Origin of the sequence: Microbacterium aquilitoris (genome assembly GCF_031932285.1) — a bacterium.
GTDB lineage: Bacteria > Actinomycetota > Actinomycetes > Actinomycetales > Microbacteriaceae > Microbacterium > Microbacterium aquilitoris.
The window spans coordinates 673,452-730,344 of the sequence record NZ_JAUZVT010000001.1 but is presented as its reverse complement, the minus strand read 5'-3'; the positions used below and the strand labels follow the sequence as shown (position 1 = coordinate 730,344).

General features: G+C 71.0%; 52 protein-coding genes, 1 tRNA gene and 1 pseudogene (2 of these 54 only partly in view). 27 read left to right on the top strand and 27 right to left on the bottom strand.

Going from position 1 to position 56,893, the window contains the following annotated elements:
* Positions 1-956, bottom strand: the 5' portion of a protein-coding gene (locus Q9S78_RS03565) for a glycosyltransferase family 2 protein (RefSeq protein ID WP_311868906.1). It extends 313 nt beyond the left edge of the window; the window shows 956 of its 1,269 coding nt (coding positions 1-956); the start codon lies at positions 954-956; the stop codon falls past the left edge of the window.
* On the bottom strand, positions 941-1,978 hold the full coding sequence (locus tag Q9S78_RS03560) for a hypothetical protein (protein ID WP_311858739.1): 1,038 nt from the start codon (positions 1,976-1,978) through the stop codon (positions 941-943). The genes Q9S78_RS03565 and Q9S78_RS03560 overlap by 16 nt, the downstream gene beginning before the upstream one ends.
* A gap of 127 nt (positions 1,979-2,105) precedes the next feature.
* Between Q9S78_RS03560 and Q9S78_RS03555 the strand changes: the two genes are divergently transcribed.
* Genes Q9S78_RS03555 through Q9S78_RS03540 form a run of 4 tightly spaced genes read left to right on the top strand, consistent with a single transcriptional unit; the run spans position 2,106 to position 6,164 of the window.
* Entirely contained in the window at positions 2,106-3,245 is a 1,140-nt protein-coding gene (locus Q9S78_RS03555) for a glycosyltransferase family protein (RefSeq protein WP_311868904.1), read from the top strand.
* Positions 3,242-4,348: a glycosyltransferase gene (locus Q9S78_RS03550; RefSeq protein WP_311868901.1), complete on the top strand. Its 1,107-nt coding sequence runs from the start codon at positions 3,242-3,244 to the stop codon at positions 4,346-4,348. The genes Q9S78_RS03555 and Q9S78_RS03550 overlap by 4 nt, the downstream gene beginning before the upstream one ends.
* Positions 4,345-5,334 carry a glycosyltransferase gene (locus Q9S78_RS03545; RefSeq protein WP_311868899.1) on the top strand — a complete coding sequence of 330 codons (990 nt, stop codon included), beginning with the start codon at positions 4,345-4,347 and terminating at the stop codon, positions 5,332-5,334. The genes Q9S78_RS03550 and Q9S78_RS03545 overlap by 4 nt, the downstream gene beginning before the upstream one ends.
* Positions 5,331-6,164, top strand: a complete 834-nt coding sequence (locus Q9S78_RS03540) for a glycosyltransferase family 2 protein (protein ID WP_020097834.1) — start codon at positions 5,331-5,333, stop codon at positions 6,162-6,164. Before Q9S78_RS03545 ends, Q9S78_RS03540 begins: the two co-directional genes overlap by 4 nt.
* A gap of 16 nt (positions 6,165-6,180) precedes the next feature.
* Here Q9S78_RS03540 and Q9S78_RS03535 read toward each other — a convergent pair whose 3' ends face one another.
* The 3 genes from Q9S78_RS03535 to Q9S78_RS03525 are packed head-to-tail and all read right to left on the bottom strand — an operon-like array spanning position 6,181 to position 7,939.
* The gene (locus Q9S78_RS03535) at positions 6,181-6,726 is read right to left on the bottom strand and encodes a dihydrofolate reductase family protein (RefSeq protein ID WP_311858734.1); all 546 of its coding nucleotides are present in this window, start codon (positions 6,724-6,726) and stop codon (positions 6,181-6,183) included.
* A 32-nt stretch (positions 6,727-6,758) separates the two neighbouring features.
* Entirely contained in the window at positions 6,759-7,205 is a 447-nt protein-coding gene (locus tag Q9S78_RS03530; protein ID WP_311868896.1) for a GNAT family N-acetyltransferase, read from the bottom strand.
* A 35-nt stretch (positions 7,206-7,240) separates the two neighbouring features.
* Complete coding sequence (locus Q9S78_RS03525; protein WP_311868893.1) at positions 7,241-7,939, bottom strand: hypothetical protein; 699 nt, start codon at positions 7,937-7,939, stop codon at positions 7,241-7,243.
* A gap of 95 nt (positions 7,940-8,034) precedes the next feature.
* Here Q9S78_RS03525 and Q9S78_RS03520 point away from each other — a divergent pair, with 95 nt between their 5' ends.
* The 8 genes from Q9S78_RS03520 (at position 8,035) to Q9S78_RS03485 (ending at position 16,843) form a co-directional block, all read left to right on the top strand.
* Positions 8,035-8,985 carry a phosphodiester glycosidase family protein gene (locus Q9S78_RS03520; RefSeq protein ID WP_311868890.1) on the top strand — a complete coding sequence of 317 codons (951 nt, stop codon included), beginning with the start codon at positions 8,035-8,037 and terminating at the stop codon, positions 8,983-8,985.
* A gap of 4 nt (positions 8,986-8,989) precedes the next feature.
* On the top strand, positions 8,990-10,129 hold the full coding sequence (locus Q9S78_RS03515) for a GtrA family protein (RefSeq protein WP_311868888.1): 1,140 nt from the start codon (positions 8,990-8,992) through the stop codon (positions 10,127-10,129).
* Positions 10,126-10,707 carry a DUF4956 domain-containing protein gene (locus tag Q9S78_RS03510; RefSeq protein ID WP_018185699.1) on the top strand — a complete coding sequence of 194 codons (582 nt, stop codon included), beginning with the start codon at positions 10,126-10,128 and terminating at the stop codon, positions 10,705-10,707. Before Q9S78_RS03515 ends, Q9S78_RS03510 begins: the two co-directional genes overlap by 4 nt.
* A complete protein-coding gene (locus Q9S78_RS03505; protein ID WP_018185700.1) occupies positions 10,704-11,519 on the top strand; it encodes a polyphosphate polymerase domain-containing protein in 816 nt (271 codons plus the stop codon). Before Q9S78_RS03510 ends, Q9S78_RS03505 begins: the two co-directional genes overlap by 4 nt.
* The gene (locus tag Q9S78_RS03500) at positions 11,504-13,282 is read left to right on the top strand and encodes a carbohydrate-binding domain-containing protein (protein ID WP_311858729.1); all 1,779 of its coding nucleotides are present in this window, start codon (positions 11,504-11,506) and stop codon (positions 13,280-13,282) included. Before Q9S78_RS03505 ends, Q9S78_RS03500 begins: the two co-directional genes overlap by 16 nt.
* A gap of 74 nt (positions 13,283-13,356) precedes the next feature.
* Positions 13,357-14,085, top strand: coding sequence for a response regulator transcription factor (locus Q9S78_RS03495; RefSeq protein WP_311868886.1), 729 nt, complete (start codon positions 13,357-13,359; stop codon positions 14,083-14,085).
* Complete coding sequence (locus tag Q9S78_RS03490; protein WP_311868884.1) at positions 14,082-15,521, top strand: sensor histidine kinase; 1,440 nt, start codon at positions 14,082-14,084, stop codon at positions 15,519-15,521. Before Q9S78_RS03495 ends, Q9S78_RS03490 begins: the two co-directional genes overlap by 4 nt.
* A gap of 77 nt (positions 15,522-15,598) precedes the next feature.
* The gene (locus tag Q9S78_RS03485; RefSeq protein ID WP_311868882.1) at positions 15,599-16,843 is read left to right on the top strand and encodes a phosphotransferase; all 1,245 of its coding nucleotides are present in this window, start codon (positions 15,599-15,601) and stop codon (positions 16,841-16,843) included.
* 25 nt (positions 16,844-16,868) lie between these two features.
* Here Q9S78_RS03485 and Q9S78_RS03480 read toward each other — a convergent pair whose 3' ends face one another.
* Positions 16,869-17,138 (bottom strand): DUF3072 domain-containing protein, encoded by a 270-nt coding sequence (locus Q9S78_RS03480; RefSeq protein WP_018185705.1) that lies wholly within the window; start codon positions 17,136-17,138, stop codon positions 16,869-16,871.
* Positions 17,139-17,193: 55 nt separating this feature from the next.
* Positions 17,194-19,482 carry a maltose alpha-D-glucosyltransferase gene (gene treS, locus Q9S78_RS03475; protein ID WP_311868879.1) on the bottom strand — a complete coding sequence of 763 codons (2,289 nt, stop codon included), beginning with the start codon at positions 19,480-19,482 and terminating at the stop codon, positions 17,194-17,196.
* Between the two features lie 196 nt (positions 19,483-19,678).
* Here treS and Q9S78_RS03470 point away from each other — a divergent pair, with 196 nt between their 5' ends.
* A complete protein-coding gene (locus Q9S78_RS03470; protein ID WP_311868876.1) occupies positions 19,679-20,785 on the top strand; it encodes an NAD(P)-dependent alcohol dehydrogenase in 1,107 nt (368 codons plus the stop codon).
* Between the two features lie 89 nt (positions 20,786-20,874).
* Here Q9S78_RS03470 and Q9S78_RS03465 read toward each other — a convergent pair.
* Both Q9S78_RS03465 and Q9S78_RS03460 read right to left on the bottom strand, forming a co-directional pair.
* A pseudogene (locus Q9S78_RS03465) lies at positions 20,875-23,393 on the bottom strand (polynucleotide kinase-phosphatase).
* Positions 23,390-24,742 (bottom strand): 3' terminal RNA ribose 2'-O-methyltransferase Hen1, encoded by a 1,353-nt coding sequence (locus tag Q9S78_RS03460; RefSeq protein ID WP_311868874.1) that lies wholly within the window; start codon positions 24,740-24,742, stop codon positions 23,390-23,392. Before Q9S78_RS03460 ends, Q9S78_RS03465 begins: the two are co-directional and overlap by 4 nt.
* A gap of 213 nt (positions 24,743-24,955) precedes the next feature.
* Here Q9S78_RS03460 and Q9S78_RS03455 point away from each other — a divergent pair, with 213 nt between their 5' ends.
* Positions 24,956-25,273 (top strand): hypothetical protein, encoded by a 318-nt coding sequence (locus tag Q9S78_RS03455; protein ID WP_311868872.1) that lies wholly within the window; start codon positions 24,956-24,958, stop codon positions 25,271-25,273.
* Positions 25,274-25,319: 46 nt separating this feature from the next.
* Here the strand turns inward: Q9S78_RS03455 and Q9S78_RS03450 are convergent.
* Positions 25,320-25,410: transfer RNA gene (locus Q9S78_RS03450), tRNA-Ser, on the bottom strand.
* A gap of 144 nt (positions 25,411-25,554) precedes the next feature.
* Between Q9S78_RS03450 and Q9S78_RS03445 the strand changes: the two genes are divergently transcribed.
* Genes Q9S78_RS03445 through Q9S78_RS03435 form a run of 3 tightly spaced genes read left to right on the top strand, consistent with a single transcriptional unit; the run spans position 25,555 to position 28,771 of the window.
* On the top strand, positions 25,555-26,325 hold the full coding sequence (locus Q9S78_RS03445) for a DUF429 domain-containing protein (protein ID WP_311868870.1): 771 nt from the start codon (positions 25,555-25,557) through the stop codon (positions 26,323-26,325).
* Between the two features lie 59 nt (positions 26,326-26,384).
* Positions 26,385-27,764 (top strand): MFS transporter, encoded by a 1,380-nt coding sequence (locus Q9S78_RS03440; RefSeq protein ID WP_311868869.1) that lies wholly within the window; start codon positions 26,385-26,387, stop codon positions 27,762-27,764.
* A 53-nt stretch (positions 27,765-27,817) separates the two neighbouring features.
* Positions 27,818-28,771, top strand: a complete 954-nt coding sequence (locus tag Q9S78_RS03435) for an L-lactate dehydrogenase (RefSeq protein WP_311868868.1) — start codon at positions 27,818-27,820, stop codon at positions 28,769-28,771.
* A 10-nt stretch (positions 28,772-28,781) separates the two neighbouring features.
* Here Q9S78_RS03435 and Q9S78_RS03430 read toward each other — a convergent pair whose 3' ends face one another.
* Positions 28,782-29,432: a trimeric intracellular cation channel family protein gene (locus tag Q9S78_RS03430; RefSeq protein WP_311868866.1), complete on the bottom strand. Its 651-nt coding sequence runs from the start codon at positions 29,430-29,432 to the stop codon at positions 28,782-28,784.
* 30 nt (positions 29,433-29,462) lie between these two features.
* Positions 29,463-30,155 (bottom strand): alpha/beta fold hydrolase, encoded by a 693-nt coding sequence (locus tag Q9S78_RS03425; protein ID WP_311868864.1) that lies wholly within the window; start codon positions 30,153-30,155, stop codon positions 29,463-29,465.
* A 142-nt stretch (positions 30,156-30,297) separates the two neighbouring features.
* Here Q9S78_RS03425 and radA point away from each other — a divergent pair, with 142 nt between their 5' ends.
* Entirely contained in the window at positions 30,298-31,656 is a 1,359-nt protein-coding gene (radA, locus tag Q9S78_RS03420; protein WP_018185714.1) for a DNA repair protein RadA, read from the top strand.
* Positions 31,657-31,716: 60 nt separating this feature from the next.
* Here the strand turns inward: radA and Q9S78_RS03415 are convergent, their stop codons facing one another.
* The 3 genes from Q9S78_RS03415 to Q9S78_RS03405 form a co-directional block, all read right to left on the bottom strand.
* Positions 31,717-32,118 carry a hypothetical protein gene (locus tag Q9S78_RS03415; RefSeq protein WP_018185715.1) on the bottom strand — a complete coding sequence of 134 codons (402 nt, stop codon included), beginning with the start codon at positions 32,116-32,118 and terminating at the stop codon, positions 31,717-31,719.
* Between the two features lie 305 nt (positions 32,119-32,423).
* Complete coding sequence (locus Q9S78_RS03410; protein WP_311868862.1) at positions 32,424-33,152, bottom strand: hypothetical protein; 729 nt, start codon at positions 33,150-33,152, stop codon at positions 32,424-32,426.
* A gap of 46 nt (positions 33,153-33,198) precedes the next feature.
* Positions 33,199-33,711, bottom strand: coding sequence for an amino-acid N-acetyltransferase (locus tag Q9S78_RS03405; protein WP_018185717.1), 513 nt, complete (start codon positions 33,709-33,711; stop codon positions 33,199-33,201).
* An 86-nt stretch (positions 33,712-33,797) separates the two neighbouring features.
* Between Q9S78_RS03405 and Q9S78_RS03400 the strand changes: the two genes are divergently transcribed.
* Entirely contained in the window at positions 33,798-36,308 is a 2,511-nt protein-coding gene (locus tag Q9S78_RS03400; RefSeq protein ID WP_311868861.1) for a circularly permuted type 2 ATP-grasp protein, read from the top strand.
* Positions 36,305-37,186, top strand: a complete 882-nt coding sequence (locus Q9S78_RS03395) for a transglutaminase family protein (protein WP_116227984.1) — start codon at positions 36,305-36,307, stop codon at positions 37,184-37,186. Before Q9S78_RS03400 ends, Q9S78_RS03395 begins: the two co-directional genes overlap by 4 nt.
* Positions 37,187-37,231: 45 nt before the next feature.
* Here Q9S78_RS03395 and Q9S78_RS03390 read toward each other — a convergent pair whose 3' ends face one another.
* The 6 genes from Q9S78_RS03390 to Q9S78_RS03365 all read right to left on the bottom strand — a co-directional run bounded on the left by Q9S78_RS03390 (position 37,232) and on the right by Q9S78_RS03365 (position 43,839).
* Complete coding sequence (locus tag Q9S78_RS03390) at positions 37,232-38,716, bottom strand: hypothetical protein (protein ID WP_311868859.1); 1,485 nt, start codon at positions 38,714-38,716, stop codon at positions 37,232-37,234.
* A 161-nt stretch (positions 38,717-38,877) separates the two neighbouring features.
* Complete coding sequence (locus tag Q9S78_RS03385; protein WP_116227982.1) at positions 38,878-39,591, bottom strand: FadR/GntR family transcriptional regulator; 714 nt, start codon at positions 39,589-39,591, stop codon at positions 38,878-38,880.
* Complete coding sequence (locus tag Q9S78_RS03380; protein ID WP_116227981.1) at positions 39,588-40,361, bottom strand: 3-oxoacyl-ACP reductase; 774 nt, start codon at positions 40,359-40,361, stop codon at positions 39,588-39,590. Before Q9S78_RS03380 ends, Q9S78_RS03385 begins: the two co-directional genes overlap by 4 nt.
* 19 nt (positions 40,362-40,380) lie before the next feature.
* Positions 40,381-41,736, bottom strand: a complete 1,356-nt coding sequence (locus Q9S78_RS03375) for an aldehyde dehydrogenase family protein (RefSeq protein ID WP_311868856.1) — start codon at positions 41,734-41,736, stop codon at positions 40,381-40,383.
* On the bottom strand, positions 41,733-42,503 hold the full coding sequence (locus Q9S78_RS03370; RefSeq protein ID WP_311868854.1) for a gamma-glutamyl-gamma-aminobutyrate hydrolase family protein: 771 nt from the start codon (positions 42,501-42,503) through the stop codon (positions 41,733-41,735). Before Q9S78_RS03370 ends, Q9S78_RS03375 begins: the two co-directional genes overlap by 4 nt.
* Entirely contained in the window at positions 42,484-43,839 is a 1,356-nt protein-coding gene (locus Q9S78_RS03365; protein WP_311858705.1) for a glutamine synthetase family protein, read from the bottom strand. The genes Q9S78_RS03370 and Q9S78_RS03365 overlap by 20 nt, the downstream gene beginning before the upstream one ends.
* Before the next feature lie 171 nt (positions 43,840-44,010).
* Between Q9S78_RS03365 and Q9S78_RS03360 the strand changes: the two genes are divergently transcribed.
* The gene (locus Q9S78_RS03360; protein WP_311858704.1) at positions 44,011-45,555 is read left to right on the top strand and encodes an amino acid permease; all 1,545 of its coding nucleotides are present in this window, start codon (positions 44,011-44,013) and stop codon (positions 45,553-45,555) included.
* 110 nt (positions 45,556-45,665) lie between these two features.
* Here the strand turns inward: Q9S78_RS03360 and Q9S78_RS03355 are convergent, their stop codons facing one another.
* Entirely contained in the window at positions 45,666-46,151 is a 486-nt protein-coding gene (locus Q9S78_RS03355; RefSeq protein ID WP_311868852.1) for a GNAT family N-acetyltransferase, read from the bottom strand.
* A gap of 81 nt (positions 46,152-46,232) precedes the next feature.
* On the opposite strand from Q9S78_RS03355, the gene Q9S78_RS03350 reads away from it, so the two are divergent.
* The gene (locus Q9S78_RS03350; protein WP_311858700.1) at positions 46,233-46,661 is read left to right on the top strand and encodes a GNAT family N-acetyltransferase; all 429 of its coding nucleotides are present in this window, start codon (positions 46,233-46,235) and stop codon (positions 46,659-46,661) included.
* 53 nt (positions 46,662-46,714) lie between these two features.
* Here the strand turns inward: Q9S78_RS03350 and Q9S78_RS03345 are convergent, their stop codons facing one another.
* Positions 46,715-49,240 carry an ATP-dependent Clp protease ATP-binding subunit gene (locus tag Q9S78_RS03345; protein ID WP_026302767.1) on the bottom strand — a complete coding sequence of 842 codons (2,526 nt, stop codon included), beginning with the start codon at positions 49,238-49,240 and terminating at the stop codon, positions 46,715-46,717.
* A gap of 171 nt (positions 49,241-49,411) precedes the next feature.
* On the opposite strand from Q9S78_RS03345, the gene Q9S78_RS03340 reads away from it, so the two are divergent.
* The 4 genes from Q9S78_RS03340 to Q9S78_RS03325 are packed head-to-tail and all read left to right on the top strand — an operon-like array spanning position 49,412 to position 51,735.
* Complete coding sequence (locus Q9S78_RS03340) at positions 49,412-50,155, top strand: hypothetical protein (protein ID WP_311868850.1); 744 nt, start codon at positions 49,412-49,414, stop codon at positions 50,153-50,155.
* A gap of 1 nt (position 50,156) precedes the next feature.
* Positions 50,157-50,924, top strand: coding sequence for a hypothetical protein (locus tag Q9S78_RS03335; protein ID WP_018185731.1), 768 nt, complete (start codon positions 50,157-50,159; stop codon positions 50,922-50,924).
* Positions 50,924-51,508 (top strand): hypothetical protein, encoded by a 585-nt coding sequence (locus Q9S78_RS03330; protein WP_311868848.1) that lies wholly within the window; start codon positions 50,924-50,926, stop codon positions 51,506-51,508. Before Q9S78_RS03335 ends, Q9S78_RS03330 begins: the two co-directional genes overlap by 1 nt.
* Positions 51,505-51,735, top strand: a complete 231-nt coding sequence (locus Q9S78_RS03325) for a helix-turn-helix domain-containing protein (RefSeq protein WP_018185733.1) — start codon at positions 51,505-51,507, stop codon at positions 51,733-51,735. Before Q9S78_RS03330 ends, Q9S78_RS03325 begins: the two co-directional genes overlap by 4 nt.
* A 396-nt stretch (positions 51,736-52,131) precedes the next feature.
* Here the strand turns inward: Q9S78_RS03325 and Q9S78_RS03320 are convergent, their stop codons facing one another.
* The 3 genes from Q9S78_RS03320 to Q9S78_RS03310 all read right to left on the bottom strand — a co-directional run bounded on the left by Q9S78_RS03320 (position 52,132) and on the right by Q9S78_RS03310 (position 54,826).
* Positions 52,132-53,037, bottom strand: coding sequence for an endonuclease domain-containing protein (locus tag Q9S78_RS03320; RefSeq protein ID WP_311868846.1), 906 nt, complete (start codon positions 53,035-53,037; stop codon positions 52,132-52,134).
* A gap of 91 nt (positions 53,038-53,128) precedes the next feature.
* Positions 53,129-54,598, bottom strand: a complete 1,470-nt coding sequence (gene cls, locus Q9S78_RS03315) for a cardiolipin synthase (protein WP_020097797.1) — start codon at positions 54,596-54,598, stop codon at positions 53,129-53,131.
* Between the two features lie 27 nt (positions 54,599-54,625).
* A complete protein-coding gene (locus tag Q9S78_RS03310; RefSeq protein ID WP_020097796.1) occupies positions 54,626-54,826 on the bottom strand; it encodes a hypothetical protein in 201 nt (66 codons plus the stop codon).
* 129 nt (positions 54,827-54,955) lie between these two features.
* On the opposite strand from Q9S78_RS03310, the gene Q9S78_RS03305 reads away from it, so the two are divergent.
* Positions 54,956-56,050 (top strand): DUF4192 family protein, encoded by a 1,095-nt coding sequence (locus Q9S78_RS03305; RefSeq protein ID WP_020097795.1) that lies wholly within the window; start codon positions 54,956-54,958, stop codon positions 56,048-56,050.
* A gap of 34 nt (positions 56,051-56,084) precedes the next feature.
* On the opposite strand, the gene Q9S78_RS03300 is transcribed toward Q9S78_RS03305, so the two are convergent.
* Positions 56,085-56,893, bottom strand: partial view of a hypothetical protein gene (locus tag Q9S78_RS03300; RefSeq protein ID WP_311868844.1) — the final stretch only. 1,198 nt of this gene lie beyond the right edge of the window; only the last 809 of its 2,007 coding nucleotides appear in the window; its start codon lies beyond the right edge, outside the window; its stop codon occupies positions 56,085-56,087.

The following is a 56,893-nucleotide window of genomic DNA, read 5'->3' as shown; positions in this document are numbered from 1 at the left end:
TCCACCCACTCCGACCCCGGGACGGCCGCGAGGACCGAGTCGACGCTCACGAACGCGGCGCCCTCGGACGCTCCGGGCGGTGCCGTCACTGCGACGTCGACGCGGTCGGTCGGCCGACCGTGCGGCCGCGACCCGGGCACGGGGATGAGATCGGCGAGGAGGACGGCCTCGGCGTTACGGCGGGCGCGGTCGTGCTCGTCTCGGGCCCCGGCATCCGGGCCGTCGTGCCAGGCGACCGCCTGCGGGACATGGGCCAGGAGCGCACCCTTCAGCCAGGCCCGGTAGGTCCACTCCCAGTCCTCACCGCCGTAGGAGCGGAAGGATTCGTCGAAGCCGCCGGTCGCGTCGAAGATGATGCGGCTGCACGCGAGGACGGCGCCGATCGTGTGCCGATAGCTGCGGTCGTCCGCCTCGAGCAGGTTGCGCGAACGCCGATAGGCGTCGGTCAGCCACGCCGGTTCGGGCAGCTCGCGCCCAGCGACGACGGGACGGATGTCGGCGACGACGGCGGCACCGGTGAGATCGGCGTGGCGCCGCCTGCCGACGACGACCACGTCTGGGGCGAGCCCCGGCATCCGTGTCAGCTCCCGGATGAAACCGGGTTCGGGGACCGTGTCGGCGTCGAGGAAGACCAGGACGTCACCGGTCGCGTGGGCCGCCCCCAGGTTCCGGGCGGCAGCAAGGCGGAAGCCCTCGTCGGCCTGACGCACCAGGCGGACGCCCTCCGGCACCCGGGGCGGTTCGGTGGAGCCGTCGTCGGCGACGATCACCTCCAGACGGTCGCGGGGGTGGTCCTGGCCGCCGAGAGCGGCGACGCAGCGTGCGAGCTGCTCGGGCTGCTCGTAGTGCGCCACGACGACCGAGACGGTGGGCGCGGCATCCGGTCGACGTCCGTCCAGAAGGTCCCAGCGGTTGCCGGGCAGGGCGATCCCCCGCGGCGTCACGCGCTCGCCCACCAGGCGAGGTAGGACGTCGCGACGTCGTCGAGCGTCGGGGCGAGCGACGCCTCGGCGGCCAGTCGGGTGGAGGCCGGATCGAGCCACGCGTCGGCGAGCCGCGGCGCGAGCTCATCGGCGGTGTAGCGCGCGATGGTCCCGGGCCGCAGCTCGTCCATCTCGGCGGCGTAGCGGGAGTCGACGACGAGCGGGCGGCGACCGGCCTCGACCCAGTCGAGCATCGACCGGGACGCCGACACGTGTTCATGCGCGGCGAGGGGAATGCCGGGGGCGACCAGTTCGCGACCGAACGCGGCGTCGTCCAGGAACCCGGTCACCTCGAATGCGACGCCGAGGCGGGCCGCTTCGTCGCGGAGCCGGAGGACGTCGTCCTCGTGGCCGCGCGAGGGGGCGCCGATCGCGCGGACGGCGACCTCGCCCACGTCCTCACCGCGGGACCTCAGGGTCTCGGCGGCGCGTGCGGCGGCGACCACCGCAGCCCGGTGCCCCTTGCCGGGGTAGACGAAACCGGCGATGAGGACGCGGAGGTCGCGGTCGGCGCCGACCGACGAGACGCGCGCAACGTCCGTTCGCGTACCCAGGGCGACGGCGTGGGCCGGAGCAGTGCCGGGAAGGAATTCCGCCATGAGCAGCTGCTCGTGGCGACTGTTGACGGCGACCCGCTCGGCGGCGGCGATCATGCGGGCGTATGCGGTGCGGCGACGCTCGAACATGGTGCCGTCGGAGGGCTGCGGCACGTCGTGCAGCGTCAGCGATAGGCGGCTGAGCCGCGCCCAGCGCTCGACGACCTCGGCGGCGTCCTCGGGCGTGGTGCCGAAGAGCCGATCCGTCGCGTGGAGGTGGACGGGTGCACCGGCATCCACCTCGGCGAGCACCCGATCGCCGGCCGCGACGTCTGCGACCTGCACCACCCTCGCACCGGCGTCGCGGGCGAGGACCGCGTCGGCGACATCCCGGCCGTAACGGGTGACGCCGTGCCCTTCGGGACCGAGGACGAGCAGGAGCGGAGGAGCAGAGATCACCTCGCATGGATATCCGGCGGTGAGCACGGGGTCAAGCCCCCTCGCCTGGGACGATTCGTTGCGTACGGTCGGGGCGTCAAGACGCACCCACACCCCTGGTCGGCGCGACGGCGTCAGAAGGAGATCTGTGGACACGACCATGCGCATCGGCACGAGGACGGATGCGGAGTCTGCCGCCTCGATCACGATCGTGTCGATCCCGGCGGGGCATCCGTACGTGCAGCGTGCGACAGCCGATCCCCGGGTCACCGTGCTCGCCGATCCCGTCGCTCCGGGGACGGATCCTGCCGTCTGGTGGCCACCGGCGGCTCTCGACCCGGCGTGGATCGGCGCGTACGCGGACGAGGCGTCGCTCCTCCACATCCACTTCGGCACGGAGTCGTTCCCACCCGGGCACCTCACCGCATGCCTGGACGCCGCCCACGCCGTCGGCTGGCCGGTCGTCTTCACGCTCCACGACCTCGAGCACCCCCAGCTCGGCGACAGCTCCGCATATCTCGCTCAGCTCGACGAGCTGATGGTCGGCGCGGACGCCGTCACGACGCTGACGGTGGGCGCCGCCCGCACGGTGCGGGAGCGCTGGGGGCGTCGTGCCACCGTCATCCCGCACCCGTCGGTGCTCCCCCGGTCGGCCGCGATAGAACCGGCCGTCGGCTCGGGACGCGTCGTCGGCGTGCACCTGAAGGACCTGCGTCCGGGTGTGGACGGGCCGGGCACCGTCCGAGTCCTGGGCGCAGCGCTCCGGGCACTGCGCGATGCGGGCCATGACGTCCGCGGCGAGGTGCGCCTGCACCACCGGGTGCGCGACGCGGATGCCGCCGCCGAGGTCCGCGAGCTGTGCGCGGCATCCGATGCCCTCGACCTCGTCGAGCACGAGCGCCTCGAGGACGATGAGCTCTTCGCCGCGCTCGCGCGGCTCGACGGGTGCGTCCTGCCGTACCGGCACGGAACGCACTCGGGGTGGCTCGAGCTGTGCTGGGATCTGGGCGTCCCGGTCGCGGCCCCGCGGGTGGGGTTCTTCGCCGAGCAGCACGACGACGGTACGGTCGCCTCGTTCTCACGGACGGATCCGGCCGAGCTCGCCACCGCGCTCGGGACGCTGTGGAGTGCGCCCGCGTCGCGCCCCGCGAGTCCCGCGCGCGACGCGCTCGTCGAGCAGCGACGCCGAGTGCGGTCTGTGATGGATGCCGCGATCGCCGAGCATCACGCCGAGCTCTACCGGCGCCTGCTCGACGGCACGCACCCGCTCGAAGGCCGTACCGCGTGAGCGCCCGCCCGCTCCGCATCGTCGTGATCGCCCCGCTGCGGTTCCCGATCCGTCGCCCGCACGCCGGCGGCCTCGAATCCGCCGTCTGGGCCGAGGTCGACGCTCTCCGTCGTCGCGGCCACGAGGTGACCTTCATCGCGCCGGAGGGGTCGGACTTCCTGCCCGACGCGCGCGAGTTCCGCCTGCCGCCGGTGGTGTGGCCCGAGGGCGCTCGACCGACCGATACGACCTGGCCCTCGAGCTACCGCCGCGTGAGCCTGCCGGCCCTCGGCCTCGCCCTCGACGCGGTCGCGGCGCACCCGGAGCGCTACGACGTCGTCTCGAACCACTGCCTCGACTCCCTTCCGCTGCAACGGGCCGCGCAGCTCGGGATCCCGATGGTGACGACCCTCCACACGCCCGTCGACCTCGACGCCGTCGAGGCGCACGTCGCCGCGGCGGGCGACGGGTCGCAGTTCCTCTCGGTCAGCACGCACACGAAGGTGCAGTGGGATGCCGCCGGTGTCCCCTCGACGCTTCTGCCGAACGGCGTCGACCCCCGGGCGTGGGCTCTCGGGCCCGGCGGTGACGACCTCGTCTGGTTCGGGCGGATCGTCCCCGAGAAGGCACCCCACGTCGCCGTCGAGGTGGCCCGGCGTCTCGGTCGGCGCCTCGTGATCGCGGGGCGGATCGGCGACGAGGAGTACGCCCGCGACGTGATGTTCCCCCGGCTGGGCGGCGGTGTCGAGTATGCGGGCGAACTCGCCCCTGAGCCGCTGGCGAACCTCGTGGGTCGCAGCGGACTCGCCCTCGCGACACCGGCGTGGGCCGAGCCGTTCGGGCTCGTCGGCCCCGAGGCTCTCATGTGCGGGACACCCGTCGTCGGCTTCGCTGTCGGCGGTGTGCCCGAGATCGCCGCCGCGACGATGGGCATGCAGCTGGTCGCTGCGGACGACGTCGACGCGATGACCGAGCGCGCCGCGGCGATGCTGCCGAGCGGGAAGGATGTCGCGTTCCGCGCCGTCGTCCGCGAAACCGCCGAGCGCCGCTTCTCGCTGGACATCCGCATCGATGCCCTCGAAGCGAGCTTCGCTCGACTGCTCGCGACGGAGAGCGCCGCGTGATCCCCCGGCTCGGGTGGTACGTCCACCATCACGGGCGCGGTCACCTCACTCGGCTCCTCGCGATCGCCCCGCACCTCGACGCCGAGGTCGACTGCGTCAGCAGCCTCCCCGCTCCCGCGGATCTTCCCTCCGGATGGACCTGGACGGTGCTCGATCGCGATGACGACGGCGGCCGACCGGTCGATCCGACCGTCGGCGGGATGTTGCACTGGGCACCCGTCGGGCACGTCGGCCACCGCAGCCGCCTTTCCGTCATCGCCGCTGCAGCGGCCGAACGCCGATGGGACGGCATGGTGGTCGACACGTCTGTCGAGGTGACCCTGCTCGCCCGCCTGTTGGGCCTGCGCACCGTCGTGGTGACCCAGCCCGGCCACCGCGTCGATCGCCCCCACATGCTCGGCTTCGCGGCCGCAGACACTGTCCTGGCGCCCTGGGCCCGCGGCATCCTGTCTCCGCCGCACCTCGAGGAGCTCGGCGAGAAGGTCGTGCACACGGGTGGCATCAGCCGCTTCGCCGCACGGGGGGCCGGCGGAACCCGCACCGACGAGGTCGTCCTGTTGGCCGGGTCGGGCGGGTCGGCCGTGGGACCGGCGGCGATCCGGGATGCCGAGAAGGCGACCGGCCGGCGGTGGCGGGTGCTCGGCGAGGGCGGCGCCTGGGCGGAGGACCCGTGGGAGGCCCTCGTCTCGGCGGCGGTCGTCGTCTCGTGGGCCGGTCAGAACGCGGTCGCCGACCTCGCTGCGGCACACGCGCCGGCGATCGTCGTTCCCCAGGAGCGACCGTTCGAGGAGCAGCGCGAGACCGGTCGGGCGCTGCGCCGCGCGGGCCTGGCACAGGTCGCCGACGAGTGGCCGACGATCGCGCAGTGGCCGGAGCTGATCGACCGGGCCTCGACGGCGCGCCCGAAGTGGGAGCGCTGGGAGGTCGCCGGCGCACCCCAGCGCGCCGCAGCCGCGATCAGCGACACGGTGCGAGGCCGGCGATGAGCGTCGCGGTGGTGAGCCTGTGCTCCGCGGGACGCGTCGACCACCTGCGCGCACAGCTGCGGGCGCTCGAAGGGGCGCCCGGCGCCCGCCGTGTCGTCGTCTGGATCGGCGACGACGCACCGCCCGAGCTCGACGCCGAGGTGATCGTCCGGGTGCCGCCCGGCCGGGACGGGCTGCGGCTGGCCGCTGGCCGGAACGCGGGGGCGCTCGCCGCCGGCGACGCCGACCTGCTCGTCTTCCTCGACGCGGACTGCATCCCCGGTCCCGACCTGCTGCGCCGATACCGGGATGCCGCCGCGCGCCACGCGGGCGCTGTGCTGTGCGGACCGGTGACCTACCTCGCCGAGGGGGTCGCGGCATCCGACCCCGCCGACCTCGTCGCCTTCACCTCTCCCCATGCGGCACGGCCGATGCCCGCGGACGACGCGGAACGCGCGGCGGTGCCCGAGGAGTACGCGCTGTTCTGGTCGCTCTCGTTCGCGCTGACGCCGGACACGTGGCGTCGGGTCGGCGGGTTCGACGAAGAGTACGAGGGATACGGGGGCGAGGACACCGACTTCGCGTTCCGGATGCGATCGCGCGGCATCCCGCTCGTCTGGACGGGCGGCGCGCACGCGTACCACCAGTACCACCCGACGACCTCGCCGCCGTGGCAGCACGTCGACGACATCCTCCGCAACGGCGCCCTGTTCCACCGCCGGTGGGGCGAGTGGCCGATGACCGGCTGGCTCGAGGCGTTCGAGCGGGGCGGGGCGGTGGTGAGGGATGCCGCCGGCTGGCGCCGCGCGGATGCCGGAGCCTCGGCCCCTAGGGCGACGGTCGACAGGTGATGGGGCTCAGGCTGGGTCAGTGGCGCGGCACGTAGGTCTCCGCCACTACGCCCGAATCAAAGGCGAGACGATCGACCAGCTCCAGATCGAGGGGCTCCGCCACGCCCTCGAAGAGGCGCGGACCGTGACCGGCGATCCGAGGGTGGACGACGAAGGTGTATTCGTCGATGAGACCCCACCCGGCGAGGGTCGTCGCGAGCGTCGCACCCGCCGTGTACAGCCCCTTCCCGGGAATCGCTTTGAGACGCTCGACCTCGGTGCGCAGGTCGCCCGCCAGGAGCTCGGCGTTCCAGTCGACGGACGGCAGCGTCGACGACACCACGTACTTCTTCGCTGCGTCGATGGTCCGGGCGAACGGTTGCATCCAGTCCGGTCTCCCCTCGGACGCGGGTGGCCGCCAGGCCTCCTCCATCATCCGGTAGACGACCCGACCCAGCACGAGGGCGTCGGCCCGCGCGATCTGCTGCGCGGCGTGCGCGTGGGTGTGGGCGTCGGGATTCCCGGCGCGGTGGTCGATGCAACCGTCCAGGGTCACGTTCGTCGAGAAGCGAAGGGGGCGCACGGCGCGAGACTACGCCCGGCCGACGGCCCTGCCTATGGGGTGCGCGTCATCGGCACGTGGGGGATCCGGTCCTCCACGAACGACGGGCCGCTCACCACAAAGCCGAACCGGCCGTACCACTCGGCCAGGTGCTCCTGCGCGTCGAGGACGAAGGGGCGGGACGCATCCTGCGCGAGGGCGTGGTCGATCGCTCGCCGCATGAGGTCGGCACCGACGCCGCGTCCGCGGGCAGCTGCGCTCGTGACGACGCGGCCGATCCGCCACCGGCGCGCCTCGTCGAGCAGGCGCAGCGTTCCGAGGACCTCGCCGTCCTCCTCGGCCCAGGCGAGCATCGCGCCGGGTTCGATGTCGCGGCCGTCGAGCTCGGGGTAAGCGGCCCCCTGCTCGACGACGAACACGCTCACCCGCAACCAGAGGATCCGGTAGAGGGTCGTCGCCGGGATCTCGGCGAGCGGGGACAGCTGGATGCCGACGGTCACCGCTCCACGCTACGCGAACGTCTCTCGCGGCGGCCTCAGTCGCAGTCGCTGCGCGCGCCGTCGGAGTACCAGATGCCGGAATCCTCGGGCGATGCGACGGTGCGCTCCACGCCGAGCGCCGAGACGGTCACCCGGGGCGGCCTCGGCATGAAACCGGAGCACTGTTCGTAGCCGGCGGCATCCTCAGCGTTCGCCTCGAGGATGACCGTGAAGGACTGCTGATCCCCGGCGGGCACGGGCATGCCCTCGATCGCGAAGACCGCCGCGTCGTCGGTGTCGGCGAGCCTCATCTGGCCGTTCGGATTCACCATCGTCGGCCGGATGAGGGAGACGAACTCCTCCTGCATCCCCGGGAGCGCGACGGCCCGGGCATCGACCTCGCTCCAGCCGTCGTTGACGACGAAGAACCGGACCCCGCAGGTCATCCCGGGCTCGACCCCCACGACGGGCGAGTAGAACGTCTCGTCCCCCGCGAAACCGCCGTCGCTCAGGAACTCGTCCGACGCCCCCGGCGGGTCGAGCGTCACCTCGGCACCCTCGCAGGCGACCGGACGGGCGTCGTAGACGATCCGCACCGCGCCGAGCGCCGTCCATGCGGCGATCTGCCACCCGGCGACCACCACGGCGATCGCCCCGCCCGCGATCGCGGCGATCAGCAGCGCCCGACGACGCGGTTCCCGTCGCTTCTTCTCCGGCGCCGGCTCGAGTCGCTCCGCGACCATCGTCTCCCCCATGGCTCGATCATGGCAGTCGGCCGGCGCCGCCACCGTTAATGCCGTTCTCAGGATCGGTCAACGTCCGCCCGATGCCGCATCCGTATCCCTGAGGGATGCCGCACATCACCAGACCCCGCCGAGTCCGCACCGCCCTCCTCTCCGGCGGCCTCGCCCTCGCGCTCGCCGTCGGCGGCGCGACGGCGTGGGCCGCAGACCGCTTCCTCATCGAACACGTCGAGATCTCGGACGTCTCGGCCTACGAGGCCGAGAACTCGACCGCGACCCCGACCACCGGGTCAGCGTCCACCGCCGGGACCGTCGACGGCGACACCTACTCCGACGGCGAGACGAGCGTCACCGTCTCGCAGGTCGTGACCGGCTCGGGCGACGACACCCTGACGTACTACGTCGCCGACGTCGTCCTCGCGGATGCCACCCGCCTGCGGTCCGCCTTCGCGAAGGACCAGTTCGGCGAGAACATCACCGAGACGACGAGCGGCATCGCCGAGGACAACGACGCCGTGTTCGCGATCAACGGCGACTACTACGGGTTCCGCGACACGGGGATCGTCATCCGCAACGGCGTCGTCTACCGCGACTCCCCCGCCCGGACCGGCCTCGCCTTCTACGCCGACGGCACCGTCCGGGTGTACGACGAGACCACGACGAGCGCCGACGAGCTGCTGGCCGACGGCGTCTGGAACACCCTCAGTTTCGGTCCTGCGATCGTCGAGGACGGCGCGACCGTGGACGGCATCGAGGACGTCGAGATCGACACCAACGTCGGCAACCACTCCATCCAGGGCGAACAGCCGCGCACCGCCGTCGGCGTCATCGACGACAACCACCTCGTCTTCGTCGTCGTCGACGGCCGCGCCGACGGATACAGCCGCGGCGCCACCCTGACCGAGCTCGCCGACATCATGACCGGACTGGGCGCCGAGACCGCGTACAACCTCGACGGGGGCGGCTCGTCGACGATGTACTTCGACGGCGACGTCGTGAACCAGCCCTCCAACGGCGGCGAGCGCGGCACCAGCGACATCCTCTACATCGGGGAGTGAGCCGGTGATCGTCCTCATCCCCGCATACGAGCCCGGCGATGCCCTGCTCGACCTCCTCCGCGATCTCGCGGCCACCGCACCCGGCACACCCGTCGTCCTGGTGGACGACGGCAGCGGGCCGGCGTACGACGCCGTCTTCGCCGAGGCGGCGTCCATCGGCGCGACCGTGCTCGGCCACGTCCGCAACCGCGGCAAGGGAGCGGCCCTGCGCACGGGCCTGGACCATGCCGCGCAGGCCTTCCCAGGCGACGCGGTCGTCACCGCCGACGCGGACGGCCAGCACACCGCGCGCGACATCGTCCGCGTCGGTCAGGCGACCGTCGCTGCCGAAGCCGGCGGCGAGCCCGCGATGGTCCTCGGATGCCGCGAGGTCGATCGCCCCGGCAACCCCCTCCGCAGCCGGATCGGCAATCGAGCCGCGCGCGCCGCGTTCCGGGCGTCGGCCGGCTGGAGCCTCTCCGACACGCAGACGGGGCTGCGCGGCATCCCCGCCGTCATGCTCCCGTGGCTGCGCGCGCAGCGGGGAGACCGTTTCGAGTACGAGCAGAACATCCTCCTGCGCTGTCGACGGGACGGCTGGCGGACCCTCGAGGTCCCCATCGAGACCGTCTATCTCGCCGGCAACGCGTCGAGTCACTTCCGCCCGATCATCGACACCCTGCGGGTCGGGATGCCGCTGGTGCTGTTCGCCGCATCGTCGTTGGCCTCGTTCGCCCTCGACGCCGTCCTCCTGCTGGTCTTCCACGCCGTGACCGGCGCACTCGTGCCCGCGATCATCGCGGCCCGCGTCGTGAGCGCGAGCGTGAACTTCGCCGTCAACCGGCGGGTGGTGTTCCGAGGCGAGGCGCGGGGACCGCTGCTGCGACAAGCCGGTCGTTATGCCGCGCTCGCAGCCGTGCTCCTCGCCACGAACGTCGCGTGGATGAGCGGCCTCACCGCGCTCGGGCTCGGACTCGTGCCCGCCAAGATCGCGACCGAGGCCGCCCTGTTCGCCCTCGGCTACCTGATCCAGCGCCGCGTCGTCTTCTCCCGCACTCCGGCGCCCGCACCGCTCGAATCGGCGGTCAATGCGCCTCTTATGAACGGTGAAGGTGCGGCGACTCGGATGGAGATCGTCACCACACGTCCTCGGAGGAACCCATGACCATCCCCTCGATCCTGCTCATCGCGATCGACATCGCCGCCGCCCTCGTCCTCAGCCTCGGGCTCTACTACCGACGCCACCGGCGCCGCGACCTCGTGGTCGCGTTCTTGGGCGTCAACGTCGGCGTCATGGCCGTCGCGAGCGTGCTGGGGACGGCGGAAGTCGCGCTCGGCCTCGGCCTCGGACTGTTCGGCGTGCTGTCGATCATCCGACTGCGGTCGTCCGAGATCTCGCAGCGCGAAGTGGCGTACTACTTCGCCGCGCTCGCGATGGGTCTCATGGCGGGGCTGCCGACCACCGACATCCGTCCCGTCACGGCGCTCATCGCCCTGATCCTCGCGGTCCTGTGGGCAGCCGACCACCCGCGCATCCTCTCGCGCAGCCGGCACCAGATCGTCCGCCTCGACCGCGCCGAGTCCGATGAGACCACCCTCCGGACGATGATCGCGGAGCGCGTCGGCGGCGAGGTCACCTCGCTCACCGTGCAGGAACTCGACTTCGTGAACGACACCACGCTCGTCGACGTGCGCTTTCGGGCGAGCGCCGACGTCCGCCTCACCGCGGGAGTCGCACGATGACCGCGGCAGCCGACGCGCTCACCCGTTTCGAGGCGGTCGAGCTCGACGAGATGGTCGCCGAGGCGGCCCTGCTCGCCCGGGTGGACCGCAAGTACGTGATCCCGCAGCCGGCCCTGGAGGACCTCCTCGCCCGCGTCGACGATCGCACCCGGATCCTCGAGATCGGCGGAGCGCGCCGCTTCGCCTACGAGTCGGTCTACTTCGACACCCCCGATCTGCTGAGCTTCCACATGGCGGCCCGTCCCCGGCGCCGGCGGTTCAAGCTGCGGACCCGCACCTACATCGACACGGACGCCGCGTTCCTCGAGATCAAGACACGCGGCGCGCGGGGAACAACCGTCAAGGAGCGGTCGGAGTACGACATCGCCCACCGAGCGGTCCTGACTCCCGACGCACAGGACGACGTCGCCGCGGCATTCGAGGCGATCGGCGTCGACACCCGTCGCGTGGACGAGCTCGGCGCCACCCTGACCACGCGGTACGCCCGTGCGACGCTCCTCGCCCCCGACGGGTCGTCCCGCGCCACGATCGACACCGATCTCCGGTGGGATCGCCCCGACGGAAGCGGATTCACGCTCCCCGGCCTCGCGATCCTCGAGACGAAGTCGCCCTCGTCGGCATCCGCGGTCGATCGCCTGCTGTGGCGCGCCGGACACCGTCCGGTCTCCGTCAGCAAGTACGCCACGGGGCTCGCCGCGCTCAGCCCCGACCTCCCCCGCAACCGCTGGGGTCGACTCCTCCGCGGCCCTTTCGCCGCCTCATCCCCCACCATCACCTTCCACACCGAGGAGCTGCCATGCGCCGCCGCCTGATCCTTCCCACCATTCCGCTCGCTCTCGCCGGCCTGTTGCTGACCGGATGCGCCGTCACCGGTCTGACGACGACGGGCAGCGACACCTCGTCGTCGAGCGGCGACGCGACCTCGACGGCGGCCCAGGTGACGGTCGACTCCGATCTCGACGTGACCGCTGTGCTCGCCGCGGACGACGAGGCGACCGTCGTCGCCGACGACGACTGGACGGCCGACGACGCGGTCGAGATCACTCTCTCGGGCTCGACCGCCGACGCCTCCGGCGACGGCGTCGAGGTCTCGGGCAGCACGGTCACGATCGGCGCAGCCGGCGTGTACCGCCTGAGTGGAGACCTCGACGGGTCGGTCGTCGTCGCCGCCCCCGACGACGCGCAGGTCGTCCTCATCCTCGACGGTGTCGACATCGCGAACACCGCGGGGGCAGCGATCTCCGTCACGACCGCCGACGACGTCGTCATCTCCCTCGCCGAGGGGACACAGAACACGGTGTCGGATGCCTCGTCGTACGACGACGCCGCTGCAGCCAACGCCGCGATCTACGCCGACGCGGACCTCACCCTCACCGGCTCGGGATCGCTCGACGTGACGGGGAACGGCAACGACGGCATCGCGAGCACAGACGACCTCGCGATCACGTCGGGGACGATCACGGTGGCTGCCGCCGACGACGCGCTCCGCGGAAAGGACGCGCTCGTGATCTCGGGGGGCACGCTCGATCTCACGGCCGGCGGCGACGCACTCAAGAGCGACGACGACGAGGCCGTCACCCGCGGGTACGTCTGGATCTCGGACGGCACGGTCTCCGCGACCAGCGGCGACGACGGGATCTCGGCGGCGACCGATGCGGTCGTCACCGGCGGGACGGTCACGCTCCGGGCGCAGGGTGCGGCGGATGCCGGCTCCAAGGGGATCAGCGCCGGCGTCGTGGTCGCGATCGGCGGCGGGACCGTCGACGTCACCGCGACCGATGACGGGCTGCACTCCGACGGGTCGATCGGCATCACCGGCGGCACCGCGACCGTCGCCGCGGGGGACGACGGCGCGCACGCCGCGAACACCCTGGACGTCGCCGCCGGCAGCCTCACGATCGCCGAGTCCACCGAAGGACTCGAGGCCACCGACATCCTCATCCGTGGCGGCGTGACCGCGGTGACGTCATCCGACGACGGCCTCAACGGCAGCGGCGATGCGGGCTCGACGTCCGGCGGCGGGGGCGGCGGTATGTCCGACACGGGCGAGACGATCACGATCTCGGGCGGCACTCTGACGGTGGATGCCGGTGGTGACGGCATCGACTCGAACGGATCGGTCACCGTGACCGGGGGCGACATCGTCGTCTGGGGCCCGACCATGCAGGGCAACGGCGCGCTCGACAGCAACGGCGGCTTCTCTGTCAGCGGGGGCACCCTGCTCGCCGTGGGCAGTGCCGGCATGGCCGAGACGCCCGACGCCGACGCGGCGCAGGCGTGGATCGCCGCGACGATCAGCGGGTCTGCGGGAGATGAGATCGAGATCACGGATGCCGACGGCACCGTCATCGCCTCGGCGACGGCCGCGAAGCAGTTCGAGACGGTCGTGTTCTCGTCCTCCGAGGTCGCCGCCGCCGGCACCTACACCGTGACGGTGGCGGGAGAGTCGGTCGAGGTGACCGCCGGCGAAGCCATCGCCGGGGGCATGGGCGGCGGCGGCATGGGCGGACCCGGTGGGATGGGTCAGCCCGGCGACCGGAGCGGCGCCCCGTCCGACGGCGGCGAGAACTCCTGACGCCCTCGACCGTGCGGCGTCCCCGTGGACGCCGCACGGTCGCATTCCCTCTCCGAACCAGGAAAGCTGACACCATGAACCCTTCCCGTCCCGCGCCCCTCACCCGCGTCGACGGTTCCCCCGTCCGCGTGCTCGTCGTCGACGACGAAGCGAACCTGAGCGATCTGCTGCGGATGGCGCTGCAGAACGAGGGGTGGGACGCACGCACAGCGGCAAACGGGCAGGAAGCCTTGAACCTGGTGCGGGAGTTCGCCCCCGACCTCGTCGTGCTCGACATCATGATGCCGGGGATCGACGGTATGGAGGTCCTCCGGCGCCTCCGGAGTACAGGCAACGACGTTCCCGTGCTGTTCCTGACCGCGAAGGACGCCGTCGAGGATCGCATCGCCGGCATCAGCGCCGGCGGTGACGACTACCTCACCAAGCCGTTCAACCTCGAGGAGGTCGTCGTACGGCTGCGCGGGATGGCCCGTCGACACGTCGCGGCGGCCGCAGCGGCCGAGACGCGACTGCGCGTGGGCGATCTCACGCTGGATGAGGAGACGTACGAGGTCGTGCGGGGCGGCATCCCGATCAAGCTGACCGCGAAGGAGTTCGACCTGCTGCGCTACCTCATGCAGAACCAGCGCCGCGTGCTGTCCCGCTCGCAGATCCTCGACCAGGTGTGGAGCTACGACTTCGGCGGGACATCGAGCGTCGTCGAGATCTATATCTCGTACCTCCGCAAGAAGATCGACAGTCTCGGCGAAGCCCTCATCCACACGGTGCGCGGCGTCGGCTACACGATCAAGTCCGCAGAATGACCGCCCGCCGTTGGACGCTGCGCCGGACGCTCGTCGTCGGCACCGGCGCCCTCGTCGCGATCGCCCTGCTCGTGACGGGCCTCGCGACGTCGCTGGCCCTCCGCACCTTCGTGTACGAGCGCCTCGACGCGCAGGTCGTCGAGTCGTTGCAGATGGCCCGTCTCGGCAGCGGCATGCAGACCGCGCCGAATCCGGCGGACGGCGACCGGGGTGACGGTCCTGCACCGCGGGTCGGTTCGCTGTTCGTCCTGTTCGACGGCGACGGCACGGTCGTCTCGAGCTACACCGGCGACGATGGAGAGGAACGGTCCCTCGACGTCGGGCAGCTCGCCGCGGTGACACAGGCGGATCTGTCGGCGCGGACGCCCGTCACCGTGGACGTCGGCGGCGGGCTCGGCGAGTTCCGCCTCGCCGCACGCGAGCAGAACGGTCAGAAAGTCGTCGCCGGGATGTCCGTCGAAGAGGTGACGGCCACGACCTCGGCCCTCACCGTCATCCTCGTGAGCGTCGCGGGCACCGCCCTCGCCCTCGTCCTGCTGGGACTGTCGTTCTTCGTGCGGCGGTCGCTCCGCCCGCTCGAGCGCGTCGCCGTCGTCGCCGACCGGGTCGCCGCACGCCCCCTCTCCACCGGAGAGGTGGAGATCCCCGAGCGGGTGGACGCCTCCGACACCGACCCCACGACCGAGGTCGGCCGCGTCGGCCATTCGCTCAACGTCCTCCTCGCGCACATCGAGTCGGCGTTGTCGTCCCGGCAGCACAGCGAGGACCAGCTGCGGCGCTTCATCGCCGACGCGAGCCACGAGCTCCGCACACCCCTCGCGTCCATCCGCGGGTACGCGCAGCTCTCCCTCGGTGAGAACGCCCCGATGACGCCCACGCAGGAGCGCGCGTTCGACCGGATCGCATCGGAGTCCACGCGCATGGCCGACCTCGTCGAGGACCTGCTGCTCCTCGCGCGCCTCGACGCAGGCCAGCAGCTGCGGCGTGAGCCCGTCGACCTGACGATGCTCGCGATCGACGCCGTGAGCGACGCGCATGCGTCCGACCCCTCGCGCACGTGGCTGCTCGACCTGCAGGAGGACGACGCGGTCGACGTGCTCGGCGACGAGAACCGCCTGCGACAGGTGGTCGCCAACTTGATGCGGAATGCGCGCACCCACACGCCCGCGGCGACCACCGTCACCCTCACGCTCCGGCGAGAGGGCGACGTCGCCGTCATCGAGGTCGTCGACGACGGCCCCGGCATCGTCCCCGAGATCCGCGACCGACTCTTCGAACGTTTCGCCCGCGGTGATGTGTCACGCAACCGGGATGCCGGGAGCACCGGCCTCGGGCTCTCGATCGCGCAGGCGATCGTGGTCGCCCACGACGGTGCGATCGATGTTCGGAGCGAGCCCGGCCGCACCGCGTTCACCGTGCGCCTGCCCGCGAACTGATTCGCACGTCCCTACCGTCCGCACGAATCCCCGTCCACCCCTTCCGCGATCGAGTACCGGCACGTCACAGTGATCGTGTGCGATTCGACGACGACCTCGGCGCCTGGGTGGCGCGACAGCGCTGGTACGCGGGCAAGAGCCACGACCCGCGGTTCCGCATCCTCGACGCGGAACCGGCGCCCGGTGGTGCCACGCGTTACCTGCTCATGGACGACGCCGGCGCCCTGCCGACGCTCTACAACGTCCCCCTCGCCGACGCGACCGACGCGCAGGCCGAGGAGGTCGTCACCACGACCGAGGACGGACGTCCCCTGGTCGATGCGACGCGGCATCCCGGGTTCACGGTCGGCCTCCTGGCTGAGATGGGCGTCGACACGAGCCGTGTCACCGGGTCGCGCGTGCTGACCGGCGAGCAGTCGAACACCTCGATCGTCTACGACGTCGACGGGTCGCCGACGATCATCCTCAAGCTCTTCCGGACGCTCCACCACGGCGAGAACCCCGACGTGACCGTCCAGCGCGTCCTCAGCGACGCGGGGTCCCCGTACGTGCCGACGTTCTACGGCAGTGCGGATGCCGAGTGGCCCGACGTCGGCCGCGAGTCCGGCACCGCGCAGGGGACGCTCGGGTTCGCGCAGGAGTTCCTGCCCGGTGTCCGCGACGGCTGGGCGATCGCGCTCGATGCCGCCCGCGAAGGACGCGACTTCACCGACGCGGCGCGCGACCTCGGGATCGCGGTCGCGGGCGTGCACGGGGCCCTCGGCGACGCCCTCGAATCAGCCGATGCCACACCCGACCAGGCCGAGGCCGTGGGGCGCGCGTGGCGCCGCCGACTGGCGATCGCCTCGGCGGAGGTCCCCGCCGTCGCCGACCGGCTCGCCGCGATCGACGCCGTGTACGCGGAGGCCCTCGAGCGCCCGTGGCCGCGGCTGCAGCGGATCCATGGCGATCTGCACCTCGGTCAGGTGCTCGCCGTGCCGAACGGCGGCTGGCGCATCGTCGATTTCGAGGGCGAGCCGCTCCGGCCGATGGCCGAGCGCGCGATCCCCGACCTGCCGCCGCGCGACGTGGCCGGCATGCTGCGCTCGTTCGACTACGCGGGCGCCGTGGGAGCGGGACCGGATGCCGCGGCCTGGGCGGCGGCATGCCGGGCGGCTTTCTTCGACGCCTACGCGACGGCTCCCGGTGCGATCGACCTGGATCCTGCCCTGCTGCGAGCCCTCGTCCTCGACAAGGCCGTCTACGAGTCGATCTACGAGGCGCGGAACCGTCCGGACTGGCTGCCGGTGCCGCTCGCCGGCATCGACGCCGCCCTCGCCTGATCGGGCGAGCGCGGCGTCTGCGCGGTCAGTTCGAGGCGCCCCGACCCGTCGCCTGCTGCAGGCGGTCGATGTGCTCGGACGCCTCGGCCTTCGTGATGTTCGCGGGGATCTCCTCGCCGGCCTCTCGGGCCAACGTGTCGAGGTAGCTGCGCTGCGCTCCCGTCATCGGCTCATCGCCGGTGACCCACTGCTCCGGGTCCTTCACCGCCGTGTCGCCGCTCGGGCCGCCCAGCATCTCGGGCGCATCGGTGTCGGGTGCGGAATCGTTCTCGGGGACGTTGCTCTGATCGGTCATGCCAGGACCGTACGCGCGGCACCCGACATCACCGGGGGGCTTGCGCTCGCCCCGATCAGTCCTCCTCGGCCTGCGGCTGCAGGACGAGGAATCGCGCACCGTAGGCCGGCAGCGACACCGAGAAGCTCTGCAGGTCGTCGACGCGGCCGACGACCTCGCCCTGAGCGGCGTCGAGGACGTCGCTCTGCGGGGTGAGGTGCTCGGAGCGCACCGTGCCCTCGATCGGCTCGGCCGAGAAGTTCAGGACGGTGACCTGGAGCGGCGCGTCGGCCTCCGGCATCCCCTCGTCGAGGCGGTGGACGAGCACGAGCATGCCCGCATGGGCGACCTCGGGGATGTCGACCGCCGACGCCGTCGCGATCCCGTACTCGCGGCGGAGGTCGAGGATCGCCGACAGCCTCGAGGCGAACGACTCGGGGTCGTCGAGCTGGGCGGGGAGCGGGCCGTACAGGGCGCGGCCGCGCGGCATGCCCGAGATCGAGCGCGTGGCGGCGGGGTCGACGTCGAGCAGGTCGTGCGCGCCGCGCTCGATCCAGCGCGTGTCGCCGACGCGGATGAGGTCGGCCACCTCGTCGCCGGGGAGCGTCAGCATGCCGACGAGGTCCCACCCCGAGAGGGCGAACACCCCAGGCTGCCAGGCGTTGTAGGCGCACAGCAGCAGGTGCGCGTCGCGGATCGTCGGGATCTCGGCGTCGGTGATGTCGTCGAGGGTCGGGATGCCGCGGGTCGCCGCGATGAGCGACGTCGTCGTGCAGGCGATGCCGTTCTGCGTGAAGACGCGGTTGTAGTCACCGGCATCCACCAGCTTCTCGGTCAGCTCCGCGCGGACGACCTCGGCGAGCTCAGCACCCGTGATGGTGTCACCGCGGAAGCCGTACTCCTCGTCGGCGTGCCGGGTCGCCCAGTGGACGAGCTCGTAGGTGAGCTCGTCGTGGTTCTGCAGACCGTGCACGAGCTGTACCGGCGCGACCCCGAGCGCGAGCGACGACGTGAGCGCGAGACGCAGGAACTCGGTCTGTCCGGTGGCGAGGGCGTGGTGGTAGCCGGGGCGCCCGATGAAGTCGTACGACAGGTCGGCGCCGACGGCACCGGTGTCGCGGATGTCCTCCATCGTGAGGTTCAGCTCCTGGAACGTGAACCCACCGACCTTGCGCACCATCCCGGCGATGATGTGGTTGGCCGCGTGCGAGAGCGGATGCCCCTCCGACCACGCCGGCAGGCCCTCGGCGCTCTTCTCCACCCCGAGGAAGCCGTTCGCGTCGAGGCGCAGCGCGCTCGTGCCGAGCTCGCCGAGCGAGTGCAGCGCGTCGCCGATGACGAGGCGCATGCCCGCGAACGTCGGGTCGAGCCAGTTGATCGAGGGCTGGCCCTGCTTGAAGTAGTGCAGGTACACCCAGCGGCGGGTCACGCCGTCGGGGCCGATCGACGGCGCCGTCGCGCTCCAGTTCGTCTCCTTCACGCCCGGCGTGTAGAAGATGACGCGCTGCAGGGCGCCGATGATGTAGCCGTGCTCAGCGAGGGTGTGCTCGGTCGCCGGGTCGAGGTTGACACTGTCGTAGCCCTCGGGGACGTCGGGCAGCAGGTGCCAGTCCTCGGGCGGGATCGCCACCATGTGGTAGATCCCGGGGTAGTCCTTGAAGCCCATCTCGGCGAGGCGGAAGTCCGCTCCCTTGCCGGTGTGGCCGGGCACGATGTCGTCGATGATGCTGCCGCCGTGCGAATCGGCGACGTCGCACAGGGCGCGGAACTCGTCCTCCGTGCCGAAGGTCGCATCGATCGCGGTGCTGATGCGGTCGAAGTGACCGTCGACGCTGGGCGTCTCGCCCCACCCTTCGATGCCGCCGGCCCGCTTGACGGGGCCGGTGTGGACGGCAGTGATGCCGATGCGCTCGAACACCGACCACAGCTCCTCGTCGCCGAGGGCTGAGAGGAACGACTGCCCCGGCCGCGTGATGAGCGAGATCGGGTACGCGGTGAACCACACGTCGCTGGTCGCGATGGCGCGACGCGCATCGGGACGCGCGTACGCGTTCCGCCACATCGTCGGCTGGCCCGACAGCTGACGGGCGAGCACGTCGGCATCCTTCAACATCGACTGCCGCACCAGCCACTCGACGTACGACGGGTTCGTACCGTTCGCGGTGCGCGGGTCGGTGCGGATGCGCCGCACGCTGCTGCCGCGCAGGTTGTCGCGCGGGCGCAGACGCCGCGGACGTGCCGGGTAGCGCTGCTCGTCGTAGCTGATCTCGGGCATCTCGAGGTCCCCGTCCTCGGCTGCGGCGAGCGCAGCGAGGTCGATGGGTCCGGTGTAGAGATCTTCGGGTCGATCGTCGTCACGCGCCATGGAGTCCACGCTACGAACTCCGCACGCCCGGCCGGAAGGGGTGGTGCCCAGATTCTCTAAGCGTTATGGGATGCCGCATTGCCACGCCATCGGATGCGCGTCAACCCGCGGCCCCGGGATGGATTCACGTGCATAGGCTGGAGGCATCCCTACGGCCACATCGCCGCACGGGCGCGTATCGAAAGGACCATCACCCATGACCACGACCGCCCACGCCGCCGTCCTCCACGACCAGGACGCTCCGTTCACCTTCGAGGACGTCACCCTCGACGACATCCGCCCGAGCGAGATGCTCGTCAAGGTCGCCGCAACCGGCCTCTGCCACACCGACCTCGCGGTCCAGCACGGCGACATCCCCGCTCCCTTCCCCTACGTCCTCGGGCACGAGGGCGCCGGGATCGTCGAGCAGGTCGGCGACGCCGTCACCGGTTACGCCGTCGGCGACAAGGTGGCCGTCTCCTTCGCCTCGTGCGGCCACTGCGCCAAGTGCGTGAGCGGCCAGGAGGCCTACTGCCGCAACTTCATGGCCCTCAACTTCGCCGGTGCGCGCGAGGACGGGTCGTCGACGATCACCGCAGCCGACGGCTCGGCCGTCCACGGCTCGTTCTTCGGACAGTCGTCCTTCGCGAGCCACCTCATCGTCGAGGCTCGCAACGCCGTCAAGCTGCCCGAGGACGCCGACGTCGAGATCGCCGGCCCCCTCGGCTGCGGCGTCCAGACCGGTGCGGGCACAGTCCTGAACTCGCTCGACGTCCCCGCCGGCGCCTCGATCATCGTCAGCGGGACGGGTGCCGTGGGCCTCTCGGCCATCATGGGCGCGAAGGTCGCCGGCGCGACCACGATCATCGCGGTCGACATCCTGCCCGAGCGTCTCGCCTTCGCAGAGAAGCTCGGCGCGACCCACACGGTCAACAGCAAGGACGAGGACGCGGTCGCCCGCATCCACGAGATCACCGGCGGCATCGGCGCGGACTACGCCGTCGACACGACCGCGGTACCGACCGTCGTCGAGATGCTCGCCGCCGCGACCGCCTTCGGCGCGAAGATCGCCCTCGTCGGCGTTCCGAAGCCGGGTGTCACGATCCCGCTCGGCTCGATCTCGGGTGCGGGCAAGAGCTACATCGGCGCCATCGAGGGCGACGCCGTTCCGCAGACCTTCATCCCCGAGATGCTCGCCCTCCACGCCGCGGGCCGCTTCCCGTTCGACGAGCTCATCACCAAATACGCGTTCGCCGACATCGAGCAGGCGATCGCCGACACGCAGTCCGGTAAGGCCGTCAAGGCCGTCCTCGTGATGCCCTGACACCTGTCCCTGCGTCGAGACGTCGCAGATGGTCACTCTCCTCACTGAAAGGCGACCGTCCGAGACGTCTCGACGTCGTTATGGGGGGGTTACAGGCGCGGGTCGATCGGGTCGGACTCCAGGGCGAGGACTCCGAACACCGACTCGTGCACGCGCCAGAGCGGCTCTCCGGCGGTGAAGCGGTGGAGCGACTCGATCCCCAGCGCGTACTCGCGGGCGGCGAGCGAGCGCTTGTGCCCGACGTTGCGGTCGCGCAGGCGCGAGAGATTCGCGGGGTCGGTGTAGTCGGGCCCGTAGATGATCCGCAGGTATTCACGGCCACGCACCTTGATGCCCGGCTGCACGAGGCCCTTCTCGGTGCGCGTGAGGTTGGCGAACGGCTTCACGACCATGCCCTCCCCGCCCGCGCCGGTCAGCTCCTCCCACCACGCGACCGCCGCGGTGACGGATGCCTCGTCCCCGAGATCGATCCGTCGTCGCTGCGTCGACGCCACGAGGTCGGGCGCGGCTTCGACGAGCCGGTCGGCCACCCCGAGGTGCCACCCGTGGTCGCGTGTCTCGAACGTGGCGTCCCCTGCGGCCAGCACCTGGAACGGCGCGACGCGCGCGATGGACTCGTCACCGACGTACCGGCGTAGGCCGCACGGAATCCGCGCGCACCCTCGCCGCGTGCCCGGTTCCGCGAGGCGAGGGCGCTGACATCGATCCCGGATGCCGCGGCCCGGGCCAACACGGCACCGGCGGCATCCGTCGCGGTCTCGGCCGCCGCGGCCACCGAGGCGTAGAGGTCGCGGATGAGGTCACCGGCCTTCAGCGACCAGGGCAGGATCTCGGCGTCGAGGAGGATCCACGACGAGTCCAGCTCGTCCCAGAGGCCGGCGCGCTCGATCGCCGCATCGAGACGCGCGAGCATGTCAGCTTCGACGTCGGGCGAGAAGAACGGGCGACCGGTCCGGGTGTGGATCGCGCCGCGCCATCCCTCGGGCGCCGAGAACCGCGCGGGATCGCGCGCAACGAGCACGAGGGCGCGCGAGCCCATGTGCTTCTCCTCGGCGATGAGATCGGTGACGCCGTTCGCCCGGTACGTCGCGAAGGCCTCGTCGGGGTGCTCGAGGTAGCCGTCGCGCGCCGACGTGTTCGGCGGCGACATCGTCGGCGGCAGGTGGATGAGCCAGCGCGGATCGGTCGCCCACCGGCTGATCGTCTCGAGACCTCCGGCGGACTGCTCCTCCTGGATGCCGACGCGGCCATGCAGGCTCGTCTGGACGATGAGCCTGCCCTGCACGTCGGCGAGGTCGAGCACACCGGGGGCGCGCACGGGCGCGGCGGGCGCGAGCGGACGGATCGGCTCGTACCAGACCTGCTCGGCCGGCACCGAGACGACCTCGCGCTCGGGGTAGCGCATCGCCGAGAGCGCCCCGCCGAAGACGCAGCCGGTGTCGAGGCACGCGGTGTTGTTCACCCACTCCACCGTCGGCACCGGCGTGTGCCCGTAGAGGACGACGGCCTTACCGCGGTAATCCTGCGCCCAGGGGTGGCGCACGGGCAGCCCGTACTCGTCGGTCTCGCCGGTCGTCTCGCCGTACAGGGCGAACGCGCGCACCCGCCCGGACGCGCGCCCGTGGTACTGCTCCTTGAGGCCGGCGTGCGCGACGACGAGCCGCCCCCCGTCGAGGATCAGGTGCGACACGAGGCCGTAGCAGAACGCCTCCACCTGCTCACGGAACTCCGCGCTCTCGCCGGCCAGCTGGGCGAGCGTCTCCTCGAGCCCGTGCGAGACGGTGACCTTCGCGCCGCGGAGCGCGCGCACGAGCTTGGCTTCGTGGTTTCCCGGCACGGCGAGCGCACTGCCCGACGCGACCATCCCCATCGCGAGGCGCAGGACGCCGACGACGTCGGGCCCGCGGTCGACGAGGTCGCCGACGAAGACGACGCGACGCCGCTCGGGATGCCGCGCGTCGACCGCCCGTCCCTGCTCGTCGCGCACGAGCTCGTAGCCGAGGCGTCCGAGCAGTGTCTCGAGCTCGCTGCGGCATCCGTGCACGTCGCCGATGACGTCGAACGGGCCGCGCTCGTCCGTGCGGTCGGTGAGAAGGCGCGTGCGTTCGATGGTGGCGTCCGCGACCTCGTCGGGGGTGCGGAGCACGTGCACCTTGCGGAAGCCCTCGCGCCCGAGGTGACGGAGCCCCCGGCGCAGCTGGTCGTTCTGCCGCTTCACGACGCCCGCGGGGATGTGGCGATCGGTGCGCGCCACGTTGCGTTCGACCGAGACCGCCTCGGGCACGTCGAAGACGATCGCGACCGGCAGCACGTCGTGCGCCTTCGCGAGTTCGACGAGCTTGCGCCTCGCCTCGGGCTGCACGCTCGTCGCGTCGACGACGGTGAGCAGGCCCGCGTCGAGACGCTTGCCGGCGACGTACTGCAACGCGTCGAAGGCGGCGGCGGTCACCGACTGGTCGGACTCGTCGTTGCCGACCAGCCCGCGGAAGGCGTCGCTCGAGAGCGTCTCGTACGGGCCGAAGTTCTCCCGCGCAAAGGTCGACTTACCCGATCCGGATGCCCCGACGAGGACCACGAGCGAGAGGGCGGGGATGTCGAGGACGGTCATGCCGCGACCTCCTTCCGGAACAGGGCGAGCTGCGTGGGGGCGCCGTGGTCGGCATCCGCCTCACCGACGGGACGGTACGAAACGGTGTAGCCGTGACGGGCGGCGACCCCCTCGGCCCAGTCGCGGAACTCGTCGCGCGTCCACTCGAAGCGGTGGTCGTCGTGACGGAACGCGCCCGCGGGCAGGTCTGGGTAGAGGACGTTGTAGTCCGCGTTGGGCGTCGTGACGACGACCGCGTTGGGTGCGGCCGAGGCGAAGACGGCGTCTTCGAGCGCGCCGAGCCGCGACGGGTCGACGTGTTCGACGACCTCCATGAGCACCATCGCGTCGAAACCGCGCAGCCGCTCGTCGCGGTAGACGACCGAGCCGTGGAGCAGCTCGATGCGCTCTCGCTCGGCATCGGATGCCTCGGCGAGCCGCAGCATCCGTGCGGCCTGGTCGAGTGAGCGGGCAGAGACGTCGACGCCGACGATCTTGGTGAAGGAGCGGTCCTTCGCGAGGCGGGCGAGGAGCGCTCCGGGGCCGCAGCCCATGTCGACGACGCGGTGCGCGCCGACGTCCGCGAGCGCGGCGAGGACAGCGTCGGCGCGGTGCTGGCGGAGCGGCGTCGGGCGGTCCTCGCCCTCGGCGGGATCGGCGAGCAGCGCGCGCTGGTGCACGAGGTAGCGCCGCGTGATGAGGTCGCGCTCAGGGTGGCCTGCGAGCCATCCCTCGCCGGCGCGCTCGAGTTTGCCGATCTCGTCGTCGCCGACCCAGTAGTGCTTCGCGTCGTCGAGGACGGGCAGCAGGACGTAGAGCTGGCGCAGCGCCTCGGCCAGTCGGACCTCGCCGGTCAGGACGACCGAGCTGTACCGGGAGTCGCCCCACTCGGGGTGGTCGCCGTCGAGCGCGATGCGGGTCTGTTCGACCGACCAGCCGCACGGCTCGAACAAGCGACGCACGAGGTCGTCGTCGCCGCGGGCGGAGACCACGGGGATCTCGATCCGCAGAGGCAGAGCGGATGCCGCCAGCTCGGGGTACGAGTCGCTGCGACCGGTCATCGCGGTGCGGAACACCGTCCCGAGCGCGACGGCGAGCATGCTCGAGGCGACGTACGGGCGGTCGTTGACGTAATGGCTGAAAGCCCCGGCATCCCCCCGGAACCGTTTATTGCGGACGAGCGCGATCGGATCGACCTCGAGCATGACCGCGACGGTGCACCGCTCGGGGGTCGCCTCGGGATAGAAGACGTGGATGTCGCCGACCGGCGCCGAGAAGGTCTGCACCTTGGCGGGGTGCTTGTGCACCAGGAAGCCGAGCGCGGTCGCATCCTGACCGTCCGTCGGCGCATAGGTCACCGTCGCGAGCATCGTCGCCTCCCCCGTCGTGGCATCCGACTCACTCTAGGGCGGCGTGCCTGGTCTCGACCCGACGCGATGTGCGCTGACCGTGCGCGGATGGATGCCGTTCGCGTCGGCTCGCCCTGGTCCCGGCCGGGAGCACGCCGCTAGGGTCGGGGCTATGACCGCCGTCACCGCGTCCGAGGCCCGTCCCGTCGCACGCCGTCGCTACCGACCGACCCGGTGGACCTGCTCGTCGCCGGCGTGGTGGTCGTCCCGCTCGCGCTGATGCTCGTCTTCAACAGCTGGGGCCCGCTGACGGAGGAGTCCGCCGTGCGCATGGCCTTCGCCCAGGTCGCGGGCCAGACCGTCGCGATCCTCAGCGCGCTCGCCTTCGTCGTCCTGACGATCCGCCGCGGCGTCGATTGGGCCGCCACTGCGGGTGCCCTTCTCGTCGCGGCGCTCGTCATCTCCTGGTCGGCCGCCGCGATCGATCGCGCGGCAGGCGACCTGGTCGATCGGATCGCCACCGTCCAGAGCGTGTCGCTGCTGGACGACTGACGTCGCCGAGAGAAACAGAAAACCCCCGCATAAGCAGGGGTTTTCATGGCGGTGACGGTGGGATTTGAACCCACGGTAGGGGGTTACCCTACACAACTTTTCGAGAGTTGCACCTTCGGCCGCTCGGACACGTCACCGTCGTCCAGCTTACGACACCAAAACGGATGCCGCGAACCGAGCCTCGTCCTGCCTCGCCGAAGCGTCGCGGATGGTCGTGTTCCGCCCGGTTCGGCGACCATCTGCGACGTCTCGACGCACCGGCGGACGGGTAGCGTCGCGGTGTGATCACCACCGGAGTCGACCTCGCGGCGCAGCCGGCGCGTACGGCGGTCGCCGTCGTCGACTGGCGCGGTGGGGGCGCCGAACTCACGACGCTCCGCCTCGACAACACGGATGACGACATCGTCGGGTTCGCCGCCGGGTCGACGCACGTCGGCGTCGACTGCGCGTTCGGCTGGCCCGACGACTTCGTCGCCTACATCGCGGCGAACGCGCGGGGCGAGGCACCCGCCCCGGACCTCCGCGGCATCGAGGGACGTCGCCTGCTCGCCTACCGCGAAACCGACCGAGCCACCCACCGGATCACGGGGCGCCTCCCCCTCAGCGTCTCGACCGATCGCCTGGGACTCACCGCGATGCGGTGCGCCGACCTGCTCGCAGGGTTCGCCGCCGCCGGTGACGTGGTCGACCGGTCGGGCGCGACGGGACGACTCGTCGAGGTCTACCCCGCGGCATCCCTCCGCCTCTGGGGTGTCGCGGTGTCCGGATACAAGACGGATGCCGCGGCCCGCCAGACGGCGACGGCGAACCTCCTCGCCGCAGCCCTATGGCTCGCCGTCACCCCCGATCAGCGCGCGCTGATGGAAGCCTCTGACGACGCGTTCGACGCCGTCGTCGCCGCGCTCATTGCCCGCGCACACGCGCTGGGCGCAACGCACCCCGTCCCGCCCGCCGCGCACGACCGCGCCCGCCGGGAAGGATGGATCGCCCTCCCCTCCACTCCTCTCGACGGCCTCGACCCGACGCGACCTGTCGCTTCCCCGCCCGAATGACGACCGTTCCCGTCGGCTCGAGCCCCCGCTGACCTCCTCCCCGGGCGTAACGTGAGCCTGTGAGCGCTCCGACGACATCCCCCCGGTTCGGGCTGATCGTCGCGATCGCAGCGCTCGCGTCTGCTGTCGCGTTCCTCGACGGCACGGTCGTGAACGTCGCGCTCCCCGCCATCCGGGACGAGCTGGGCGGCGGCTTGTCCACGCAGCAGTGGGCGGTGGATGCCTACCTCCTCACCCTGAGCTCCCTCATCCTCTTCGCGGGGTCGGTGAGCGACGCGTTCGGTCGCGTGCTCGTCCTCCGCATCGGCCTCATCGGCTTCGGGATCGCGTCGATCGGTGTGGGCCTCGCTCCCGACCCGGTCGTCCTCATCATCGCCCGGGCCCTGCAGGGCGCGGCGGGTGCGTTCCTCGTACCGAGTTCGCTCGCCCTCATCACGTCGCTGTTGAACGGCCCGGCGCAGGCGCGGGCGATCGGCCAGTGGACGGCGTGGACCACGGGCGCGAACCTCGCGGGACCCCTCATCGGCGGACTGTTCGTCGACCTGCTGTCGTGGCGCTTCGCCTTCCTCGTCAACATCCTCCCGATCGCCGTGACCTTCATCCTCCTGACGCGCCTCGGCGACGTCGACCGACGGCGCGACGACGCGCACATCGACCTCGTCAGCGCGGCCCTGTGCACACTCGGCCTCGGCGGCATCGTCTTCGCGCTCATCGAACAGCCGAACCTGGGGTGGGGGCATCCGGCGATATGGATGCCGCTGACCGCCGGCATCCTGCTGTTCGCGGCGTTCCTGCTGCGTCAGCGCACCGTGCGCTCGCCCATCCTGCCGCTCGGGATCTTCCGCGTCCGGAACTTCTGGACCGGCAACCTGGCCACCTTCTTCATCTACGCGGCCCTCTCGCTCAACGGCTTCGTCGTCGGGGTCTACCTGCAGCAGGGCGCGGGCCTCAGCGCGACACTCGCCGGGCTCTCGAGCCTGCCGACGACGCTCGCCCTGATCGCGCTCAGCTCGGTCGTGGGCGGATGGGTGAACCGGTTCGGTCCGCGCCTGTTCATGACCGTCGGCCCTCTCGTGATGGCGGTGGGAGCGCTGATGCTCCTCGCCGTCCAGAAGGACTTCGATTACTGGACGCAGGTCCTGCCCGGTCTGATCGTCTTCGGCCTGGGGCTCGGCGTCACGGTGTCGCCGCTGACCTCGACGATCCTGGGCGCGATCGGCGGCGAGCGCTCCGGCATCGCCTCGGCGACGAACAACGCCGTCTCACGCATCGCCGGACTCGTCGTCATCGCGCTGCTCGCCGTCATCATCGGCGGATCGCTCGACCTCGACGGGTTCCACCGCGCCGCGCTGGTCACGGCGGTCCTGATGGTCGCGGGCGCACTGGTCTCGTTCCTCGGGATCCGCCGGCCCGCGGCGGCCGACGCGCAGCCCATCTGATTTGCACGGCTGGATCCGGGCCGCCGGCATCCGTCGACTGCCACACTGACGGTATGAGCGTCATCGAGAACTCGAAACTGACCGTCGTCGGCGCGGGCGCCGTCGGATCGAGCGTCGCCTACGCCGCCCTCATCCGCGGATCGGCCCGGCACGTCGCCCTCTACGACATCGCCGCCGAGAAGGTTGAAGCGGAGGTCCTCGACCTCGCCCACGGCGCGCAGTTCACCGGATCGAGCGACATCTCCGGCGGGTCCGACGTCTCGGTCGCCGCGGGTTCCCACGTCGTCGTCATCACCGCCGGGGCGAAGCAGAACCCCGGGCAGACCCGCACCGAGCTCGCCGGGGTCAATGCCGGCATCCTGAAGCGGATGCTGCCCGAGTTGCTCGAGGTCGCCCCGAACGCCGTGTACGTCATCGTCACGAACCCGTGCGACGTGCTCACCGTCATCGGCCAGGAGGTTACGGGGCTTCCGCCTGAGCGGATCTTCGCGTCGGGCACCGTGCTCGACACGTCGCGTCTGCGGTGGAAGCTCGCGCAGCGCGCGGGGGTGTCGACCTCGAGCGTCCACGCCTACATCGTCGGCGAGCACGGCGACACCGAGTTCCCGCACTGGTCGCGCGCGACGATCGGCACCGTCCCGATCCTGGACTGGCAGCCGCTCGACGGCCAGCCGCCCTTCACGGCCCTGGAGCTCGACCGCATCGCCGTCGATGTGCGGGATGCCGCCTACACGGTCATCCGCGGCAAGGGAGCGACGAACTACGCGATCGGGCTGTCGAGCGCACGCATCGTCGAGGCGATCCTCGGCGACCAGCACGCCGTCATGCCCGTGTCGACGGTGCTGAGCGACTTCCAGGGGGTCGACGGCGTCGCACTCTCGGTGCCCTCCGTCGTCAGCAGCGCGGGAGCCCGCCCGATCCTCGAGACCTCGTTCTCGGACGACGAGCTGGCGCTCTTCCATCGCTCCGCCGACGCCCTGAAGGCGGTCGCCACCTCGCTGCGCTGACCCGAGAGGGTCAGGCCGCGCGCGAGCGTCGCAGCGAACCGGGCTCGGGGAACGTCCATACGAACGCGACGGCGACGACACGTACGGTCACCGTGACCGCGATGCAGGCCAGTCCGGAGACGAGAATCGGCACCGCGAACGCGTTCAGCACCACGAGCACGGTCACCCCCGCTGCGGCGGCGACGGCGTACAGCGTGCTGACCTGCAGGAAGGAGAACGGCAGGTTCAGTGCGACGTCGCGCAGCATCCCCCCGCCGATCGCGCCGATGACCCCGACGACGACCGCGCCGACGGGGCCGACATCGAGAGCCAGGGCCTTCGACGCGCCGATGGCGCCGAACATCCCCATGACGATCGCGTCGAGGACGGTCAGCGGCCACGTCAGTCGCGAGACGACCGCCTGCAGCCCCATCCCCACCAGAGCGCCTCCCGCCGAGACCAGCAGATACCAGTTCTGCCAGATCACGACGGGCGGCTGATTCAGGACGACGTCGCGCAGCAGGCTTCCCCCGAGTTCGACCAGGAGGCCGATGACCAGCACCCCGAACACATCGATGCGCTGGTGACGGTGCTCCGCCGCGACGAGGGCGCCCTGCAGCCCGCCCAGCCCGGCGGCGAGGAGCTCGACCCACAGGGGGACGGCGAACAGGGCGACACTCACCAGACTCCTCCTCGATTCGGCAGGCGCGGATCAGCGCACGGAGCCCGCGGCATCGGTGATCACTCGAGCGACCGTCTCGGCCTGCGAGATGAACAGAGCGTGGCTGCCGGGGACGTTCGTGATCTGCGCGCCGACGCGCGAGGCCATGTGCTGGAGCATCGCCTGGTCGAACGCCTTGTCCTCCGTGGCGATGACGGCCCAGCTCGGCTTGTCGCGCCACGCCGCCGCCGTGACGGGCTCGGCGAAGACCGACATGTTGACGGGCACCTGGCTGTCGGCGAGGAAGGCGGCATCCGCTTCGGCGATGTCGGCGGCGAACCCGGCACCGAAGTGATCCCGGGCGAGGTAGCCGTAGCCGTCGTCCCGCACGTCGATGACGAACTCGGGGGTCGCGGCGAAGCCCTCGTACTGCTGACCGGAGGACTCCCCCGCATCGGGGATCAGCGCCGAGACGTACACGAGACCCGCCACGTTCGGGTGGATCCCCGCCTGCGTGATGACGGTGCCACCCCACGAGTGGCCGACGAGGATCGCTGGGCCGTCCTGCTGGTCGAGGACGCGCGTGGTCGCGGCGACGTCGGCCTCGAGCGAGGTGAGCGGGTTCTGCACGATCGACACCCGGAAGCCGCGGGCGGTGAGCAGATCGTAGACGCGGCGCCAGCCGGATCCGTCCGCGAAAGCGCCGTGGACGAGGACGACGTTGGTGATGTCTGCAGTGGTCATAGGTCTCTTCCTTCTCTGTCGGTGACCCCCAGTCGAGGTCTGGTCGATGCAACGCCAGCGATACGCAATATATTGCATATCCATTGGACGAACAAGAGCGGTGCCCACCGGCGATGTCGGATGCCGCGATTAGCCTGAGGACATGGCTTCACGACGACCCGCACCGACCGCGGCCTTCCGCTGCACCGAGTGCGGCTGGACGACCGCGAAGTGGGTCGGCCGCTGTGGCGAGTGCCAGCAGTGGGGCACCGTCGTCGAAGCCGCCACGCAGACGGGGATCACGGCATCCGTCACCCCGATCGCCCCGACACGGAGCGCGCGTCGCATCACCGAGATCGACACGCGTGAGACGCCGCGCCGCTCGAGCGGCGTCGGGGAGTTCGACCGCGTCCTGGGCGGCGGCATCGTCCCCGGCGCGGCGATCCTGCTCTCGGGCGAGCCGGGGGTCGGCAAGTCGACCCTCCTGCTCGAGGTCGCCGCGCAGAGCGCGCGCGCCGGGCGGCGCGTCCTCTACGTCAGCGCCGAGGAATCCCTCGGCCAGGTGCGCCTGCGCGCCGAACGCACCGGCGCGCTGCACGACGAGCTCTACCTCGCCAGCGAGACCGACCTGGCCACGACGCTCGGGCACATCGACGACGTGCGACCCGACCTGCTGATCGTCGACTCTGTGCAGACCGTCTCGTCAGGGCTCATCGACGGGGCGGCCGGGCAGCCGAGTCAGGTGCGGGAGGTGGCATCCACCCTCATCCGCGTCGCGAAAGAGCGCGACCTGCCGGTCGTGATCGTCGGACACGTCACGAAGGACGGTCAGGTCGCGGGGCCGCGCATCCTCGAACACCTCGTCGACGTCGTCTGCCACTTCGAAGGCGACCGGCAGACGTCGCTGCGCTTCGTGCGGGCGCTCAAGAACCGTTTCGGCGCCACCGACGAGGTCGGCTGCTTCGACATGGCCGGCGACGGCATCGCCGAGGTCCCCGATCCCAGCGCACTTTTCCTCAGCACGCGTCCCAGCGAGCCCGGCACGTGCGTGACCGTGGCCCTCGAGGGTCGTCGTGCGCTGCCCGTCGAGGTGCAGGCCCTGACTCTCCACACGTCGGCTCCGAACCCGCGCCGGATCGTGAGCGGTGTCGACGGTGCCCGTGTCGCGATGGTGCTCGCCGTGCTCGAGAAGCGCGCCGGCATCAAGCTGTCGGACCAGGACGTCTACGTCTCCACGGTCGGCGGGGTTCGCCTCACCGAACCGGCCGCAGACCTCGCCATCGCCCTCGCCATCGCGAGCGCTGCAGCCGAGCGGCCGAACCCCGCGAAGCTCGCGGCGATCGGCGAGCTGAGCCTGTCGGGCGAGATCCGCCGCGTCACCCAGCACGACCAGCGACGGTCCGAGGCGGCGCGACTGGGGTACAAAGCGGTCATCGATGCGAGTGCAGGCACGCTCCGGGACGCCCTCAATCAGCGAGCACGGCACCACGCACCGACGCGGGACGACCGGCCCGACTTCTGAGTCGGGTCAGGCTCCTGAGGCGGGTCAGGCTTCTGAGCCAGGTCGGGCTTCCGAGGCGGATCAGGCGTCGAGCGCCGCGATCAGGTCGGCCGGCGACGCCTGCATCGCGTGCGGACCGGCGATGTCGAAGAACACGGTCGTGATCTCGTCACCGTATGTGCCGAGGAACGCCCGCAGCCACGCCGGAGACTGCAGCCCGACACCGGGCGGCAGCGATGCGGGCTTGTTCGCGGCATCGCTGAACAGGAGGAGCGCGACGTCGCCGGTGGCCGGATCGCGGTACGTCCAGACCTCACCCGAATCACGGGGGTCGTCGCGGGCGCCGGGGCGCAGCAGCGGCACGACCGTCGGTCCGTGTCGAAGGGCGAACGCGAGGGCAGCCATGTCCTGCGTCTGGAGCGCGTCCGCGAGTGCGGTGTTGCGGAACTCGAGCGGCTTCTTCTCGCGCTTCTTCCCGGCCATCCCCCCAGCCTAAGCGGGATGCCGCGCGTCGCCGATCCGCGCATCGTGGACACCGGCGAGCACAAAAAGAAGGGGGCCCTCTCGAACTCCCCATTGGGGACTGGAGAAGTCGAGAGGGCCCATCGCTCGCCGGCGACCCGGGGGATCCGACGTCCCGCCTGGGGGGGGTAGCGGGACTCCGCTGCTGGGGACCAGTGGAGGAGAGCCGCCGTGAGCTGAACCCCAGGGTACGCACACTCGAGCACCGCGGGACAGCCCATCTCTCATGAGAAATTTCTCAGAAAACGCTGTGCCGGAGCCCCTGCTCAGCGGAGGGTGAACGAGGCCGGCTCGGCGGAGCCGATCCCCCCGATCGTCACGGCCAGGTTGTACCAGCCGGGCAGGGCCTTCTGCCGGTCGCCGTCGCAGGTGTCGACGGCCGATCGTGTGCGATCCCAGACGATGGGAGCCGAGCTCTTCACGGTCTTGCCCGCGTCGAGCTGCACGATCTGATCACTCGGCTCGGTCTGGCAGTCCGTTGATCGCCACCAGGTATCGGTGCCGCTGGTGATCTCGAACGTCTGAGCGGCCGTCCCCACGTTGATGAGACAGGGCTGGTCGGTGTCGTTGACGAGAGTGATCGAGAGCTTCGGCAGCTCACCCGTGCCGTAGGACGTCTTGTCGGTAGTGGCGGTGACGGTCACATCGCCGGTCGTGCAGGCGGGCACGTCACTCGCACTTCCGCCGTCGTCGTCACCGGGCGCACCGGTGTCGCCGTCCGCCGACGAGGTGACGCGCGGGCTCGGCGTACCCGACGGCACGGGGGTGACACCCGTCGCCGTCGGCAGCGGCGCGTCGGACGACGCGGTCGGGCCGGCGGATGCCGCCCCTGCGCCGGAGGGCCGCGATGCGGCATCCGTCATCGCCCGCCAGGGCTGACCCACGACGAGCGCGACGATGCCGCCGACGATGAGCACGGCGAGCAGCAGCACGGCGAGCCGACGTCGTCGGTACACGGCCGGCGACGGCCGGTGACGAGGGGTCTGGCTGCTCACGCGTCCCAGGGTAAGCGCGGCCTCCGCGGTGGACCGTCCGGCGCGCCTACAACTGCTTGAGCATGCGGGTGTTGCCCAGGGTGTTGGGCTTCACGTGCGCGAGGTCGAGGAACTCGGCGACGCCCTCGTCGGCGCTGCGGAGCAGCTGCGAATAGACATCGGGGTCGACGACCTGTTCGCCGATCTCCGCGAACCCGCGGCGTGAGAAGAAGGGCACCTCGAAGGTGAGGCAGAACAGCCGGCTGAGACCGAGCGCCCGCGCGTTCTCCTCGAGCAGGTCGACGACGGCCCCGCCGACCCCGCGGTGCAGCCAATCGTCGGCCACGATGAGCGTGCGGATCTCGCCGAGGTCCTCCCACATCACGTGCAGGGCGCCGCATCCCACGAGACGGTCGCCCGCCTCGGCGACGACGAACTCCTGGACGGTCTCGTAGAGGGTGACGCGCTCCTTGCCGAGCAGGATGCGCCGCTGAACCCACGGCTCGAGGAGCTCTTGGATGCGGGGGACGTCGGATGTCCGCGCGGGGCGGACGGTGAAGGTGGAGTCCGGTCCCGTCATGCGTCCCACTGTATTCGCGTGCGACCGGTCGCACGCGCGGATCGACCGGTCGCGTGCCCCTACGCTTGACCCAGGAAGGTGACCCCGTGAGTGTGCTCCGTGACTATGCCGCGGCCGTGTCGCAACCGACGCTGTCGCTCGCGTCGACAGCGCCACGCTACGACGAGGTCGTCGACGGCGACGGCGCACTGCGTCCCGCCTGGCAGGGGCTCGCCTCGCTCGCCCTGGGCCTCACCCGCGAAGAGCTCGAACGCGTCGACGGCGAGATCTCGCGGTTCCTCGCCGACGACGGCGTCTCGTACGCGCGTGCGGGGGACGACCTGCGACCGTGGCAACTCGACCCGATGCCCTTCGTCCTGGATGCCCCGGGCTGGGCACGCCTCGACGTCGGCCTCGCGCAGCGCGCCGAGCTGCTGAACGCCCTCCTCGCCGACCTCTACGGACCGCAGGTCGTGCTGCACGAGCGGATCGTGCCGGCCGCGGTCATCCTCGGTCACGCCGGATTCCTCCGCGCGATGGCGCGCGCCGGCGACGAGAACCCGCCGCCCGACCTGCTCCTCTCGGCGACCGACCTCGGTCGCGACGCCGCCGGCGAATGGCACGTGCTCGCCGACCGCGTGCAGGCGCCCTCGGGCCTCGGGTACGCCGCCGAGAACCGGCGCGTGATCTCGCAGGTGCTGCCCGACCTGCTCGACGAGGGCACCCTGCACCGCATGGACCCCTACTTCGCCGCCCTCCGTGCCGCGCTGATCGCCGCGGCCCCCGAGGGGGCGAGCAGTCCCCGCATCGTCGTCCTCTCCCCCGGCCCGCTGTCCGAGACCGCGTTCGATCAGGCCTTCCTCGCCAACGCGCTCGGCTTCCCTCTCGTACAGGGCAGCGACCTCGTCGTCCGTGACGGCGCGGTGTGGATGAAGCCCGCCGGCTGGCCGCAGCGCGCCCCGCGCGAGCGCGTCGACGTCATCCTCCGACGGGTGGATGCCGAGTGGTGCGACCCGCTCGAACTCCGCTCGGGATCGCGGCTCGGCGTCGCGGGCCTCGCCGAAGCGGTGCGCCGCGGGCACGTGCGCGTCGTCAACGGACTCGGCGCCGGGGTACTCGAGAACCCCGCGCTCCTCCCCTACCTGCCCGCCGTCTGCGAACGGCTCCTCGGCGAGCAGCTGCGCGTGCCGTCCGTCCCCGCATGGTGGCTCGGCGACCCCGACGCCCGTGCCGACGCCCTCCCGCGCCTGACCGCCGGCGACCCGACGCTCGAGCTGCGCCACATCGACGACCCCCGCCGCCGCCTCGACGCGGCCGATCCCGAGCTGCGCGCCCGCCTGGTGCGGGAGCCGCACCGGTTCGCCGCGGTCGAGCAGCTGGCCCTGTCGCAGGTCCCGGTGTGGGATGCCCGGGGCGCAGCATCCGCTCTACCCGTCACCCTGCGGGGTTTCGCGATCCGCTTCGGGTCGACGTACCGTCCGCTCGTCGGCGGCCTGGCGACGGTGCGGACCGCACCCGAGTCGGCGCCCGTCACGAAGGACGTATGGGTGTTGAAGTCGGACGAGGCGGAAGCCGACCAGGGGATCGTCGACGTGGCATCCCTGCCGACGACCAGAAGCGACCCGACCCTCGCGCCGCGCGCACTGTCGGACCTGTTCTGGACGGGCCGCTACGCCGAGCGCGCCGAGGATCTCCTGCGTCTCGTGATCTCGACTCAGGCGGCGCTCGACCAGCCCGGCGCCCACCGGGCGGGCCAGGCGGGCGAGAGCGTGCGCGTGCTGCTCGCAGCGATACACACCCTCGCCGGCACGCGGGCGAGCGAACCCGAGGCGGAGTTCCGGTCGCTGCTGCTGGATGCCGCGCGTCCCGGATCGGCGGCGCACTCGATCGCGCGCCTCCGCGACGCCATGGAGGGGGTGCGCGATCAGCTCTCAGGCGACACGTGGCGCGTCTTCTCGAACATCGAACGCGCGGTGCGCGCGCTCCGGACCGCGCCGCATCCGCACCGGACGGCGGAATCCGCGGGACGGATGCTCGCCTCGATGCTGTCTCTCTACGGCGTGACGGCCAACATGATCCGCGACCCCGGCTGGCACATGATGGAGGCCGGTCGCTACCTGGAGCGCGGCCTACAACTGACGACCCTGCTGTCGTCGGCCTTGTCGGCCAGTCGCAGTCCGCGGACCGACCGCGAAGTGCTCGAATCGCTGCTGCTGACGGCCGAGAGCGTCGTGACGCACCGCCGCCGCTACCGCGGTGCGATGCGAGCGGCCGACGTCGCCGAGCTGCTGCTGCTCGACCGCGGCAACCCTCGTTCGCTCGCGTTCTCGCTGCAGACCCTGCGCGGCCACCTGGCCGCCATGCCCGCCTCGACCGGCTCGTCGCGTGCGGAGCGTCTGCTCGACCAGCTCGAGACCGAGCTCGCCGAGATCGAGGTGCTCGAGATGACGGCGGTCGTCGGGGGACGCCGCGAGCGGCTCGTCGACGGGCTCGAGGGCGTCCGCGCTCAGCTGGAGCAGCTCTCGGACGCGATCGGCGACCTGCACTTCGAGGCCGGCCCGCCGGCGGTGTCGATGGCCGAGCTGTCGCTCGTCGAGCTGATGGGTGCGCGCGCATGACCCGCTACCGCGTGTGGCATCGCACGGCGTACACCTACAGCGACGCCGTGCAGGACAGCATCGGCCAGTTCCACCTGCGCCCGCGCGACCTGCCGTGGCAGCGGATCGCCGGTTCCGAGGTGACAGTCGACCCCCTCCCGGGCGACATCTCCCCCCGCACCGACTGGTTCGGCAACTCGTCGACGTACTTCCACGTGACCGATCCGCACGAGGCGCTGACGATCGAGGCGTCGAGCGAGGTGACGGTCGCGGTGCCCGAGTACGACGCCGAGGCGCTCGCGCAGTCATGGGAGCTCGCGCGGCCGCTGCGGCATCCCGAACTCGACGGCGCCGTCGAGGCCACCGAGTATGCGCTCGAGTCCGCCCGGGTCGCGCACCACGAGGCAGCCCTCGCCTACGGGGCCGAGTCGCTGACACCGGGGCGGCCGATCGGTGAAGCCGCGACCGACCTGATGCAGCGGATCTTCCGCGACTTCGACTACGACAAGACCGCGACGACCGTGACGAGCACCGTGGGCGACGCGATGACGAAGCGGGCGGGCGTCTGCCAGGACTTCGCCCACGTCGCCCTCGCCTGCCTGCGCGGTCACGGGATCGCGGCGCGCTACGTCTCGGGGTACCTCGCGACGCAGCCGCCGCCCGGCAAAGAGCGCGTCTTCGGGGCGGATGCCTCGCACGCGTGGCTCGCGGTGTGGCTGCCCGGCACCGACCAGTGGCTCGCGATCGACCCGACGAACAATCAGTGGGCGAACGATCGGTACGTCACCGTCGCGTGGGGCCGCGACTACGGCGACGTCTCACCGGTGACGGGCATCATCTTCACCGAGGCGAAGACCTCGACCCTGCGCGTGCAGGTCGACGTCGCACCGCTCGACTAGCGCGCCGCGCGTTCGCCGATGCACCGGCCACCGCCGACGCCGAGCTCAGTTTCGGGGGTCGCCCAGCGGCAGCACGCGCGAGCCGAAGTCGAGGATCGTGTAGCGACCACAGCGGACGGGCGTCGCGTCGAACGTCGGGACACCGGCGAAGGGGATGGTCGCGGCATCCTGGATCAGGAACGTCACCGGTCCGCGACGTTCGGCGCGGTTGACGAGCCAGTCGTAGGGGCGCATCGTGTTGTCGACCTGCACCAGATGCGACGGGTCGGTCAGGGCGAGTTTCGGCGCGCGCACGGTCCAGAACTGCCCCGCACCGGTGCGGCCGGATGCCTCGACCCAGCGGGTGACGCACGCGAGATCCGCGTCCGGGCGGCTCGCGGCCGCGACGGTCACGGGAACCGCGGCGATGGCGGCAACGGCGAGCGCACCGGCGAGGATCGCGCTCAGGGCGCGAGGGACCGACAGGACGGGTGGCGCCACCGCGAGCACCACCACCGGCAGGAACACCCACGGCTGCAGATAGCGATCGGCGTCGGTGCCGGCCACGACGACGAGGGCGGTCGCCGCGAGCGGCGCGACGACCGCGAGGACGCAGACGGCCGCGACGACGCCGTCACGCCGACGCCACGACCGTACCGCGACGACGACGCTCGCCGCGAACAGGGCGAGCACCACGGCGAGCCAGAGGAGTCCGTTCACGGAGACCACCGTGTCGCCGAGCACACCGGCGAGACGGGCGAGCGCGTCACCCGCCTGGTCGGGGCGCAGGTAGTTACCGCCGGCGGCGACGATGTTCGCGGCGAAGAACCCCCGCAGCAGGTACCCGACCGCCGCCGCGCCCGCGACCGCGAGCAGCGTCACGACGGCGAGACGCGGCACGATCCTGCGCCCGACAAGTAGGACGCCGACGGCCACCGCGACCGGTCCGACGCACCACCCGACGAAGAGGGGATTCGTGAGCGTCGAGATCGCGACGACGCCCACCATGACGGGCACGACACGAACGGTCGGCGCGCCGTCCAGCAGCCGCCGGAACAGACCCACGGTGACAAGAGTGCCGACGACCGTCGCGGAGTAGTAGGTCGTCGTCGCCGTCAGCAGCGCGAGGTGGAACCCCGGCATCCCGCCGGGTCCTTCGAGGAGGACCAGCGCGACGAACGCTGCGAACGCCAGAACGCTCCCCGTCACGGGCCGCGAGCCCGGCCGGGAGCGCCCGGCGACCAGGCGGATCCCGCCGTACACGGCGAGGAGGTTGACCACGGCGTTGAGCGTGAGCGACCCCGTCGTGCCGAGCCCCAGGAACGACAGCGCCGCGTAGACCGTGGTCTCGGGCAGGAAGAGCACGGGCGACAGCGCCCAGTCCTGCGAGTCCCCGCGCCGCAGCGAATCCGCCATGAGCGCGACGACGACCGAATCCCCATCGCGGTAGAGCAGCCACGAACTCGTCGAGGCGACGACGGCCACGGCGATGAGCGCGAGAGCCAGCGCCGCACCCCATCCGGCCACCTCGGCGGCACGCCGCTGCATCATCCCGGGCCGCATCATCACCGCTCAGCACACCAGATTCGCCCCGGCGGCACCAGCCGGAGCGTGACGGATGCACGGCCGCCGGTGCAGGTGAGACAAGACCCGGCCCCGAACGCCACATCATCCCCAGCGGCCGGACATCCGTCACCGTACGGGCCGCGACCTCAGCCCAAGAACCCTCGCAGCAGCGCCTCCGACCCGGCGAGGTGCTCGAGCACGGCGGCCTCGGCCGCGTCCGCCCGCCCCGCCAGGATCGCCGCGACGATCCGCTCGTGCTGCGCGTCGGAATGCTCGATGTTGCGCGGCAGCAGCGGGAACGTGTCGAGCCAGGCGTTGATGCGCGCCCGGTTCTCGACGACCAGCGGCAGCAGCGACGGGATGCCGCTGGCCTCCGCGATGGCCAGGTGCAGCAGCGAGTCGAGCCGGCGGTACTCCCCCTCTGCGGCTCCGACGGTCGCGCGGTGATGCTGCTCGAGCGCGGAGCGGGCGGCATCCGTCAACTCCTGCGACGCAGCGGCGCGCGCGGCGCCCGCCTCGAGCACGCGGCGCAGGCCCAGAATGTCCTCGAGTTCGGCCACGTCGACCGGGCCCGCGGGCACGGGCAGCGGATCGGCCACGAACGTGCCGCCGTATCGCCCCCGCCGCCGCACCACGTAACCGGCGTCGGCGAGCTCGCCGATCGCCTGCCGCACGGTGTCACGGCTCACGCCGTAGCGCTCGGCGAGCTCGCGCTCCGAGGGGAGGGACTCCCCCGGCGCGACCACGCCGAGCCGCACGGTCTGCACGAGCCGTGCGACGGTGTCCTCGAGCGCGTTGCCGCCGCGCACCGGTCGGTAGACGGTGCTGCCGAGATCCGGCGACGACGCGGCCGGGATCACAGCGGCGTCACGTAGGCGTTGGTGATGCCGCCGTCGACGACGAACGCGTTCGCGGTGATGAACGAGGCGTCGTCCGAGGCGAGAAAGGCGACGGCGGCGGCGAGTTCTTCGGGCTCGGCGAAGCGGCCCATCGGCACGTGCACGAGCCGTCGCTGGGCGCGCTCGGGGTCGGCGGCGAACAGCTCCTGCAGCAGCGGCGTGTTCACCGGTCCCGGGCAGAGCGCGTTGACGCGGATGCCCTGCCGGGCGAACTGCACGCCGAGCTCGCGGGTCATCGCGAGCACACCGCCCTTCGACGCGGTGTACGAGATCTGCGAGGTGGCCGAGCCCAGCAGTGCGACGAACGACGCCGTGTTGATGATCGAGCCCTTGCCCGCCGGCACCATATGGCGCAGCGCGGCGCGCGAGCAGAGGTAGACGCTCTTGAGGTTGACGTCCTGCACCTTGTCCCACGCGGGCAGCTCGGTGGTCTCGATCGAGTCGTCATCGGCGGGAGAGATGCCGGCGTTGTTGAAGGCGATGTCGACCGAACCGAGGTCGGCGGCGACACCGTCGAAGAGCGCGTCGACGGATGCCTGGTCTGCGACGTTCACCTGGCGGAAGACGCCGCCCACCTCGTCGGCGGCCTTCTGGCCGGTCACGGGGTCGAGGTCGGCGATGACGACGCGGGCCCCCTCGGCGGCGAACCGCCGCGCGGTCGCGAGGCCGATGCCGCTGGCACCGCCGGTGATGATGGCGACGCGGTCGCGCAGGCGCTGGGTGAGATCCATTCGGGGAAGTCCTTCCGGGTCAGGAGGTGGCGTAGAAGACGTTCTTGGTCTGGGTGAAGTGCTCGGCCGCGTCGGGTCCGAGCTCGCGGCCGAGACCCGAGGCCTTCATGCCGCCGAAGGGGGTCGTGTAGCGCACCGACGAGTGCGAGTTCACCGACAGCACGCCGCTCTGCACGCCTCGGGAGACGCGGATGCCGCGACCCAGGTCGCGCGTCCAGATCGAGCCCGCCAGCCCGTAGACGGTGTCGTTGGCGAGAGCGATCGCGTCGACCTCGTCGTCGAACGGCAGCACCGCGACGACGGGTCCGAAGACCTCTTCCGTCGCGATGCGGTCGCCTCGCCCGGCGAGCACGACGGTGGGCGCGAACCAGAATCCTTCGCCCTCGGGGGCCGATCCGCGGAACGCAACGTTCGCTCCCTCGACGTACGAGGCGACCCTGTCGCGCTGGCCCGCCGAGATCAGCGGTCCCATCTCGGTCGACTCGTCGTTCGGGTCGCCGACGCGCCATGCGGCGACGGCGGGCTCGACGAGCTCGAGGAACCGGTCGAACACCGAGCGCTCGACGAGCAGGCGGCTGCGGGCGCAGCAGTCCTGCCCGGCGTTGTCGAAGACCGAGCCGGGGACGGCCGCGGCGGCCGCCTCGAGGTCGGCGTCGGCGAACACGATGTTGGCGCTCTTGCCGCCGAGCTCGAGCGTCACGGGCTTGAGCTGGCCCGCGCAGCCCGCGGCGACCTCGGTGCCGACGCGGGTCGACCCGGTGAACACGACTTTGCGGACGTCGGGATGCGTCACGAACCGCTCGCCGACGACAGGGCCGGCACCGGGGATGACGGTGAAGACGCCGTCCGGCAGCCCCGCCTCGAGTGCCAGGTCGCCGAGACGCATCGCGGTCAGCGGGGTCATCTCGGCGGGCTTCAGCACGACGGCGTTCCCGGCCGCGAGCGCGGGCGCGAATCCCCACGCCGCGATCGTCATGGGGAAGTTCCACGGCACGATGATCCCGACGACCCCGTACGGCTCGTGGTAGGTCACGTCGAGCCCGCCGGCGACGGGGATCTGGCTTCCGACCAAGCGTTCCGGCGCACCGGCGTAGTAGTTGAGCACCTGCGCGACGTGCGAGGCCTCCCACCAGGCGGACGAGATCGGATGCCCCGCCTCGAGCACCTCGAGCTGGGCGAGTTCCTCGACGTGGTCCTCGACCACGCGCGCGAAGTTCCGGAGCGCATCGGCGCGGGCGACGGGGGCCAGCTCGGCCCACGCGCGCTGCGCGCGGACGGCGCGGGCGACCGCGGCATCCGTCTCCTCCACCGAGGCGAGCGCGACGTCGCGGACGGCGGCGCCGGTCGCGGGGTTGAGGACGGTGAAGGCGCTCATGCGGAGACTCCCCGGTGCGAGGCGGCGTAGGCGTCGGCGGCGGCGACCAGGCCGAGGAAGAGGCGCCGATCGGCGGAGTTCTCCTCGGGGTGCCACTGCACCGCGACGAGGTAGTCGTCGCCCGGTGTCTCGAACGCCTGCACGAGCCCGTCGTCGGTACGGGCGGTGACGACGAGCCCCTCGCCGAGGCGGTCGACGCCCTGGTGGTGGTAGCTGTGGACGCCGTAGGGACCGGCGCCGATGAGGCCCGCGAGCTTCGTGTCGGCATCCACCTCGACGGTGTTCTCGGCGAAGACCCCGCCGCCGATCTTGTAGCGTTCGGTCCCGACGGCCTCGGGAAGGTGCTGATGCAGCGTGCCGCCGTAGGCGACGTTGATGAGTTGCAGTCCGCGGCAGATGCCGAAGACCGGGATGCCGCGTTCGCGGGCGCTGGCGAGCAGGGCGAGCTCCCACTCATCACGGTCGGCGCGGGCAGGATCCGTGAGCGGATGCCGGGGCGCTCCGTACAGCTCGGGCTGCACGTCGAGTCCGCCGGTCAGGATGAGGCCGTCGAGTCCGTCGAGCACGACCGCCGCCGCGGCCTGGGCGGAGGGCTGCGGCGGAAGCAGCACGGCGACGCCGCCCGAGGCGGTCACGGCGTCGAAGTACTGCTGCGGCAGGAAGCTCGCGCGGACGTCCCACACCCCCTGCACCGCGCGCTCGAGGTAGGTGGTGAGTCCGATGACGGGGCGGCGACCGCCCGCGAGATCAGAGACGTTCGAAGCCACGGATGCGCTCCCAGTCGGTCACGGCGGCGTCGTAGGCGAGGACCTCGACGCGCGCCTGGTGCAGGTAGTGGGCCACGACCTCGTCGCCGAACGCGGCGCGGGCGATCTCGGAGGCCTCGAACAAGTCCGCCGCCTCCCGCAGCGTCGTCGGCAGGTGATCGACGTCGGAGTCGTAGGCGTTGCCGGTGAGCGGTCCGGGCAGCTCGAGCTCGTGCTCAATGCCGTGCAGACCGCCCGCGATGATCGCCGAGATGGCGAGGTAGGGGTTGACGTCGCCGCCCGGCACGCGGTTCTCGACCCGCAGCGACGAGCCCTTCCCGACGACGCGGAGCGCGCACGTGCGGTTGTCGACTCCCCATGCGATGCCGGTAGGGGCGAAGGAGCCCTTCGCGAAGCGCTTGTACGAGTTGATCGTCGGCGCGTAGAGCAGGGTGAACTCCTTCAGTGTCGCAAGGATGCCGGCGATCCAGTGCTCCATGAGCGGGCTGAACCCGTGCTCGCCGTCGCCCGCCATGACCGCTTCGCCGTCCTCGCCGCGGACCGACAGATGGATATGGCAGCTGTTGCCCTCGCGCTGATCGAACTTCGCCATGAAGGTCAGCGACTTGCCGTGGGCGTCGGCGATCTCCTTCGCCCCGTTCTTGTAGATCGTGTGCTGGTCGGCGGTCTCGAGCACCTCGGCGAAGCGGAACGCGATCTCCTGCTGCCCGTCGTGGCACTCGCCCTTCACGCCCTCGCAGTAGAGCCCGGCACCCTCCATGCCACGGCGGATGTCGCGCAGCAGCGGCTCGAGACGGGTCGTGGCGAGCAGGTTGTAGTCGACGTTGTAGTCGGTGGATGCCTGCAGTCCGACGTAACGCTTGGCCCAGGCATCCCGGAACGAGTCGTCGAAGACGATGAACTCGAGTTCCGTACCCGAGTAGGCGACGAGACCGCGGTCGGCGAGCCGCTGACGCTGCGCGTTCAGGATGCCGCGGGGCGACTGGATGACCGCACCGCCGCGCACGTAGTCCAGATCCGCCATGACGAGCGCGGTCGCCGGCTGCCAGGGGATGCGGCGGAGCGTCGCCATGTCGGGGCGGAGCACGAGGTCGCCGTAGCCCTTGTCCCAGCCCGACATCTCGTAGCCGTCGATCGTGTTGACGTCGACGTCGACCGAGAGGAGGTAGTCGCAGACCTCGGCGCCGTGCCCGGCGACCTCGTCGAGCCAGAAGCGGCCCGCGACGCGCTTGCCGACGAGGCGTCCCTGCGCGTCGGGGAAGGCGACGATCACCGTGTCGATCTCGTCGGCAGCGATCGCATCGGCGAGTTCGTCCACCGTCAGGTTTCCGGGCATCCGTGGTCCTTCCGTCGTGCACTGTGCGGGATCGTCGTGGGGCTGTAACGAGAACGCTACATCCCAAAGGTAGACATGGCATACCAATAGACGCCACACTCTTCCGCAAGGCGTGAGCCAGCGCGCCGACCCGACGGCGCGCCTCGCGCCGACCCGCAGCCAGGAGGTCTCATGACGAATCCGAGCACCACTCCCCCCGCGACCGGCGGCGTGCGCTACGCCCGAGCCGAAGAGGGCTACTTCGAGAAACGCACCCTGAAGCGCTCCGCTGGAGTCTGGGGGCTCTGGGGCCTCGCCGTCGCCGCCGTCATCTCGGGCGACTTCTCGGGGTGGAACTTCGGCATCGACTTCGCCGGTTTCGGCGGCATGCTGATCGCCTTCGCCGTGCTCGTGCTCATGTACTACGGACTCACTTTCTCGATCGGCGAGATGGCCGCCGCGATGCCGCACACCGGCGGTGCCTACTCGTTCTCGCGTTCCGCGATGGGGCCGTGGGGAGGGCTCGCGACCGGTCTCGCGGAGACGATCGAGTACGTCGCGACTACTGCCGTCGTCGTCTACTTCTCCGGCTCGTACGCCGACAAGGCGCTGAACCTGCTCACCGGTGTGAGCCTGCCGCCGTGGTTGTGGTGGGTCATCCTCTACGCCCTCTTCATCGGGCTCAACGCCGCGGGCGCCGCGGTGTCGTTCGGCTTCGCGATCGTGGTCTCGATCATCTCGATCGGCATCATCGTCGTGTTCGGGGTGATGGCCGTCGCGTCCGGCGCGTTCAGCTGGGACTCCCTGTGGGACATGGCCCCCAACCCGGACGCGTTCGGCGCGTCCGTCTTCCTGCCCGAGGGAATCGGCGCGGTCCTGTTCGCGCTGCCCTTCGCCATGTGGTTCTTCCTGGGGATCGAAGAGCTTCCGCTGGCGGCTGAGGAATCGCACAACCCGGCCCGCGACATCCCTCGCGCCGGCCTCTGGGCGCGCGGCACCCTCATCGTGACGGGCCTCATCGTGCTCTTCATCAACACGGGCGTGCTCGGCGCGGAAGCGACCGGGCCGTCGACCGAGCCGTTGCTCGAAGGCTTCCAGGCGTTCCTGCCCGACCAGGCCGCCGCGATCCTGTCACTTCTCGCCCTCGTCGGCCTCCTCGCGTCGCTGATGGGCATCATGTTCGCCTACGGACGCAACATGTACTCCCTCTCGCGGGCCGGGTACTACCCGCGCTGGCTGTCACTGACCGGCAAGCGTCAGACCCCGTGGGTCGCGCTCACGTTCGGTGCCGTGCTCGGCTTCATCGCCCTCGTGATCCTGCAGGCCGCGGGCGGCGACACGAGCCCGGCCGGCGCGATCGTCCTGAACATCGCGGTGTGGGGCGCGGTGCTCGCGTACTTCCTGCAGATGGTGTCGTTCATCATCCTGCGGAAGAAGTTCCCGAACGCGGCGCGGCCCTACAAGAGCCCGTGGGGATTGTTCGGCGCCTACTCGGCCGCGATCATCGCCGCGATCGTCTTCGTCGGACTGCTGTTCAACGAGACGTTCCTCCTGGCGATCGTCGCGATCATCATCGTCTACGTCGTGATCTTCATCGGGTTCGCCGTTTACGGCCGTAAGCGCCTCATCCTCTCGCCAGAGGAGGAGTATGCGCTCTCGGGCGGCCTCCACGGCGACCCGCAGCGCGAGGGCTACGACGCCATGGAGAAGGACGTCTTCGGAGACACGCGCTCCTGATCGACCCGGACGGGCCGGGTGCTGCTGAGGGCGCACCCGGTCCGTTCGCACGTGCGGCCACGTTCGGATGCCTCGCGGCGCCGGCATCCCTCGCATCCGACGACAGCGGGTCAGAGCACGAGGCGGAGGCACACGAGCCGATCGCGCGACTCCCATGACGGCGCCTCGACGAAGCCCTGCCGCGCGTAGAGGGCGAGCGCGTCGGCACGCCAGTCCCAGACCGACAGGCGAAGTCCGGTCGCACCGACGGCACGCGCGCGGTCGGCGGCATCCGTCAGCAACGTCGACCCGGCGCCGGAGCGACGCCCCGCGGGCGCGACCCAGAGCCGCTTGATCTCGAGATCCGATCCCGACCGGTGCAGCACCGCCATCCCGATCGCGCTGCCGTCGCGCTCTGCGACGATCACCTCGGCGCCTGCGAAGGCTGCCGCAGGGTCGCGCACCTCGGCCGCGTAACGCTCGGGCAACGGGCCCCGCTCGGCGAGCCCCTGTTCGACCTTCTCGCCCTCGGTCTGCGCGTGATAGTCAGCCAGCATCGCAGCGACCAGGCCGAGATCGGCACCGTCGAGGACGGCCAGGCGAACGAGGAGAGGCACCCGACCATCCTCGCCTGTCAGCGGAGGCGACGAATCGCACGCGATATCTCGGCGTCGCGCCCGCCGGGGTTGAATGGACGGATGCGCTGGACGACCCGCCCCTCGACGCCCGCAGACGCGACGTGGATTGCTGAACTCCGCGCCGTCGTCATGCGCCCCGATCTCGAGCGTCTCGGCGTCTTCAGCCCCGAGCGGGTGCGGCAGCGGTTCCTCGACGCCTTCGATCCTGCCCTGACCCGGGTGATCGTCGTCGACGGGGCGGATGCCGGTTGCGTCGCCGTCCGCTCGGCCCCGGACGGTACGTGGATCGAGCACTTCTATCTGGACGAGCGTGTGCAGGGGCACGGTGTGGGGACGCAGGTCCTGCAGTCGGTCCTCGCCGAAGACCACCCGGGACCTTGGCGCATCAATGTCCTGCAGCAGAGCCCGGCCCGCCGCCTCTACGAGCGTCACGGCTTCATCCTCGACAGCGAGGACGAGGTCGACGTCTTCCTGGTCCGCCGGGACTGAACGACGAAGGGGTCGGATGCCTCTCGGCATCCGACCCCTGTCGTTCGTGTCGCTTACGACCCGGCGATGATGTCCGGGCTCGCGGTGATCTCGCCCGCGGCGCCCACACCGACCGCTTCGCGGCCTTCCTGGCGGGTCGTCGCGAAGACGAAGGCGTTGTTCTGGACGTCTACCGCGACGTGGTCGCCGGCGTTCAGCTCGCCACGGAGGATGCGCTCGGAGAGCTGGTCCTCGACCTCGCGCTGCATGGCGCGGCGCAGGGGCCGGGCACCGAGGGTCGGGTCGAACCCGATCTCGATGAGGCGGTCCTTGGCGGCATCCGTCAGCTCCACCGTCATGTCACGGTCGAGCAGACGCTCGCTGAGGCGCTTCGTGAACAGCGTCACGATCTGGCGCAGCTCGGCCTTGTTGAGCTGCGGGAAGACGATGACGTCGTCGACACGGTTGAGGAACTCGGGCTTGAAGTGACGCTTCAGCTCCTCGTCGACCTTGCCCTTCATCCGCTCGTAGGTCGTCTGCGAGTTGCCCTCGACCTGGAAGCCGACCGGACCACCGGCGATCGCCGACGAACCGAGGTTCGTCGTCATGATGATCACGGTGTTCTTGAAGTCGACCACGCGGCCCTGACCATCGGTCAGTCGACCCTCTTCGAGGATCTGCAGCAGCGAGTTGAAGATGTCCGGGTGGGCCTTCTCGATCTCGTCGAAGAGGACCACGGAGAACGGCTTGCGGCGCACCTTCTCGGTGAGCTGGCCGCCCTCTTCGAAGCCGACGAACCCGGGAGGGGCACCGAACAGTCGCGAGACCGTGTGCTTCTCGCCGAACTCCGACATGTCGAGGGAGATCAGCGCGCCCTCGTCGTCGAAGAGGAACTCGGCGAGCGCCTTGGCGAGCTCGGTCTTACCGACGCCCGTGGGGCCGGCGAAGATGAACGAGCCCGAGGGGCGGTTCGGGTCCTTGAGTCCGGCACGCTGGCGACGGATCGTGCGGGAGAGGGCCGCGATGGCCTCCTCCTGACCGATGACGCGCTGGTGCAGGGCCTTCTCCATGAAGACGAGACGGCTGGTCTCCTCTTCGGTGAGCTTGAAGACGGGGATGCCGGTGGCCTGCGCCAGCACCTCGGCGATCAGACCCTCGTCGACGACCGCGTGCGACGCGACGTCACCCGAGCGCCACTGCTTCTCGAGGCGCAGACGCTCGGCCAGGAGCGACTTCTCCTCGTCGCGCAGGGAGGCTGCCTTCTCGAAGTCCTGCTCCTCGCTGGCGGCTTCCTTGTCCTCGCGGACCTTGGCGATCTTCTCGTCGAATTCGCGCAGCTCCGGCGGGCTGGACAGGATCGACAGACGCAGGCGTGCGCCGGCCTCGTCGATCAGGTCGATGGCCTTGTCGGGCAGGAAGCGGTCCGAGACGTACCGGTCGGAGAGGTTCGCCGCGGCGACGATGGCGCCGTCGGTGATCTGCACCTTGTGGTGAGCCTCGTAGCGGTCGCGCAGGCCCTTCAGGATGTTGATCGCGTGGGGAAGGCTCGGCTCCGCCACCTGGATCGGCTGGAAACGGCGCTCCAACGCGGCATCCTTCTCGAAGTGCTTGCGGTACTCGTCGAGCGTCGTCGCACCGATCGTCTGCAGCTCACCGCGGGCGAGCAGCGGCTTCAGGATGCTGGCGGCGTCGATCGCGCCCTCGGCGGCACCCGCACCCACGAGGGTGTGGATCTCGTCGATGAAGACGATGATGTCGCCGCGCGTGCGGATCTCCTTGGTGACCTTCTTGAGGCGCTCCTCGAAGTCACCGCGGTAGCGGGAACCGGCGATCAGCGAACCGAGGTCGAGCGAGTAGACCTGCTTGTCCTTGAGCGTCTCGGGAACTTCGCCCTTGACGATCGCCTGAGCGAGGCCCTCGACGACGGCGGTCTTGCCGACACCGGGCTCACCGATGAGGACGGGGTTGTTCTTCGAGCGGCGCGACAGGATCTGCATCACGCGCTCGATCTCCTTCTCGCGCCCGATGACGGGGTCGAGCTTGTTGTCGCGCGCTGCCTGCGTAAGGTTGCGGCCGAACTGGTCGAGGACGGCGGAGCCGCCCTGCGCCGTGGCCTGGGCCTGCTCGCCGGCGCCGGAAGCGACGCCCGCGGGCTCCTTGCCCTGGTAGCCGCTGAGCAGCTGGATGACCTGCTGGCGCACCTTGTTCAGGTCGGCGCCGAGCTTGACGAGAACCTGCGCGGCGACGCCCTCACCCTCGCGGATGAGCCCGAGCAGGATGTGCTCGGTGCCGATGTAGTTGTGGCCCAGCTGCAGCGCTTCGCGCAGCGACAGCTCGAGCACCTTCTTGGCACGCGGCGTGAACGGGATGTGACCCGTAGGCTGCTGCTGCCCCTGCCCGATGATGTCCTGGACCTGCTCGCGCACGGCGTCGAGCGAGATGCCCAGGCTCTCGAGGGCCTTGGCGGCGACGCCTTCACCCTCGTGGATCAGGCCGAGGAGGATGTGCTCCGTGCCGATGTAGTTGTGGTTCAGCATCTTCGCCTCTTCTTGGGCGAGCACCACCACACGACGTGCACGGTCTGTGAATCTCTCGAACATCGTCTCCACCTCCACTCGACGCACTGGCGGCGTCTTACGTAGAGGCTAACGACGGCGGGATGCCGGTATGCCCGTGTTCGCCGTGGGCATACGGGATGCCGGGGCTTGCGGCCGCGGCATCCGTGGGCATAACGTTTGTCGATAACAACGAATGTCGTTATGGGGGCGGGAATGGTTTCTGGGACGGACATGCCGAGCGTGCTGTTGTGGGGCACCATCGGGCTCGCGATCGTCGCGGCGATCGTCGGGCTGATGGTGTGGGATGCGCGGCGCCGGAAGTCTCCGTCGGTCCTGCTCGACGTGATCGCTGCAATGGCCCGCGTGTGGGTGGCGATCGTGGTGCTCGGGATCGTCGTGACGATCATCCGCTGGGTGTCCGGCGGCCCATACGACCTGACTGAGATGCCTGTCTCGCTCAGGTGGCCGACCGAGCTCCCGTGCCAGTCGCGCGGCGGCGGGATCACAGGTGAGGGCGCTGTGCTGCACTGCGCGGTCGCCGATTCGGCGAGCGCCACGGTCAGTGGCCTCGACGGCGGACTGCGTGCGCTGCTCGGCTTCGGGAGCGTCCTCTCTCTGCTCGTCGCGGCGGTCCCAGGAGTAGTCATCGCCGTCCTCGGCCAGCGCGCCCTGACACGAGCGCCGTTCGCCGCTCGCTCCGCGCGGTGGCTGCTCGTCAGCGCGATCGTCGTGCTCGTGGCCGGCACGCTCGGGTCTCTCCTCAATGACGTCGGCTCGTTCCTGGTTGCACAATCCGTCCTGGCGGAGCCGATCGCCGACTCCCCTGTGACGGCGCCGAGGGCGTTCAGCCTGAACCCACCGGTATGGCCTCTCGGTGTGGCGCTGGGGCTCGGGGCGTTGAGCGTGATCTTCCAGCAGGGCGCGAGGTTGCAGCGCGAGACCGAAGGGTTGGTGTGACGTGGGCGGATTCACCTGGATGATCGGCATGGCCGCGATGCTCGTCGTGATCCTGATCGCGGCGATGATCCTCGCGTTCGTCCTTGCTGCGGGTGAGCGTCGACGCGAACAGAAGGACCCGACGTCCTTGGTGCGCGTCACCCAGATCGTGGCTGTCGTGTGGGCCGGAGTGTCGGCCGTCGGCGCACTCGTCACGCTCCTGTTCATCCTCCTCTCGCCGACAGTGTCGATCACCATGCCGATTCAAAGCTTCTGGCCAGAACTGCCCAGCCAGGTCCGCGCCGAGCCGACGGAGGCCACGCGCGTGAGCGGCGGCTTCGATTCCGTGACGCTCGACGTGGCGGGTCTGAACCCTGCCGCACGGATCACCTGGGCGATCAGTCAGGTCGCTGCCTGGCTGGTGCCCGCGTCGATTGCCGCTCTTGTCGCCGTTGCGTGCTCCCACCTCCTGTCCGGCCGCGGATTCGCTCCGGTGGTTGCGCGGATGGCGTCGGTGTCGGCCGTGTGCGTCACTGCCGGCGGCACTCTTGCGCAGGTGTTCGGAGACATCGCGGGAAGCGTGGCGTCGTCGCAGGTATTCGAGGTGACGGGCAGATCCTGGAAAGACATTCCCGGGATCGAAGACCCTTTCGCCGCCTGGGTTCCGCAGGCCAACCTCCTCATCACCTTCCCGTTCTGGCCCATCGCGGCAGGCCTCGGCCTCGCTGCTCTGGCTGCGTTCTTCCGCTACGGCTCCCGCCTCCAGCGGGACGTGACGGGGCTCGTCTGATGGCCGCCGGGACCCGGACCACGGGCGCGTTGGACCTCGTCGTCTACGGCGTCGCCGCCTCCCTCGCGGCATTGGCCGTCGCTGTGTTCCGCATCACCGAGATCCTGAGCCCCGAGGGCCCTGCCGTGACGGTCGGGGCGGATGCGGCATCCGCTGCACTGGGACTCTCGGTGGGGACGACGGTGGATACCGTGAGCGTCCGGGCGCCCGATCTCGGCGTCGGCGGCCGTTCCTGGATGATCGCGACGGTCCTGCTCGTCGCCGTCGCGAGCGTGGTCGTGGCCGCAGCGCTCATGCGCGTCGCTCTCGCCGTGCGCCGGGGACGCGTGTTCGCCGGGGGCGCCACCCGCGCGCTTGCGGTGATCGCCGGAACGCTGACGGCGGCCGTGTTCGCGTGGCCGATCGTCGACGGGATGGGGCGACAGCACGCGATGCAATCCCTCGGCATCCGGTTCGAGACGCTGTCGATGCTCGATCTGCTGCCCCTGCTGCCGATCCTGCTGGTCGCCGTCGCCGCGGCCGTGCTGGCGAGCGCCTTCGCGCAGGGCGAGCGACTGCAGCGCGACACCGAGGGGCTCGTGTGAGTCCGACCGAGGAGGACGAGCTCACCGGCATCCACTGTCGACTCGACGAACTGCTCGCCGAACGCGGGATGACGCTGACGCGCCTCTCCGAGATCGTCGGGGTCTCGGTTGTGAACCTGTCGATCCTCAAGAACGACCGCGCCCGCGCGATCCGGTACTCGACCCTGTCGGCCATCTGCCGCGCCCTCGACTGCGAGGTCGGCGAGCTGCTCGTGCGCGCGGACTGAGCCCGCCGCGCGTCGTGTGGCGTTGCGCGTTCGGTCGCGCCGAATGGCGACCTCCGCGTCCGTGTACCCGCCATACGGCGCGACTGAACGCACGCCCCGGGATTCACTCGCGCCATGTCGCGACCTCCGCACCCGTCTACCCGCCATACGGCGCGACTGAGCTCGGGCGAGCACACCCGCACCCGCATCTCGCATGCCCGGGCAACCCGCACATTCACTCGCGCCATATGGCGACCTCGAGGCTCGCGCACCCGCCATTCGGCGCGACTGAACACACGCCTCGCGATTCAGTCGCGCCGAACGGTGACCTTCGCGCCCGCGCACCCGCCATTCGGCGCGACCGAACGCCCGCGCCGCGCGACCGACCACGCACCGCCGCGCACCCAGCCGCACACCTCAGGCCAGAGCCCGCCCCAGTCGCGCGAGCAGGTCACGCGGGTCTCCGAACACGTCGCCCTTCGTCACCCGCAGCACCCGCCACCCGGCCTCGACCAGTCGGTCGTAGCGCGCGAGGTCGGCGGCCCACTGCGCCGGATCGGTCAGATGATGCTCGCCCTCGTACTCGAGCGCCACGCGCCGAGCCGGGTACGCGAGATCCACCTGCGCCAACCACATCCCCCGAGCGACGACGTCATGGTTCACGGCCGGAGGCGGGAAACCGGCGTCCACCACGATCAGGCGCAGCCACGTCTCGGGCCGCGACCTCGACCGCACCGAGACCCGCGGCAACGCCTCGCGCAGACGCGCGGCGCCGACACGACGGCCAGCCGCCACCGCGCGCGCGAGCTGCGTCCGCGTCGTGAGCGCCGGCGGATCGGCCGGGTGCATCGGCTCGCGCACAGCGGCATCCGCGGTCGCGACCAGATCGCGCACGTTCCCGAGCGCACCCCCGAGCATCGCCCAGGTCGTCGCGGGCGACGTCACCGGCACCCCGAACAGCGGATGCCGCACCACCCCCACCATCGACGGGTGCACCGCGTGTCCCACCACACCGGCCCCGGCTGGCGCGCGATGCGGCGCGCGCACGGAGACGTGCAGCGGCCCACCCGCGGAGGAGGGAAGCGGCATCCCCCACAATTCCGCGGCCGTCACGTGACTGAAGAAGACGTGCGGGCTCATCGCGCAGGCGTAGGCCGCGACCATCTGCGCAAGGTCGCCGTCGGGAACAGCCGTCGACCGTACGCCGTGGAACGGACGTGTCAGGTCCGCGGCCCGCAGTCGCGACCGGTTCACTCCCGCCGCGCGCGCCTGCGCGACCGAGAACGGCTCCCCGAGCCCGTCGGGGAGGGATCGCGCGCGCATCCCGTCACGGTCGCTGATGCGAAAGGCGAACGGATGCCGCGCCCCGCCCTGTGTGCGCAACGGCGGAAATTCGCCCGCCGGGGAGGAACCCCTACTGCAGCGCCGACGTCAGCCGGGCGAGGTTGTCGAGCACGACCGATCGCATAGGCCGCTTCTCCCATTCAGCGATCGTCAGCTCGCGCGACATGCCGCGGTACTGGTCCTCGACCGTGCGGAGCTGCTCGACGAACTCCGCCCCTCGGACGAGCATCGTCACCTCGAGGTTGAGGCCGAACGAGCGCATGTCCATGTTGCTCGACCCGACCACGGCGACCTCGTCGTCGATCGACATCGACTTGGAGTGCAGGATGTAAGGCCGCTTGTACATCCAGATCTTCACACCGGTCGCGAGCAGCTGCTCGTAGTAGCTGCGCTGCGCGTGGTAGACCATCGCCTGATCGCCCTCTTCGGACACGAACAGCTCGACCTCGACGCCGCGGTGGCAGGCGGTCTGGATCGCGAGGAGCAGTCCCTCGTCGGGCACGAAGTACGGGCTGACCATGACGATCTTCTTCTTCGCGCCGAAGATGAGGCTCAGGAACAGCTTCAGGTTGTTCTCGTATTCGAACCCCGGCCCGCTCGGGACGATCTGGCAGTCGAGGTCGCCGGTCCCGGCATCCATCAGGAAGTCGGATTCGACCGCGAACACCTCGCCGGTCTCGCCGTACCAATCCGAGACGAACACGGCCGAGAGGGATGCCACGACCGGCCCGTCGACGCGGACCATCAGGTCAACCCACTGCAGCCCGCGGCGCAGGTTCGTCTTCAGGTTGTAGCTGCGGTCGGTGACGTTCTGCGAACCGACGAACCCGACAGCGCCGTCGATCACGAGCAGCTTGCGGTGGTTGCGCAGGTCGGGCCGCTGGTACTTGCCCTTCAGCGGCTGCACCGGAAGCATCAGGTGCCACTCCGCGCCCATCCGCTCGAGGCGCGCAAGCGTCGCGTGATAGTTCGGCTTCCAGCGGTTCGCCCAGTGATCGAGCAGCACTCGGACCCTCACCCCGCGGGCGGCCGCGCGCTCGAGCGCGGCGAAGAAGCCGTCGGTGGCGCCGTCGGACTGCAGGATGTAGAACTCGACATGCACGTAGCGCTGGGCGCGGTCGATCTCGGACGCCATCGTGTCGAGGCTGCCCTGGTAGTCCGAGATGATCTGCGCCCCGTTGTCCCCGGCCATGGGAAGAGCGCCGAGCTTGCGGTTCAGGCCGACAAGCTGCGTGAACCACTCGGGGGCGTCGGGGCGGAGCGTGCCGAAGTCGAGACCCTCGCTCGCGGCACGGAAGGCGTCGTTGATCGACTCCTGCTCCTTGCGGCGCTTGCGCGGAAGACGCGGGTTGCCGATGAGGAGGAAGAGGAGGATGCCGAAGACCGGGATGAAGTAGATCGCCAGCAGCCAGGCCATCGCCGCGGTCGGGCGGCGGTTGCGCGGGATGATGAAGACCGCGATGGCGCGCACCGAGATGTCGAACAGGAGGACGAGGACGATCCACCACGTCCACGTCCAGTCGACGCTGATGCTGATCACGAGGCCCCCAGAGAGTGTGGGGTCAGCCTATCGTTTGGCGGATCGACCGGCGGTTTCGTCGCGGGGAGGAAGACCTCGCTTGCTCCGCTCCTCCGCCTCGACCTGCGCGTAGAGCTTTCGCTCGGTGCGGTCCATGCGAAGGATGCTGCGGATCACGAAGGCGAAGAGCCCGGCCACCACGATCGTGGGGATCAGTCCCCAGATGACCGCGCTCCAGACCTCATCCATGTCTCCATCGTAATGTGCCGGTGCGGCCGGACGGCGCGGAGCTCCCCTAACCGGGGGCATCCTCGGCGGATCGTCCACAGCCTCGCATCCTCGCGCCCGCGAGGGGTCCCGCCCGACGACCGTGGGGCCATGTCGACCATCGTCACCGCCGCGGATTCCGCGCACTTCCTCGCCCTCGTCCCCCGCCTGCTCGGGTTCACCCCCACCGAGAGCCTCGTCGTCGTCCCGATGACCCGCGGGCGCAGTCTCGGCGCCCTGCGCATCGACCTGCCACCCCGGGGCGCTCCGCTCGATCCCGTCGCGTCGACCGTCGTCGGCATGATCTGCCGGGTGTCGGATGCCGATGGTTTCACCGCGGTCGTCTACACGGCGGCATCCGCTCGTCGCCGACTCCCCCACGGCGACCTGGCCGAGGCGCTCGAACGGGCTGCGGCGACCTGCGGACTCGGGATCGTCGACGCGCTCACCGTCGCGAGCGACGGCTGGGGCTCGCACTATGACGAGCGGCTGCCCCGCGGCGGCCGCGCGCTCGCAGAACTCGAGCGTCACCTGCCCCGCCTGGATCACGACCAGCACGACGGCGCCGCATTGCCGACCGCGGACCCCGTCGTCATCGCGGACGTCGCCGCCGCCCTGCAGTCGCTCGAGTCGGCGCTGGCCGTGCTGTGCGGCATCCCGGCCCTGGCGGATGCCCCGACGCGCATCGATCCGGCGGCGCTCGAGGCGGGCTGCGCGCTCGACGACCTGCCCGCCCTGTTCGAGACCTGCCTGACGTGGGATGCCGCGCACCTCGACCCGATGCGGACGGCCGTGCTCGCGTGGTGCCTCGCACGTCCGTCGCTCCGGGACGTCGGGATCGTGCAGTGGGCGACCGACCGGGCCGGAGGGGATGCCGCCCTCGACGCGCAACGCCGGTGGGAGGACGGCGAGGAGTACCCCGCCGACCTGGCGTCGGTCATGTGGGGCGAGAGCCAACGGCCCGACCCGACCCGGCTCGAGGCGGCGCTCGAGCTGGTGCGGCACGTGGCCGCCCGCACGCCCGAGGCCCACCGGGCGGGTCCGCTGGCGACTGCCGCATGGCTCGCCTGGGCGCTCGGACGCTCGACCCACGCCGATCGTCACGCCGCGGCGGCGCTGCGCCTCGAACGCGAGCACGGACTCGGCGAGATCGTGCGATCGTTCGTGGCGCACGCCCACCTGCCCGACTGGGCCTTCCGGCGATGACCGGGCCGCGGCATCCCACGGCCCGGTCGGATCGTCACCGCTCGACGATCGCGAAGCCGCCGGCGGGCAGGGTGAGGACGCCCGTGCGGTCCTTCTTGGCGCGCACTTCGCGCCCGCGGTCGTCGTAGACCGCGAGGTCGCCGGCGCCCACCCTGACCTTCTGCGGCGAGCGCGCCGCCGAGTGCACGAGTTCGGTGCGCGCACCGCCGTCGCCCTCGAGCACGAGGCGGGAGACGAACGGCCGGACGAGGATGCCGTCGAGCTGCACCTCGCCGCGCGTCGACACGACGCGCAGCTCGTCACGCGAACCGGGCAGGGCCTTCTGCAGCGTGTGCGGATGCATCGCACCCGGTGTCGGTGAGATGCCCTGCCGAGGACCGGTGAGCTGCAGGCTCCCCAGTCGGCCGCGGTCGCTCGTCCACGTCGACGACGTACGTTCGCCGACCTCCGACCAGACCACGGGCTCGATCCATCGATCCGTGCCCGCCGTACCGACGTCGAACACCGCGGTCTCACCGCGCGACAGCGTCAGCTTGTCGCCCGACCAGCTCGACTCGCCCGTCCACGACTCCGGCGTCGAGATCTCACCCGTCGTGCGGGCGGCATCCTCCGCCTCGACCCACGTGAGCCCCTCGCGGTCGCCGACCTCGGTCAGCGAGAGGGCATGACGCCGGACGTTCGGGTGGGCGTCGAGCGCGAGCGCGGTGAGCAACCCGTGGATCGTGGACTCCGCACCACTGTTGCGGTTGACGGTGCCGTCCGGCTGCAGACCGTCGTAGGTGACGCCGGTCGCCGGGTCGTACATGCGCTGACCGGCGTGGTTGGCGCCGAAGAACCAGGCGG

Excerpts from the sequence above, each read along its gene's own strand:
- Q9S78_RS03540 (WP_020097834.1), top strand. The coding sequence starts at position 5,331 with ATGAGCGTCGCGGTGGTGAGCCTGTGCTCCGCGGGACGCGTCGACCAC.
- Q9S78_RS03525 (WP_311868893.1), bottom strand. The coding sequence starts at position 7,939 with ATGGGGGAGACGATGGTCGCGGAGCGACTCGAGCCGGCGCCGGAGAAG.
- Q9S78_RS03520 (WP_311868890.1), top strand. The coding sequence starts at position 8,035 with ATGCCGCACATCACCAGACCCCGCCGAGTCCGCACCGCCCTCCTCTCC.
- Q9S78_RS03510 (WP_018185699.1), top strand. The coding sequence starts at position 10,126 with ATGACCATCCCCTCGATCCTGCTCATCGCGATCGACATCGCCGCCGCC.
- Q9S78_RS03505 (WP_018185700.1), top strand. The coding sequence starts at position 10,704 with ATGACCGCGGCAGCCGACGCGCTCACCCGTTTCGAGGCGGTCGAGCTC.
- Q9S78_RS03500 (WP_311858729.1), top strand. The coding sequence starts at position 11,504 with ATGCGCCGCCGCCTGATCCTTCCCACCATTCCGCTCGCTCTCGCCGGC.
- Q9S78_RS03495 (WP_311868886.1), top strand. The coding sequence starts at position 13,357 with ATGAACCCTTCCCGTCCCGCGCCCCTCACCCGCGTCGACGGTTCCCCC.
- Q9S78_RS03490 (WP_311868884.1), top strand. The coding sequence starts at position 14,082 with ATGACCGCCCGCCGTTGGACGCTGCGCCGGACGCTCGTCGTCGGCACC.
- Q9S78_RS03480 (WP_018185705.1), bottom strand. The coding sequence starts at position 17,138 with ATGACCGATCAGAGCAACGTCCCCGAGAACGATTCCGCACCCGACACC.
- treS (WP_311868879.1), bottom strand. The coding sequence starts at position 19,482 with ATGGCGCGTGACGACGATCGACCCGAAGATCTCTACACCGGACCCATC.
- Q9S78_RS03470 (WP_311868876.1), top strand. The coding sequence starts at position 19,679 with ATGACCACGACCGCCCACGCCGCCGTCCTCCACGACCAGGACGCTCCG.
- Q9S78_RS03460 (WP_311868874.1), bottom strand. The coding sequence starts at position 24,742 with ATGCTCGCGACGGTGACCTATGCGCCGACGGACGGTCAGGATGCGACC.
- Q9S78_RS03435 (WP_311868868.1), top strand. The coding sequence starts at position 27,818 with ATGAGCGTCATCGAGAACTCGAAACTGACCGTCGTCGGCGCGGGCGCC.
- Q9S78_RS03425 (WP_311868864.1), bottom strand. The coding sequence starts at position 30,155 with ATGACCACTGCAGACATCACCAACGTCGTCCTCGTCCACGGCGCTTTC.
- radA (WP_018185714.1), top strand. The coding sequence starts at position 30,298 with ATGGCTTCACGACGACCCGCACCGACCGCGGCCTTCCGCTGCACCGAG.
- Q9S78_RS03415 (WP_018185715.1), bottom strand. The coding sequence starts at position 32,118 with ATGGCCGGGAAGAAGCGCGAGAAGAAGCCGCTCGAGTTCCGCAACACC.
- Q9S78_RS03405 (WP_018185717.1), bottom strand. The coding sequence starts at position 33,711 with ATGACGGGACCGGACTCCACCTTCACCGTCCGCCCCGCGCGGACATCC.
- Q9S78_RS03395 (WP_116227984.1), top strand. The coding sequence starts at position 36,305 with ATGACCCGCTACCGCGTGTGGCATCGCACGGCGTACACCTACAGCGAC.
- Q9S78_RS03390 (WP_311868859.1), bottom strand. The coding sequence starts at position 38,716 with ATGATGCAGCGGCGTGCCGCCGAGGTGGCCGGATGGGGTGCGGCGCTG.
- Q9S78_RS03380 (WP_116227981.1), bottom strand. The coding sequence starts at position 40,361 with ATGGATCTCACCCAGCGCCTGCGCGACCGCGTCGCCATCATCACCGGC.
- Q9S78_RS03375 (WP_311868856.1), bottom strand. The coding sequence starts at position 41,736 with ATGAGCGCCTTCACCGTCCTCAACCCCGCGACCGGCGCCGCCGTCCGC.
- Q9S78_RS03365 (WP_311858705.1), bottom strand. The coding sequence starts at position 43,839 with ATGCCCGGAAACCTGACGGTGGACGAACTCGCCGATGCGATCGCTGCC.
- Q9S78_RS03360 (WP_311858704.1), top strand. The coding sequence starts at position 44,011 with ATGACGAATCCGAGCACCACTCCCCCCGCGACCGGCGGCGTGCGCTAC.
- Q9S78_RS03350 (WP_311858700.1), top strand. The coding sequence starts at position 46,233 with ATGCGCTGGACGACCCGCCCCTCGACGCCCGCAGACGCGACGTGGATT.
- Q9S78_RS03345 (WP_026302767.1), bottom strand. The coding sequence starts at position 49,240 with ATGTTCGAGAGATTCACAGACCGTGCACGTCGTGTGGTGGTGCTCGCC.
- Q9S78_RS03340 (WP_311868850.1), top strand. The coding sequence starts at position 49,412 with ATGGTTTCTGGGACGGACATGCCGAGCGTGCTGTTGTGGGGCACCATC.
- Q9S78_RS03330 (WP_311868848.1), top strand. The coding sequence starts at position 50,924 with ATGGCCGCCGGGACCCGGACCACGGGCGCGTTGGACCTCGTCGTCTAC.
- Q9S78_RS03320 (WP_311868846.1), bottom strand. The coding sequence starts at position 53,037 with ATGCGCGCGCGATCCCTCCCCGACGGGCTCGGGGAGCCGTTCTCGGTC.
- Q9S78_RS03310 (WP_020097796.1), bottom strand. The coding sequence starts at position 54,826 with ATGGATGAGGTCTGGAGCGCGGTCATCTGGGGACTGATCCCCACGATC.
- Q9S78_RS03305 (WP_020097795.1), top strand. The coding sequence starts at position 54,956 with ATGTCGACCATCGTCACCGCCGCGGATTCCGCGCACTTCCTCGCCCTC.